General features: G+C 54.8%; 49 protein-coding genes, 5 tRNA genes and 13 pseudogenes (1 of these 67 running past the window's edge). 32 read left to right on the forward strand and 35 right to left on the reverse strand.

What is annotated here, in order from left to right:
• The 5 genes and pseudogenes from GM30_RS18830 to idnD form a co-directional block, all read right to left on the reverse strand.
• Positions 1-548, reverse strand: a 548-nt coding sequence (locus tag GM30_RS18830) for a GMC family oxidoreductase N-terminal domain-containing protein (RefSeq protein WP_193391790.1), incomplete at its 3' end; no start/stop codon positions are given.
• A gap of 424 nt (positions 549-972) precedes the next feature.
• Positions 973-1971 (reverse strand): DNA-binding transcriptional regulator IdnR, encoded by a 999-nt coding sequence (gene idnR / locus GM30_RS18835; RefSeq protein ID WP_049849873.1) that lies wholly within the window; start codon positions 1969-1971, stop codon positions 973-975.
• A gap of 79 nt (positions 1972-2050) precedes the next feature.
• On the reverse strand, positions 2051-3370 hold the full coding sequence (locus tag GM30_RS18840) for a gluconate:H+ symporter (protein WP_049849874.1): 1320 nt from the start codon (positions 3368-3370) through the stop codon (positions 2051-2053).
• 63 nt (positions 3371-3433) lie between these two features.
• Positions 3434-4198, reverse strand: a complete 765-nt coding sequence (gene idnO, locus GM30_RS18845; protein WP_049849875.1) for a gluconate 5-dehydrogenase — start codon at positions 4196-4198, stop codon at positions 3434-3436.
• A 23-nt stretch (positions 4199-4221) separates the two neighbouring features.
• Positions 4222-5213, reverse strand: a pseudogene (gene idnD / locus GM30_RS18850) (L-idonate 5-dehydrogenase).
• Between the two features lie 217 nt (positions 5214-5430).
• On the opposite strand from idnD, the gene idnK reads away from it, so the two are divergent.
• From idnK to GM30_RS18865, 3 genes are all read left to right on the forward strand, one after another.
• Positions 5431-5952 (forward strand): gluconokinase, encoded by a 522-nt coding sequence (gene idnK / locus GM30_RS18855; protein ID WP_049849876.1) that lies wholly within the window; start codon positions 5431-5433, stop codon positions 5950-5952.
• A 103-nt stretch (positions 5953-6055) separates the two neighbouring features.
• A complete protein-coding gene (gene yjdI / locus GM30_RS18860; protein ID WP_049849877.1) occupies positions 6056-6286 on the forward strand; it encodes a 4Fe-4S mono-cluster protein YjdI in 231 nt (76 codons plus the stop codon).
• Positions 6287-6297: 11 nt separating this feature from the next.
• A complete protein-coding gene (locus GM30_RS18865) occupies positions 6298-6570 on the forward strand; it encodes a GNAT family N-acetyltransferase (protein ID WP_049849878.1) in 273 nt (90 codons plus the stop codon).
• An 80-nt stretch (positions 6571-6650) separates the two neighbouring features.
• Here the strand turns inward: GM30_RS18865 and GM30_RS18870 are convergent, their stop codons facing one another.
• The 4 genes from GM30_RS18870 to GM30_RS18885 are packed head-to-tail and all read right to left on the reverse strand — an operon-like array spanning position 6651 to position 10965.
• Positions 6651-8087 (reverse strand): MFS transporter, encoded by a 1437-nt coding sequence (locus tag GM30_RS18870; protein ID WP_049849879.1) that lies wholly within the window; start codon positions 8085-8087, stop codon positions 6651-6653.
• On the reverse strand, positions 8087-9319 hold the full coding sequence (locus GM30_RS18875; RefSeq protein WP_049849880.1) for a cytochrome P450: 1233 nt from the start codon (positions 9317-9319) through the stop codon (positions 8087-8089). The genes GM30_RS18870 and GM30_RS18875 overlap by 1 nt, the downstream gene beginning before the upstream one ends.
• On the reverse strand, positions 9316-9969 hold the full coding sequence (locus GM30_RS18880; protein ID WP_049849881.1) for an HAD family hydrolase: 654 nt from the start codon (positions 9967-9969) through the stop codon (positions 9316-9318). Before GM30_RS18880 ends, GM30_RS18875 begins: the two co-directional genes overlap by 4 nt.
• Before the next feature lie 6 nt (positions 9970-9975).
• Positions 9976-10965: a ScbA/BarX family gamma-butyrolactone biosynthesis protein gene (locus GM30_RS18885; RefSeq protein ID WP_049849882.1), complete on the reverse strand. Its 990-nt coding sequence runs from the start codon at positions 10963-10965 to the stop codon at positions 9976-9978.
• Positions 10966-11167: 202 nt separating this feature from the next.
• Between GM30_RS18885 and GM30_RS18890 the strand changes: the two genes are divergently transcribed.
• Both GM30_RS18890 and GM30_RS18895 read left to right on the forward strand, forming a co-directional pair.
• Complete coding sequence (locus tag GM30_RS18890) at positions 11168-11479, forward strand: ArsR/SmtB family transcription factor (RefSeq protein ID WP_049849883.1); 312 nt, start codon at positions 11168-11170, stop codon at positions 11477-11479.
• Positions 11480-11745: 266 nt separating this feature from the next.
• Positions 11746-12378, forward strand: coding sequence for a LysE family transporter (locus tag GM30_RS18895; RefSeq protein WP_049849884.1), 633 nt, complete (start codon positions 11746-11748; stop codon positions 12376-12378).
• Positions 12379-12411: 33 nt separating this feature from the next.
• Here the strand turns inward: GM30_RS18895 and GM30_RS18900 are convergent, their stop codons facing one another.
• The 7 genes and pseudogenes from GM30_RS18900 to GM30_RS18930 all read right to left on the reverse strand — a co-directional run bounded on the left by GM30_RS18900 (position 12412) and on the right by GM30_RS18930 (position 20465).
• Positions 12412-13794: an amidohydrolase family protein gene (locus GM30_RS18900; RefSeq protein WP_049849885.1), complete on the reverse strand. Its 1383-nt coding sequence runs from the start codon at positions 13792-13794 to the stop codon at positions 12412-12414.
• 11 nt (positions 13795-13805) lie between these two features.
• A pseudogene (locus GM30_RS18905) lies at positions 13806-14546 on the reverse strand (carbamate kinase); the annotation flags it as partial.
• The gene (locus GM30_RS18910) at positions 14531-16090 is read right to left on the reverse strand and encodes a hypothetical protein (RefSeq protein WP_049849886.1); all 1560 of its coding nucleotides are present in this window, start codon (positions 16088-16090) and stop codon (positions 14531-14533) included. The pseudogene GM30_RS18905 and the gene GM30_RS18910, both read right to left, overlap by 16 nt.
• 11 nt (positions 16091-16101) lie before the next feature.
• A pseudogene (locus GM30_RS18915) lies at positions 16102-17420 on the reverse strand (YlbE family protein).
• Positions 17420-18967, reverse strand: a complete 1548-nt coding sequence (fdrA, locus tag GM30_RS18920) for an acyl-CoA synthetase FdrA (protein ID WP_049849887.1) — start codon at positions 18965-18967, stop codon at positions 17420-17422. Before fdrA ends, GM30_RS18915 begins: the two are co-directional and overlap by 1 nt.
• Positions 18945-19820, reverse strand: a complete 876-nt coding sequence (locus tag GM30_RS18925; RefSeq protein ID WP_072094179.1) for an oxamate carbamoyltransferase subunit AllH family protein — start codon at positions 19818-19820, stop codon at positions 18945-18947. Before GM30_RS18925 ends, fdrA begins: the two co-directional genes overlap by 23 nt.
• Positions 19821-19859: 39 nt before the next feature.
• On the reverse strand, positions 19860-20465 hold the full coding sequence (locus tag GM30_RS18930) for an ankyrin repeat domain-containing protein (protein WP_049849888.1): 606 nt from the start codon (positions 20463-20465) through the stop codon (positions 19860-19862).
• Positions 20466-20860: 395 nt separating this feature from the next.
• On the opposite strand from GM30_RS18930, the gene GM30_RS18935 reads away from it, so the two are divergent.
• From GM30_RS18935 to GM30_RS18955, 5 genes and pseudogenes are all read left to right on the forward strand, one after another.
• Positions 20861-21793, forward strand: coding sequence for a LysR substrate-binding domain-containing protein (locus GM30_RS18935; RefSeq protein WP_049849889.1), 933 nt, complete (start codon positions 20861-20863; stop codon positions 21791-21793).
• Between the two features lie 77 nt (positions 21794-21870).
• Positions 21871-22173 (forward strand): type II toxin-antitoxin system RelE/ParE family toxin, encoded by a 303-nt coding sequence (locus tag GM30_RS18940; RefSeq protein ID WP_049849890.1) that lies wholly within the window; start codon positions 21871-21873, stop codon positions 22171-22173.
• Positions 22174-22204: 31 nt separating this feature from the next.
• Positions 22205-22546, forward strand: a complete 342-nt coding sequence (locus GM30_RS18945; RefSeq protein ID WP_049849891.1) for a HigA family addiction module antitoxin — start codon at positions 22205-22207, stop codon at positions 22544-22546.
• A 98-nt stretch (positions 22547-22644) separates the two neighbouring features.
• Positions 22645-22946, forward strand: a pseudogene (locus tag GM30_RS18950) (ArsR/SmtB family transcription factor).
• A 9-nt stretch (positions 22947-22955) separates the two neighbouring features.
• Positions 22956-23403, forward strand: a pseudogene (locus GM30_RS18955) (rhodanese family protein).
• A gap of 71 nt (positions 23404-23474) precedes the next feature.
• On the opposite strand, the gene stpA reads toward GM30_RS18955, so the two are convergent.
• Complete coding sequence (gene stpA, locus GM30_RS18960; RefSeq protein WP_049849892.1) at positions 23475-23876, reverse strand: DNA-binding protein StpA; 402 nt, start codon at positions 23874-23876, stop codon at positions 23475-23477.
• A 475-nt stretch (positions 23877-24351) separates the two neighbouring features.
• On the opposite strand from stpA, the gene alaE reads away from it, so the two are divergent.
• On the forward strand, positions 24352-24801 hold the full coding sequence (alaE, locus tag GM30_RS18965; RefSeq protein WP_049849893.1) for an L-alanine exporter AlaE: 450 nt from the start codon (positions 24352-24354) through the stop codon (positions 24799-24801).
• Positions 24802-24833: 32 nt separating this feature from the next.
• On the opposite strand, the gene GM30_RS18970 is transcribed toward alaE, so the two are convergent.
• Positions 24834-25181, reverse strand: coding sequence for a DUF2002 family protein (locus GM30_RS18970; protein WP_049849894.1), 348 nt, complete (start codon positions 25179-25181; stop codon positions 24834-24836).
• A gap of 160 nt (positions 25182-25341) precedes the next feature.
• On the opposite strand from GM30_RS18970, the gene GM30_RS18975 reads away from it, so the two are divergent.
• From GM30_RS18975 to proX, 8 genes and pseudogenes are all read left to right on the forward strand, one after another.
• Positions 25342-25668 (forward strand): ElaB/YgaM/YqjD family protein, encoded by a 327-nt coding sequence (locus GM30_RS18975; RefSeq protein ID WP_049849920.1) that lies wholly within the window; start codon positions 25342-25344, stop codon positions 25666-25668.
• 282 nt (positions 25669-25950) lie between these two features.
• A complete protein-coding gene (gene nrdH / locus GM30_RS18980) occupies positions 25951-26196 on the forward strand; it encodes a glutaredoxin-like protein NrdH (RefSeq protein WP_049849895.1) in 246 nt (81 codons plus the stop codon).
• Positions 26193-26592: pseudogene (nrdI, locus tag GM30_RS18985) on the forward strand (class Ib ribonucleoside-diphosphate reductase assembly flavoprotein NrdI). The gene nrdH and the pseudogene nrdI overlap by 4 nt, the downstream one beginning before the upstream one ends.
• The gene (gene nrdE / locus GM30_RS18990) at positions 26565-28637 is read left to right on the forward strand and encodes a class 1b ribonucleoside-diphosphate reductase subunit alpha (RefSeq protein ID WP_072094180.1); all 2073 of its coding nucleotides are present in this window, start codon (positions 26565-26567) and stop codon (positions 28635-28637) included. Before nrdI ends, nrdE begins: the two are co-directional and overlap by 28 nt.
• A gap of 10 nt (positions 28638-28647) precedes the next feature.
• Positions 28648-29563, forward strand: a pseudogene (gene nrdF / locus GM30_RS18995) (class 1b ribonucleoside-diphosphate reductase subunit beta).
• Positions 29564-29917: 354 nt separating this feature from the next.
• A complete protein-coding gene (proV, locus tag GM30_RS19000; protein WP_049849896.1) occupies positions 29918-31120 on the forward strand; it encodes a glycine betaine/L-proline ABC transporter ATP-binding protein ProV in 1203 nt (400 codons plus the stop codon).
• Positions 31113-32161, forward strand: a pseudogene (gene proW, locus GM30_RS19005) (glycine betaine/L-proline ABC transporter permease ProW). Before proV ends, proW begins: the two are co-directional and overlap by 8 nt.
• 16 nt (positions 32162-32177) lie before the next feature.
• Positions 32178-33181: pseudogene (proX, locus tag GM30_RS19010) on the forward strand (glycine betaine/L-proline ABC transporter substrate-binding protein ProX).
• Positions 33182-33228: 47 nt separating this feature from the next.
• On the opposite strand, the gene GM30_RS19015 reads toward proX, so the two are convergent.
• Positions 33229-34494, reverse strand: a complete 1266-nt coding sequence (locus GM30_RS19015; protein WP_049858172.1) for an RHS repeat-associated core domain-containing protein — start codon at positions 34492-34494, stop codon at positions 33229-33231.
• Between the two features lie 211 nt (positions 34495-34705).
• Between GM30_RS19015 and GM30_RS19020 the strand changes: the two genes are divergently transcribed.
• The 7 genes and pseudogenes from GM30_RS19020 (at position 34706) to emrB (ending at position 41789) form a co-directional block, all read left to right on the forward strand.
• Complete coding sequence (locus GM30_RS19020) at positions 34706-35551, forward strand: DUF4225 domain-containing protein (protein ID WP_049849898.1); 846 nt, start codon at positions 34706-34708, stop codon at positions 35549-35551.
• 476 nt (positions 35552-36027) lie between these two features.
• A pseudogene (locus GM30_RS19030) lies at positions 36028-37157 on the forward strand (MFS transporter).
• A 134-nt stretch (positions 37158-37291) separates the two neighbouring features.
• Positions 37292-37990 (forward strand): annotated as a pseudogene (locus GM30_RS19035) (AzlC family ABC transporter permease); the annotation flags it as partial.
• Positions 37991-38008: 18 nt separating this feature from the next.
• Positions 38009-38344: an L-valine transporter subunit YgaH gene (ygaH, locus tag GM30_RS26880; RefSeq protein ID WP_202967012.1), complete on the forward strand. Its 336-nt coding sequence runs from the start codon at positions 38009-38011 to the stop codon at positions 38342-38344.
• Positions 38345-38434: 90 nt separating this feature from the next.
• A complete protein-coding gene (gene mprA, locus GM30_RS19040; protein WP_049849900.1) occupies positions 38435-38965 on the forward strand; it encodes a transcriptional repressor MprA in 531 nt (176 codons plus the stop codon).
• Between the two features lie 128 nt (positions 38966-39093).
• Complete coding sequence (gene emrA / locus GM30_RS19045; protein ID WP_049849901.1) at positions 39094-40266, forward strand: multidrug efflux MFS transporter periplasmic adaptor subunit EmrA; 1173 nt, start codon at positions 39094-39096, stop codon at positions 40264-40266.
• A 15-nt stretch (positions 40267-40281) separates the two neighbouring features.
• A pseudogene (emrB, locus tag GM30_RS19050) lies at positions 40282-41789 on the forward strand (multidrug efflux MFS transporter permease subunit EmrB).
• A gap of 53 nt (positions 41790-41842) precedes the next feature.
• Here the strand turns inward: emrB and luxS are convergent.
• From luxS to mltB, 16 genes and pseudogenes are all read right to left on the reverse strand, one after another.
• The gene (luxS, locus tag GM30_RS19055) at positions 41843-42358 is read right to left on the reverse strand and encodes an S-ribosylhomocysteine lyase (protein ID WP_049849902.1); all 516 of its coding nucleotides are present in this window, start codon (positions 42356-42358) and stop codon (positions 41843-41845) included.
• Between the two features lie 151 nt (positions 42359-42509).
• Complete coding sequence (gene gshA / locus GM30_RS19060; protein ID WP_049849903.1) at positions 42510-44066, reverse strand: glutamate--cysteine ligase; 1557 nt, start codon at positions 44064-44066, stop codon at positions 42510-42512.
• Positions 44067-44144: 78 nt separating this feature from the next.
• Positions 44145-44573, reverse strand: a complete 429-nt coding sequence (locus GM30_RS19065) for a YqaA family protein (RefSeq protein WP_049849904.1) — start codon at positions 44571-44573, stop codon at positions 44145-44147.
• Entirely contained in the window at positions 44570-45136 is a 567-nt protein-coding gene (gene yqaB / locus GM30_RS19070) for a fructose-1-phosphate/6-phosphogluconate phosphatase (RefSeq protein ID WP_049849905.1), read from the reverse strand. The genes GM30_RS19065 and yqaB overlap by 4 nt, the downstream gene beginning before the upstream one ends.
• A gap of 120 nt (positions 45137-45256) precedes the next feature.
• Positions 45257-45571, reverse strand: coding sequence for a BON domain-containing protein (locus GM30_RS19075; protein ID WP_049849906.1), 315 nt, complete (start codon positions 45569-45571; stop codon positions 45257-45259).
• Positions 45572-45822: 251 nt separating this feature from the next.
• Positions 45823-45899: transfer RNA gene (locus GM30_RS19080), tRNA-Arg, on the reverse strand.
• A gap of 31 nt (positions 45900-45930) precedes the next feature.
• A tRNA-Arg gene (locus tag GM30_RS19085) sits at positions 45931-46007 on the reverse strand.
• 31 nt (positions 46008-46038) lie between these two features.
• Positions 46039-46115 (reverse strand) — tRNA-Arg (locus GM30_RS19090).
• Positions 46116-46146: 31 nt separating this feature from the next.
• Positions 46147-46223: transfer RNA gene (locus GM30_RS19095), tRNA-Arg, on the reverse strand.
• A 4-nt stretch (positions 46224-46227) separates the two neighbouring features.
• Positions 46228-46320, reverse strand: a tRNA-Ser gene (locus GM30_RS19100).
• A 284-nt stretch (positions 46321-46604) separates the two neighbouring features.
• Positions 46605-46790, reverse strand: a complete 186-nt coding sequence (gene csrA / locus GM30_RS19105) for a carbon storage regulator CsrA (protein WP_000906486.1) — start codon at positions 46788-46790, stop codon at positions 46605-46607.
• Positions 46791-47027: 237 nt separating this feature from the next.
• Positions 47028-49618, reverse strand: a pseudogene (gene alaS / locus GM30_RS19110) (alanine--tRNA ligase).
• A gap of 132 nt (positions 49619-49750) precedes the next feature.
• Positions 49751-50251, reverse strand: a complete 501-nt coding sequence (recX, locus tag GM30_RS19115) for a recombination regulator RecX (protein WP_049849907.1) — start codon at positions 50249-50251, stop codon at positions 49751-49753.
• Between the two features lie 69 nt (positions 50252-50320).
• Entirely contained in the window at positions 50321-51385 is a 1065-nt protein-coding gene (gene recA, locus GM30_RS19120; protein WP_049849908.1) for a recombinase RecA, read from the reverse strand.
• Positions 51386-51470: 85 nt separating this feature from the next.
• Positions 51471-51968, reverse strand: coding sequence for a nicotinamide-nucleotide amidase (gene pncC, locus GM30_RS19125; protein ID WP_049849909.1), 498 nt, complete (start codon positions 51966-51968; stop codon positions 51471-51473).
• Positions 51969-52112: 144 nt separating this feature from the next.
• Complete coding sequence (gene mltB / locus GM30_RS19130; RefSeq protein ID WP_049849910.1) at positions 52113-53195, reverse strand: lytic murein transglycosylase B; 1083 nt, start codon at positions 53193-53195, stop codon at positions 52113-52115.
• A gap of 226 nt (positions 53196-53421) precedes the next feature.
• Here mltB and srlA point away from each other — a divergent pair, with 226 nt between their 5' ends.
• From srlA to srlR, 6 genes are all read left to right on the forward strand, one after another.
• The gene (gene srlA, locus GM30_RS19140) at positions 53422-53985 is read left to right on the forward strand and encodes a PTS glucitol/sorbitol transporter subunit IIC (RefSeq protein ID WP_049849912.1); all 564 of its coding nucleotides are present in this window, start codon (positions 53422-53424) and stop codon (positions 53983-53985) included.
• Entirely contained in the window at positions 53982-54956 is a 975-nt protein-coding gene (gene srlE, locus GM30_RS19145; RefSeq protein ID WP_049849913.1) for a PTS glucitol/sorbitol transporter subunit IIB, read from the forward strand. Before srlA ends, srlE begins: the two co-directional genes overlap by 4 nt.
• Positions 54957-54968: 12 nt before the next feature.
• Positions 54969-55331, forward strand: coding sequence for a PTS glucitol/sorbitol transporter subunit IIA (gene srlB / locus GM30_RS19150; RefSeq protein ID WP_049849914.1), 363 nt, complete (start codon positions 54969-54971; stop codon positions 55329-55331).
• 17 nt (positions 55332-55348) lie between these two features.
• Positions 55349-56128 carry a sorbitol-6-phosphate dehydrogenase gene (gene srlD / locus GM30_RS19155; RefSeq protein WP_049849915.1) on the forward strand — a complete coding sequence of 260 codons (780 nt, stop codon included), beginning with the start codon at positions 55349-55351 and terminating at the stop codon, positions 56126-56128.
• A gap of 89 nt (positions 56129-56217) precedes the next feature.
• A complete protein-coding gene (gene gutM / locus GM30_RS19160) occupies positions 56218-56577 on the forward strand; it encodes a transcriptional regulator GutM (RefSeq protein WP_049849916.1) in 360 nt (119 codons plus the stop codon).
• 68 nt (positions 56578-56645) lie between these two features.
• A protein-coding gene (gene srlR / locus GM30_RS19165; protein WP_049849917.1) for a glucitol operon DNA-binding transcriptional repressor SrlR crosses the window boundary here: on the forward strand, positions 56646-56966 show its 5' end (the start). It continues 453 nt past the right edge of the window; only the first 321 of its 774 coding nucleotides appear in the window; its start codon is at positions 56646-56648; its stop codon lies off the right edge, out of view.

Here is a 56966-nt window from a genome sequence, read left to right on the forward strand (position 1 = left end):
TGCAGCGTGGCATGCACCAACGGCTGCGGTTCCGCCGCAGGGGCGACATACACCGGGCCGCCGGTGCCGCGACGGCGCTGGTCGGGCGCGCCCTGCCAGTTTTCGATCCGCCGGTAATAGCCAAGAATGGACTCGTATTCCCAGCCCGAATCACCTGATTCCGAAGCAAAGAAATCCCAGTCGGTTTTATGACCACGCGACCAGACCATCACATTAATGCTTGAACCACCGCCCAGCCCCTTTCCCATGTTCAGGGGTAGCCGCCGCCCGTTGAGATGGGGATTCGGTTCCCCGACGAAATTCCAGTCGTATTTGGAACCCAGATTCAACGGCCAACTACCAGGGTCGGAAATGGTTGGGCTGACATCATCGTCGCCCGCTTCAAGAAGCAAGACTTGTACACCCGGCAGCTCGGATAAACGTGCGGCAACGACACACCCGGCTGAACCTGCACCGCAGACAATGAAGTCATAGTTCGACTTAAGCCCGAAGGTAAGCGAACCGTGATCATCTGCAGCACCGATCTTGCTGATAGAATCAACGCTCATTTTATGTCCTCATAGATATTCACAGTAAGAGTTCTTCCAACCACAACTATTGCGATCGTGCTCCCTGACAATCTCTTTACTGCATACCTGTGCTGAGAAGGATCGTACCTCTATCAACTACCCGGTCCGTGCCAGCAAACGCGGCAGTATTTGGGAAGCATGAAAAGCAATTCTTTACGCCTTTGCCGGGTTTAAAGGGGTGTCCGGAAAATACCCCCCGACAAAAGCAGAACAATGTTTCACCCTAAGCCAAACTTGTTAACATCTTGTGACAATTAATATGCCGCGATAATAAACAATGTAAATAGTCACTTTTATGAACAATTCAGATCTTTTTCTTATAAGCCCACAGGACGTGAGGTTTAAGGATGGGGGAAAATAAAAAGCAGGATAATTCTTAGAGGCGCGCGGCGAAGAAAGGGAATTACAACGTATTGCCGTGATAAATCTGATATCCCAAATCCACGGTATTGTGGTTGAGATCGTCGTTTTTTAACTTGTCGAGCAACATTTGCGCGGCCATACGGCCAATGTCGAACCGCGGCGTAATGACGCTCGCCAGGCTTGGGATCATCTGCTTGCCCATCTCCAGGCCGTGGAACCCGGCGATGGAGATCTGCTCCGGTATCGCCATTCCCCGTTCGAAGCACAGCAGCAGCGCGCCCATGGCGATGTCGTCGTTGGTGCAAAACACGCCATCGGTCTCGGGGAATCGGCTGAGGGCTTCACTCATCAGCTGCATGCCGAGGTTAATCGACGAGCTGGCGCGCGGGTTGATGCGGTGCGATTCGAGACCGCGCCCGGTCATGGCGTCGCAGTAGCCGCGAAAGCGCAGCTCATCGCGAATATCGTCTTTCGAACCGAGGTAGATAATCTGGCGGCGCTGGCGTTTGTCGAGCATGGTGGTCACCATGTCAAACGCCGCCTGACGGTTGTCGAACCCCACTTCCATGTCGAGCCGTTCGCCCTGCAGATCCATCAGTTCAACGATAGGGATTTTAGCGGAGCGCAAGAATTTCACTGTCCGCAGCGTATGGAATTTCTCCGACAGAATAATACCGTCAATATTATACGAGAGCAGGTTGATGACCGACTCCTCTTCCGACTCGCGGTCGTAATTGTAGTTGGCGATCAGCGTCTGATAATTGTGCCCGGACGTCACCGACTCGATCCCGGCGAGAATGTCGGCAAACAGTTGATTCTGAAAGGAGGGAATCAATACGCCGATGGTGTAGCTCTGCGCGTTCAGCAAAATACCCGGTGCGCGATTGGGGACGTAATTGATCTCCTCCATGATTCTGGCGATGCGTTCCCCGGTCTCTTTCGACACTTTTTTCGGCGAACGGAGATAGCGGCTGACCGTCATTTTAGTGACGCCCGCCAGGGTGGCGATATCCTGCAATGATATCCTGTGGTTTCTCATCATCTCTCCGGACTCAACGCCTGTCCCGGCTGGCGCTGAGGGAAAGCGGCGCCCTTTCCCTCAGTTGTACACCAAATGATTAATGCAAAATAGCGTTCAGGCTCAGAACACCGATTAAGCCCATGAATGAAATTAATGTTTCCATCACCGTCCAGGTGCGCAGTGTTTCGCCCACGCTGAGGTTGAAATAGCCTTTAAAAAGCCAGAATCCCGGATCGTTGACATGCGAGGCAATTACGCTCCCGGCCCCGGTCGCCAGCACCATCAATGCCGGATCGGCATGGGTCACGCTGATGATCGGTAACACCACACCTGCGGTAGTGATCGCCGCGACGGTCGCCGACCCCAGCGCGATACGCAGCACGGCGGCAACGGTCCAGCACATCAGCAACGGCGACAGCGACGTGCCGGTCATCAGTTGCGAAATATACTGCCCGACGCCGCTGTCCACCAGCACCTGCTTGAACGCGCCGCCGCCAGCGATAATAAAGACGATCATCGCGATAGCACCAATCGAATCCGCCGCCATCTCCATCACGTTTTCCAGGTTACGCCCGTTGCGCAGCCCAAGGGTGAAAATCGCGATCACGATAGCAATAAACAGCGCCACCGCCGGGTTACCGATAAATTCGAAGAACACGCGCACGCTGTTGGTTTTCGGCATTGTGATTTCGCACACGGCCGCGATAGCCATCAAAATCACCGGCATTATTGCCGCGAAAATACTGTTCCAGAAGCCCGGCATCTCTTCTTCGGTGAAAATCCGCGGGTTAAATAACCCTTCCGGCGGCGTTCTTTCAAAGCGGGTCAGCAGTTTGGAAAACAGCGGACCGGCCACAATCACCGTCGGAATAGTAATAATCAGGCCATACAGCAGCGTGGTGCCGAGGTTGGCTTCAAAAATCGTCGCGATCGCGGTCGGGCCGGGGTGCGGCGGCAGAAAGCAGTGGGTCACCGACAGCGCGGCCACCATCGGCACACCAACGTACAGCATCGGCAGCCCGGCAGACGCCACCACGGTAAACACCAGCGGCAACAGCAGCACGAAACCGACTTCAAAGAACATCGCCAGGCCGACCACCAGACCGGTGATCAACAACGCCCATTGCACGCGTTTTTTGCCGAAGGTGGCAATCAGCGTGGTGGCGATACGCTGCGCGGCGCCGGTATCGGAGATCATCCGCCCCAGCATCGCGCCAAAACCGAGGATCATCGCCAGCCCACCCAGCGTTCCGCCGATCCCTCCCTGAATGGAATGCAGAACCGCCTGCGCATCCATCCCTTCCGCAAAACCGACCACTGCGGCAACCAGTACAAGGGCAATAAAACCGTTGACCTTAAAGCCAATCATCAGCACCAGCAGCAGTGCAACGCCTGCTGCAATTATTATTAAAGGCATAGTCGTATCTCTTATCAGTGCCAGAAAAGCAGCGCTTGCGCGCTGCACAGGGTTGCGATGGCGTCAGACGGCAACCAGCATGCCGCCATCGACAAACAACAGATGCCCGTTGACGAAATCGGACGCTTTCGAGGAGAGGAACACCGCAGCGCCAATCAGCTCCTGCGGATCGCCCCAGCGCGCGGCAGGCGTACGTTTACACAGCCAGGCGGTGAAGGCTTCGTCTTCCACCAGCGCTTTGGTCATTTCGGTCTGGAAATAGCCCGGCGCAATGCCATTGACCTGAATGTTGTGGCGCGCCAGCTCCACGCACATGCCACGGGTCAGCATTTTCACTGCCCCTTTTGACGCGGCGTACGGCGTGATGGTGTCGCGGCCCAACTCGCTCTGCATCGAACAGATGTTGATCACTTTGCCCGCTTTACGCTCGACCATCCGCCGGGTCACCGCTTGCGAGACAAGGAAAACCGCGGTCTGGTTGACGGCAATCACGTCATTCCACTCCTGTTCCGGGAATTCCGTGAACGGGTGGCGACGCTGGATCCCGGCGTTATTCACCAGCACATCGATGGGGCCGACCTGCGCTTCCACCTTCGCGATAGCCGCGTCAATTTCCTGTTTACAGGTGACGTTGAACGGTGCCGCTACGGCGCGAATGCCGGCACTCTGCAGCTTATCCACCGCCGCCGCCGCACGCTCCTGGGTGATATCGTTAACGATAATCTGCGCGCCATAGCTGCCAAGCCCGGTCGCCAGCAAATAACCGATACCCTGAGCAGCGCCGGTAATCAGGACATTTTTGCCCTCAAGAGAAAAAAGATCGTTCATGCTTATATTCCTTTTGTCATATCTCAAAAAACTAACTGGACCTTCGCGGCCTGCGTTTTATCGCCCGCGAATTTCAGCGCCTGCTCAAGTTCAGTAAAGGGGTATTCTCCACTCAGTAGCGGCAGCGGATCGATAACGTTATTNNGAACGATCCTTTGAGGGAAATTTCTTTGGCGATCAGCATCATCATCGGGAATTCCGGCACTGCCCCGCCCATGCCGACCTGCACCATCACGCCTTTGGCGCGGGTCACGTCGAGACAGGTGGTGATGGAGGACGGATGGCCGGAAACTTCAAAACTGACGTCGAAATAGCCTTTCTCGGTTTTCCACGGCGCGAGATCGTCATGCTGCGGGTTAATCAGCGTGTCGGCGCCCATTTGGGCCGCCAGCGACAGCGAACGCGGGCTGACATCGGCGCAGACAATTTCCGCCGCGCCGAGCGTTTTCACTGCGCTGATAATCAGGCAGCCAATCGGGCCGACGCCGGAAATAAAGACGCGCTTGCCCTGTAAATCCCCTGCTTCATGCGCCGCATGGATAGCGACCGCCAGCGGCTCGGCAAACGCCATTACTTTTTCATTGGCGTCCGCTGAGAACGGAATGCACTGGGCGGTATCGACCACTTTGTAACGGGTAAATCCGCCATCAACGTGCGGGAAATACATGGCGCTGCCAAAGAAACGCATTTCCGTACACTGGTTTTCTTCATGCTGAAGGCAATATTTGCAATGGCCGCACGGTTTTGATGGATTCACCGCGACGGTCTGGCCTTCTTTTAATTCTGCGGAATCGGTATGCACAATTTTACCAATAACTTCATGGCCAAGGATCATCGGCGCTTTGACAGTAAAATTACCGACCTTGCCTTCCTGATAATAATGTAAATCAGAGCCACAAATACCGCCGCGCGTTATTTGCACGAGCGTTCCTTTATTATTCCATTCTATTTCCTGGTCGCTAACGGCAACAGTTTTCTTGCCCGCGACAACGCAGGATTGTGTTTTAACCTTCATATGTTCCTCACTGGTCAGGCATTAACCTCAGCGGCATTAAAACGGTTTTATTTGCGCCAATTTGTGATGAAAATCACATTAAAAAATTGTTACACTACAATGTTACGCATAACGTGATACGTCTTTAAATTCTCATGACTGACCTGAAAAAAGAGTAAACCTGCGCGCTGCGCTGGCGTAGTATCGCGTCAGAAAATAGTGACTCAGGGGAATTCTGATGGCGGGTGAAAGTTATATTTTGATGGGTGTGGCAGGCAGCGGGAAATCATTAATTGGCAGTAAAATCGCCACATTATTATCGGCAAAATTTATTGACGGTGACGATCTCCATCCTGCTAAAAATATTGATAAAATGTCGCATGGCACGCCATTAACCGATGAAGATCGTTTACCGTGGCTGGAAAGATTAAATGATGCCTCTTACAGCCTGTATCGCAAAAATGAAACCGGCTTTATTGTTTGCTCATCACTGAAAAAACAGTATCGCGATATTTTGCGCAAAGGCAGCCCGAACGTTTATTTCCTGTGGCTGGACGGTGATTACGACACCATTCTTGAACGCATGCGCCAGCGCGCAGGCCATTTTATGCCGGTCGCGCTGCTGAAAAGCCAGTTTGACGCGCTGGAATGCCCGACCAGCGCTGAGCAGGACGTCGCGCGCATCGATGCCAATCACGGCGTGGATGAGGTGGTGGAACAGTGCCGCCAGGCGGTGGAAGGCTTCCGCCATCAACAGTAACGAAAAAACGCCCGCGTCAACCTGATTCCGGCATGCCTCTGCGGCGACAAAACGGCTATGCTAATTGTCGAAATGAATAAAAAGATTACTCAGAGGCAATGTTATGGATAAGGAACTTGAGGACGCGGGCTACCGGGTTTATCACGGTGAGAAAATCGACGTCTATTTCAACACCGCCATCTGCCAGCATTCAGGCAACTGCGTGCGTGGCAGCCATCAGCTGTTCAATCTCAAGCGTAAACCGTGGATCATGCCCGACGAGGTAGAAGTTACTACCGTGATGAGCGTGATTGATACCTGCCCCAGCGGCGCGCTGCAATATCGACACAAATAAGCGAGAAGATGATGGAAATACTGGAAGGTCACAACAAATTCTACGTCAACGACGCGCAGGGCCAGCAGGTGGCGGAGATTGTCTTCGTCCCGACGGGCGAGCATCTTAGCATCATTGAACATACCGACGTTGACGCCAGCCTGAAAGGGCAAGGCGTGGGCAAACAGCTGGTGGCCCGCGTGGTCGAGAAAATGCGCAAAGAGAATCGCAAAATCATTCCGCTTTGCCCGTTTGCAAAGCATGAATTTGATAAAACCCGTGAATACGACGATATTCGCGCATAAAAAAACGCACCGGCTCACACCGGTGCGCAACTCATCCCTGAAACGATACTTCCCTCTACCGTCCCCACAACAGCAAAACGTTACGCTTTCGCCGCCTTATTGCGCATCATCAGCACGATAAACAGCGACGCAACTAAGGAGATAGCCAGCAGCACCAGCAGCGTGTGGCTGAAGGCCTGGGTATAGATATTTTCCAGAATTGAGGATTCCTGACCGGAGACGCGAGCGAAAGCATTACCTGACACCACATCGGCGATAAACTGTTTGCCCGACTCCCCTTCCGGCATCGGCTGCGACGCCAGCGCGTGGAAAATGCCGGTGGTCATCAGCGNGCCCACTTCGTGATGATCAACCACACTCAGCGCGATGCCGTCCACCAGCCCGGCGGACAGCCCCATTCCGGCACCCACCAGCAGCAGGATGATAATGATTTCACCGAGCGAGATATCCCCCGCGTTGAAGGCCCACAGCAGCAGCAGACCGACGATAAACAGCACCAGGCTGGCAATCAGCAGCACGTCCGCAGACACGCCGCGGGTCACCAGTTTCCCGGCCACCAGCGGTAGCACCAGCACCGGCGTGGTCAGCGCCAGCATCACCAGCCCGGACTCCAGCGGCGACAGGCTTTTCACGGCGATAAGCCAGGTCGGGAACCAGGTCAGCAGGGTCACAAAGCAGAAGCTCGCCACCACCGGGATCATAATCATCGACAGAAAATAGTGATTACCCAGCAGAGAGAAATTCACCATCGGATGCGCGGCTTTTTTCTCCACCAGCACGAACAGCGCCAGAATCAACGCGCCTGCGCCAAACAGGCTCAGCGTGAGGTTATCCGTCCAGCCGCGCTCTGCGCCCTGGGTGATGCCAGTCATCAGCAGGAACAGCGCCACGATAAACAGCACAATGCCCGCGGCATCAAGCGACGGTTTTTCCGCGCGCTTTGCGGCTGCCGGAACGGCGCTGGTCAACAGCAGCACCACAAACAGCGCAATTGCATGGACGATGAAAATATCGCGCCATCCGGCGATGCTCAGCAACCAGCCGGAAATGGTCGGCCCGAAGGTGATGCCCAGCCCGGCGGTGGTGCCAAACAGGGCAAACGCACGGGTGCGCTGCGCGCCGCTGAAGGTCTGGATCAGAATGGCGCTACCGCAGGAGAAAATCGCCGCACCGCCAATCCCGGCCAGCGCACGCGCCGCATCCAGCACATAGATGTTGTCGGCATGCCAGGAAAGCAGTGAGGCGAGAAAATAGAGACTCGCCCCGGCGATGAACGAGCGCTTACTACCAAACACATCAGCCAGCCCGCCCCACGCCAGGGTGAAACTGGCGAAGGTTAAGTTAAACGCATTCACCACCCACTGCAGCGACGCGGTCTGCGAATGGAGATCCGCACTGATCGCCGGCAGCGCAATGGCTGTCCCGGAAATGGAGGTTGGCACGACGAAGACTGCAATCAGAATGCAGGCCAGGATCATGCTATGCGATGATTTTGCTTCGACAACTTGTGTTTCCATTATTTTATTGAGCCTTGTTTACGGGTAATACAAACCGGGAGCTGTGCAGGTCTCCTGAGAATAATGCCTTCATTCCAGATGAAATTTTCCGGTAATACGTCGGGGGCTAACTGCAAATCGGGCGCAAGGCGGCTTATGGCTTTTATTGCCGTGCAGATTTCCAGTTTCGCCAGTTCCTGTCCCATGCAGTGGTGCATGCCGTAGCCAAACTGCAGATGGCGCGGCCCGTTGCGGAACGGATTAATGGTCAATGGTTGCGGGTAAACCTCCGGGTCGCGGTTGGCGAGAAACACGTCGGGGAAAATCGTCGCGCCTGCCGGGATGCGCCCTGTGGAGAGTTCAATGTCTTCGCTGCAGATACGCGGAAACGCCGACGCGGTGCCAAGGTTGGTGAGGCGAATCAGTTCATCCACCACCTGCGGAATAGTCTCCGGCTCCGCCACCACCTGCTGCCACAGCGTGCCGGTGCACAACAGGGCGTAGAAAATTTTGGTCATCACCGTGAGGGTGTTTTGATCGCCGCCGAGCAGCGAACCGAGCAGGATCGCGGTGATTTCATCGTCGTTGAGCGGCGGCGTGGCGCTGTCGCGCATCGCCACAAAACGGGCGATCAGCCCGTCGTCGTCATGCTGACGAACGCCGGTGACGTGCTCGCGAACGTAGGTGTAGAGCGCGGTAAACTTCTCAATCAGATCGTCCACCTGCTGCGGATTGGCTTTTTGCACCGTCACGCTCAGTACACGAAAGTACTCTTTTTCTTCTAACGGAATGCCGAGCAGCAGACAGTTGATCTGCACTGCCAGCGGGTCGAGCACATCCTGATAGAGGTCAAAACGCGATGCATCAAGCGGGTGCTGCATCAGATTTTCAATGGCATCAACTATGTGCGGTTCAAGCCACGCCAGTCCGCTGGCGCTGTAGTCCTTCGCCACAAAACGCTTCATGCGCGAGTGATGCGGAAAATCGAGATTAAGCAGCAGATCTTTCGGCGTCAGGGTCGGAAGAATGCTGGGCGCATCGGGAAGGTTGGACGGGCCGCGCAGGCAGCTGTTGCTGGTGAGGACTTTTTTGACGTCGTGATAGTTAATCACATGCCAGGCCTCGTGGCCGCTCAGCAGTCTGATTTTCCCGGCCTGCTGATACGTGGCGGGTTGCAAGGTTTGATAACCGGGTGTGCAGTCGTAATGCGGAATATCGGCAACGGACGGAAAGGCTTCAGGCATCACGCTCATAGGACGATCTCCTGTTTTTGCAGCAGGCCGGCTAACTCCGCCACCACGCTGGAACTCTCTTTGAAGTGCACGCTTCGCCAGCCGCTGCGCTCGGCGGCCATGCAGTTTTCCAGCATGTCGTCGATCAGCAGGCACTCGTCCGGGCGGACGCCCGCCCGTTTGGTCGCGATGTCGAAAATTTCTGCTTCGGGTTTGCGGTAGCCCACTTTGCAGGAGTCGATAATCACATCCGCAAGCTCGCTGATGCCAATCACCCGCTTCCAGTGATCTTCCCATTCCACCACGTTATTGGTGAGGATCCCGGCCATCAGCCCGGCGTCTTTCACTTTATGAAACAGGTCGATCATCAGCTGGTTCGGTAAGATACCGTCGAACCACTGCGCGCCGAACATTTCCAGTTGCGCCCGCGAGAGATCAAGTTCCGGCGACGACAGCGCGATTTTTTGCCGGATCCGCGCGCCCCACTCGGCTTCGGTGATCAGCGCTTTTTCGATGGGCGTCAACACGCCCATATTCATATCGTCGGCAACCTCTTTCATTCCACGCTGCAATATGGCAGGTGGAATGCCGGTTTTCAGATAATACGAGGTAAAGAGATCCGGAATCGATGGCGACAGCACGCCCCCAAAATCAAACCAAATAATTTTCATACTGTTTTACTTAAAGGTAATGGTGAGTTCAGCCGTGGAGACTGTTTTCTCGTCCTGAGAAATCGTCATCGGAATGACGGTGCTTTTTTTATCTTCCGTCAGATAAATTTCACCCAGCAACGCATGGCAATACGCGGGCGAATTAAATTCACAGAAGCGGGTAAAACTGACGTTGTAGCGGCTGATGACCAGATCGTAACAGCGGGTGCCCAGCCGACTGCGCATCGCCAGCAGCGCGGTCTGACGGTAGGCTTCCATCAACAGCATGCCCGGCACGTGGTCGAGCGGGTGGTCAAAAATGGACGGGTGCGACTGGTCGACAATCACCGTGGTGGTGATGCCGGGCTCGCTGATATCCGCATTGCCGATAACCACGTTCAGCGGCAACTGGCGCCCCACTTCCAGCATCTCAGCGGGTACCACGGCGGAATAGTCGTGATTCTCCAGCGGGCGCTGGCTGCGCAGGCGGTGCCATTTCTTGTCATCCATCCACGAAATATTCATGACTTTCTGTGCGCAGCACAGCCCATCGACATAAATATCCATGCGGAAAATAAGACCGGTCAGTTCTGATTTTCTGAATTTACGCTCGATAATATCGACTTCGACAATGACGTTTGAGCATTCCGTTTTGTATGGAATTTCACTTTCAAAGAGCGTGAAATCGGCATCGTCAAAGACAAATTTGGCGCTGTAGGGCACGGCGAAAAAGTTATGCGTGACGTAAATCGATGTCTGACGGCAAATTTCCAGTAACAGGATCGCGTCATACACCCGTTCACTCGATTTTCGAAACGGGAGATCGTTAAAATAAATATGTGATTTGGGTAAATACCCGGCGGTTATGTATTTATTATCGTGGATTTTTCTGATGTCTGTTAAAAAGACTTCGCCCACTGCCGCACGATGCACACAAGATTTCGGTATGGTGTTCTGATAATTATATGAACCGGTCCTGATTATGAATTCTGATTCAACATCTTCGATGAAAGACATGTTAACCCCATTAAATCAATCAATAATCTCAGGATTAGGGTTATCTTGCTGAGTCGTAGTAAGATAACCATTAATCGTTCGCCACACATCGTACGTATCACCCCACGCGTACGTTCGATACTCATCGAACACATATAAAATTCAGGATTCCTGGAATTTTGTCAAGAATCTGTTAAGAGAAATCTGTAAATCAGGAGAAAGAATGGAAGAAAAGGCAAGTGAAGAAGTGTTACCCTTTGATATAGTTAAAGTATTTAAAGCCCTCGCCGATCCGGTCCGTTTGACCATTGTGCGGGGTTTGCTGGCTGACAGCCCGGGAGCGGAGCGTCACTGCTCCACGTTTGGGCTCACCGTCACGCGCGCCACTCGCTCACATCACTTCAAAGTGTTGCGTGAAGCGGGGCTGATCCGCGTCGTTGACAAGGGTAACATGGCAGTCGCCGTGCTGCGGTGGGATGAAATTGAACACGAGCTTCCAGGCCTGGTTCAGCTTATTCGTCATACTGACAATTAATAATCATTGTGCTATGGAGTTTCTCCGGAAAATAACACACTGAGTGTGTGATTATCATTATCTAATACATATCAGTGGAATAAACTTCTGGCTGTTCTGAATAAGTTCAGCCAGAAGCCCCTGTTCTATTTCTTTTCACATTGTGTTTGTGTTTATTCTTTTTTTGCACTTTTCCGCACGCCGCACCAGCCCGTGACCGCCTTCGCAGCGTCGGGGTTATCTTACCGCTATGATTTAACTGAGTATTCAACGCAGGTGAATTCGCCATGGAACCGTTACACGCCATTTTGCTCACCGTCGGGCTGTTCGTCCTGACCTTCTTCAACCCCGGCGCGAATCTGTTCGTGGTGGTGCAGACCAGCCTCGCCTCCGGGCGACGGGCAGGCGTGCTCACCGGGCTTGGCGTGGCGCTGGGCGATGCGCTCTACTCCGGCTTAGGGCTGTTCGGCATGGCGACGCTCATCACCCAGTGCGAAGGGCTCTTTTCGGCGATCAAAATTGGCGGCGGCCTGTACCTGCTGTGGTTTGCGTACAAGAGCATGCGCCGCCAGCCATCACCGATGACACCTGCGCTGACCCGCCCCATCGTCGCGCCGTGGTATGTCTTTTTTCGCACCGGCACCATCACCTGTCTCTCTAACCCGCAGACGGTGCTGTTTTTTATCAGTATCTTCTCCGTTACTCTCAGCGCCCAGACGCCGACATGGGCCAAACTGCTGGCGTGGCTGGGGATTGTACTGAGCTCCATTACCTGGCGACTGTTCCTCAGCCAGGCTTTCTCTCTGCCTGCCGTCCGGCGGTCCTACGCCAGCATGCAGCGCATCGCCAGCCGGGTGATCGGCGCGGTCATTGGCCTGTTTGCTATGAAATTAATCTGGGAAGGGGTGATGCGGAAATAAAGCCCCCTCCGTGCGGAAAGGGCTCCACGCCTGTTATGCGCCGACGCTTCCCCACACCATCTTCCCTTTGTGGAAGGTGGCGGTGCGTGGCGAGATGCGCGCGACGGCTTCGGCCGAGCAGGAGGCGTCCACCAGCACAAAGCTGGCGTCATCCTGCGCTTTCGGCCACACGCGTTCCCCTTTGTCGTTCAGCGGCAGTACATCCCCGGTCGCAAACGACAGCGCACGGGACAGCGTGCCTTCGTTCGGGCGAATATACAGCTGCGCGTAGAGGTTCGCTTTTTCCAGCATGTCGCCCAGACCGTACGGCGACCAGTGGTCGATCACGCTGTCGGTGCCGGTCATCACGAACACGCCTTTATCGCGCAGTTGCTTAAGCGGCATATGCAGGGTGCCAATTGGCACAGTGGAGGCGATGGTTACCTGCTGCGCCGCCATGCGGGTTGCCAGTTCATCCACCTGTTTTTCGTTGAGTGTTGCCAGCGCAAAGGCGTGGCTGATGGTCAGTTTGCCCTTCAGCGCCGGGGTGTTCTCGACCGTTTGCACCATGTAATTTACCGCCGCCACCCCCGCCGGGCTGGTTTCATGCAGGTGAATATCGACGCCTTTGTCATAGTCGAGCGCAATCTGAAACAGGGTGTCGAGGGATTTTTCCATCGCGCCGTCAACGTTTGTGGGGTCAAGACCGCCCACGTAGTGCGCCCCGGCTTGCATCGCGTCACGCATCAGCGGTTCGCATTTCGACAGCAGCAGACCGTGCTGCGGAAACGCCACGATGTCACAGTCAAAACCGGGCTTGCGCTGAGCCAGCACCGCCTGCAGATTTTCGAGGTTTTTCAACCCGGAAACCGGGTCGATATTACAGTGGCTGCGCGCCACGGTGGTGCCCTTCGACTGCAGCAGATCGATAAGCTTACCGGCACGCTCCCGGGTATAAGGTTGCAGTTCCGGCAGCAGTTTTTGCTCCAGGCGGATCATGTCCTGAATGGTGGTGCCCGCCGGGCGATTCAGCGAGCGCCACGGGCCGCCATAAAAAGTTTTATCGAGGTGGATATGCATGTCACGCATGGCTGGCAGCATCAGCTTGCCGCCCGCATCGTAGCGCGGCAGCGTGGCGTCCGGGTGGCTTTTGTTGTCCCGCAACGCGACGATTTTGCCGTCGCTGATTTCCAGGGTCTGCAGGGCGGTCGTGGTATGGACGGGTACGCTGCCGTCGAACTCAAAACCGGTTTCCAGCAGCACGTTGTCCAGGTAGTAATGTTTGTCGTTGATGTTCACGGTCCCTTTCGCTACGCCGTTTTCTCGGGGGGTACCGGCAGCATACGCCACCGGCGCAACCGAGCCAAACAGTGCCGCCGCGGTGACCATTTTGCCGCTCTGGCTCAGAAATTCACGGCGGCTATTATTTTCCTTCATCTCTTGATCCTTCAGCTATGGACAATATGGGTGCCTGTTTCGCCCCGCAGGGCGGCAGGCAATGCTTCCGGCGTGGTGATAATCACCCGTTTACCGCCGTGCTGTAAGAACGCCAGACTGGCGACGATTTTGGGCAGCATACTGCCCGGCGGGAAATGCCCTTCCTGCATATATCGTGTCATGTCGGCGATGTTGACCGTATCCAGCGCCTGCTGGTTGGGCTTGCCAAAGTGAATGCAGACTTTTTCCACGCCGGTGGTGATCACCAGAATGTCGGCGCGAATTTCACGCGCCAGCAGCGCGGTGGAGAGATCTTTGTCGATCACGGCGTCCACGCTCTGATAATCGCCCTGTTCGCTGCGAATGACCGGGATCCCGCCGCCACCGGCGCCGATCACCACAAACCCCTGCTGCGTCAGCGCTTTGATGGCTTCCGCTTCCACAATGCGCTTCGGCTCCGGCGAGGCGACGACCCGGCGATAACCGCGCCCGGAATCCTCCACAAAGTGCCACGTCGGATGCGCCTGCTGCAGTTCATCACGCTGCGACTCGCTGAAGAACGCGCCGATCGGTTTGGCTGGACGGGTAAACCCCGGATCGTTTTTATCCACTTCCACCTGCGTGACCACGGTGACCGCTTTCTGCTCGCCGTGACGCGCCAGACGGTTATTCAGTGCCTGTTGAATGAGATATCCAATGCCACCTTGCGTATCAGCAACACAGTTCGCCAGCGGCGTCAGCGGCAGGCCCTCGCCNTCACGATGGCACCCGGCTCAACGCGCGCCACTTCACGGCTATCGAGGATATGTTTCAGGACAAACATGCCGCTCATCATCAGGTAGGCGATGACGAACATCATTGAACTGCCCTCAGCGAAGCCGACCATTGGCGAGTGGATAACGCCGAATAGCGACAGCAGCGCGCCACAGGCCGCGGAGACCGCGCCGCGCAATGGTTTGTTGAGGATCGAGAAGATGGCGATACAGCCCCACAGCATACTGGCGAGCGGTGCGCCGTTGCCCAGATGCATCAGTCCTTCGTAGTAAATGCCTTTGCTGTGCAGCACGTCGGTGCCTATCTTCGCCGCCGAGGTTCCCGCCGCGCCCATCACGCTGTTCATCATGGTCAGCGCCCAGTTGGCGATCCACGGGAACAGACAGATGAAGATGACGGGTACCTCCACTTTCGGCGTTTCCCTCACCACCTGGTTGGCGGTAACGACGCCAATAAACACCAGAATCGGCACAATGGCGGTCATCGGAATGATGGCGAGCATAAATGCGCCCAGCCCGAACAGCGGCACGAGGAACATGGTGACGCCGGAAGCCAGCGTGTAACCGATGCTGGCACCCATCGCTTTCCAGCCTGCGTGGCCCACGTATACCGTCACCGGGAACGGGTTGCCTAACAGGCAGCCGAGCATCGACGAGAGGCCGTTGGCCAGCATCACCTTACGGGTCGGGTATTCATCGCCCGCCGCGTGGGCGCTTTCGATGTTCTCAAGGTCAAAAATGTAGTTTGCCAGCCCCAGCGGTACCGCTGACGCCAGGTACGGCAGCGCGTGCGGCAGCCCCTGCATAAAGCTGTCAACGTGCAGTTCTGGCGGGTTAAAGCCGAACGAGGACATTGAGGCTTTGATCGCTTCCGGACTTTGCAGACCGGAAATCCACGCCAGCGCCGTCCCCGCCACCAGCAACAGCAGCCCGGTCGGGATGCGGGCAAAAATAGCTTTCTTGCCAAACCAGTTGATGAAAATCAGCAGCAGCACAATGAACGATACCGTCGGCGCTTCAAACGCCTGCAGCATCGGGTTCATCGCCAGCAACAGCAGGCCGAGGCCGGACAAGCAGGAGAGCAGCACCGTACGCGGGATCATCTTGCGAATCGTCTCGCCGAGGAACGAGCCGCCCGCCAGGATCAGCGCTTCCACAAAGCACCAGACGAGGCCAATCTGAATCGCGAAATCGGCGTCTTTGGTCTGCTGATAAACCGGCATCAATACCAGAAACGTAACGGTGAAAATCGACGGCGCGCTGGGCCCTGACGGCAGCGCCGTGACGTCCGTGCGCCCGGTCTGGCGCGCCATCTGCATGGCGAACCAGGCATAGCAAATACTGGCCACCAGCACCGCCAGCCCGAACGCGGGCGCGATACGCCCATAAACAATCTCTTTCGGAATGCCGACCACAAAAATGAGCAGGCCCATCATGGTCAGCAGGTTGGTCAGGTTGTTGGTCATCAACCCGAAATACGCTGCCCAGTCACCTCTTTTCCACTCCAGTTTCATGTTTTTCATGGATGCTGACCTTATAAAGAGTAGCGATCGCGGTATGTCAGGATGGCCTTTTCAAAACAGGCGAACGGCGGATGCACAATTCCCGCGCCAATCATTCCGACACCCGCATCCTTGTGCGCAATCGCGGTGTTGATCACTGGCAAAATGCCACTGCCCCCCACCCGCGTGATATCAATGGCGGTCGGCACCCCCATAAAACCGAGCAGGGGAATGGTGACGTTCGGGTTTTCGCCGAGGGTGATTTCACGCATCTGGCGTGAGAAATCGACCGCCTCTTCGACGGTGCCGCCCACCAGCGCCACGATGGCCGGTGCGGTCGCCATCGCAAACCCGCCGATGCCGTAGGTTTCAGTGATCGCGCTGTCGCCGATATCGAGNNCTCAACGCCGTTACGCGCCATCGTCGTGACGACGGTGCTGTATTCGATGCCGTGCGCGGCGTCCATCGCCGCTTTACACATCGCCATCCACGTCGGGCCGGAGAAGTAGTCGCTGCTCAGTACGAACTCGAACACATCACGCTGTTGCTCTACCGGATAACCGGTCTGGATAATCCACGGCGTCAGCGCCTGGATCAGCAGCGCGGTACCGGCGTTGTTGCGGTTGTGGCATTCGTCGCCCATGTGTAGCGCCTGCGCCAGCATCAGACGCAGGTCGATTTCGCCCGCCAGCTTCATGGCGTCGCGTAGCATCGGCCCCATCACATCGCGCATCCAGATCAGACGGTCGATAACGCTCTGATCGTTGGCCCCCATGCGCAGGATCTTCGCCATCTGCTCGCTCATGTTGGTATAAGCGCGGTTGCCATAGGTTTTGTTTTCCACGATGTGCATGAACATGGACGCAGAGGTAACGCCCGCCATCGAGCCCACGCAATCGTGCTCGTGGCACGGTGAGAAGGTGATTTCCCCGGACGCCGCCAGTTCTGCAGCATCGTCGAGATCCTTCGCCAGCCCTTCAAACACCAGCGCCCCGGTGACCGCACCTTTCATTGCGCCGCACATCTTTTCCCAGCGCACCGGTGGCCCGGCGTGCAGAATGGTTTTTGCCGTCATACCCGGCACAACGTTGATCGCCTGGTCATAGCCGATCAGCACCGGGTGAGACTGAATAATGCGCTCCAGCGCCTGCTGGTTGGCGGCAGCGATTTTGTCCGCCAGCGGGGAATCGGCAATCTGATCCAGCGCCTCAACCACTCGCATGTTGCCCTGCCCCGGCGGCGTCCAGTCGAGTTGAGTGACCGGCGTATGCTGTTTTTTCAGATCGTCGCTGAACATGGCGATGCCAACGTTGATAACGTTCAGCGGTTGGCTAAACAGTGACTGGCTCATCAGGCTTCCTCCCCTTTCATCACAAATTCACGCGCCAGCAATCCGGTATTGGTGCTGCTGCTCGCCCAGATCACCCCCGCATCGGTCAGCATCTGACACTGTTGCGCCAGCGACGGTGTGTCGATATCGGTACCGAGCACATAGCCGAGGATTTCCAGTGGGCGACCCTCCGCTTTGGCTATCGCTTTGGCCTCTTTGATGGCGTCGATCATCACGCCGACCGGATCTTCATGCGAACCGAAACCGAGGACGAAATCCATTACGATCACAGCCACTTCCGGATCGCGCGCTTCCTGCAACAGACGGCTGATACGGTTGGTCGGGTCGATCATCGGGTGCGGTTTGCCGTTGGTGAAATCGTCATCGCCAAAGTCGAGGAAGGTATGGCCGATACTGCGATTGAGATCGGTCAGGCGATGCGCCGGATCCGGGTGAATGTTGCTGTATACCTCGGCGTGTTTTTCCATCGCGGCAAACATCGCCTCATCGCACAGCGTGCCTCCGCAGAACAGACCGCGAATGTACTTCTGCTGTGGCGTCAGGCGGGTGCGCACCTCTTCAATCAACGACAGGTTGAGCGGATGCAGATCCAGGCTCTCTTTCCTGATACCGGTCAGTAGCACCGCTTTCAGCGCCGCATCTTTAGTGCCTCGGGCGAACTGCAACCCGGCTTCGTCCGCAGGCGGCGCTTCGCGACCGAGGAAACACACCACCACCGGTTTTTTGCAGGCGCGTGCGCGCTCCAGTACCTTACGGGCCACTGCCGGTGCAGGCGGTTTAGAGATCAGCGCAATGATTTCCGTTTGCGGATCGGCTTCCAGCATGCCAATCGCGTCAAGCATCATCAGGCCGCCGATTTTCTCACTCAGATCGCGACCGCCGGTGCCAATCAGCTGTGAAATGCCGCCGCCGAATTCGTGGATACGGACGCTCAGCTCCTGGCTGCCGGTGCCGGACGCGCCGACGATACCGATGTTGCCGCGGCGCACCGCGTTACCGAAACACAGCGCCGCGCCGTTGATGATTGCCGTTCCGCAGTCCGGTCCCATCATCAACAGCCCTTTTTCGTGGGCCAGCTGTTTCAATGCCAGTTCGTCCTCAATGGAGACGTTGTCAGAGAACAGCATCACGTTGAGATCGTTTTGCAGCGCCTGGCGCGCTTCGCGGGCGGCGAACAGGCCGTTGACAGAGATCACCGCCAGATTGCTGTCAGGAAGGTGTTTTTTCGCGCTGGCGATGGTGGCGTAGCGCGCCTCGTGCTGCCCACCCTGTTCTTTGTGGGTGAACAGAGCATCGATCGCGGCCAGCGATGCCTCGTTGGCCGCGTCGCTGGCACCTTTAATGACGATCATCAGATCGCCATTCTTCGCCTCTTCCAGCTCAGGCGTCAGCAAGCCGAGATTTTTCAGCACGCCTTTGTTCATTTCCGTCGCCATTGCCACAAATGCCTGCTCGACGCCGTCGAGTTTATTGGCACGCGTGGAAATTGACATTAGCGAGACGGAATCAAAATACGTGTTCTTTTTAACAACTATCCTGATTGACATAATTCCCTCCGGACCAGTGGCTCAGGGCGCAGGCGTCCGCCATGCCATAAAGCATGTCGCAGCCTGAACTTGAACCGATATTTTTAATGACGGTGATGTTTTGAAGCGTAACCAGGTTTGGTTCGGTAATAATATCGGCAATACATCGCCCGAGACTTTCCCGATAACGCTGCTGAAAGGCGGCGTCTAATGTTACAGCACTTAACAGCGTGGTATTATTTCTGGCGCGGTGAAGCGCCGATAAAAAGGCCTCGCGATATTTTTCCGCCGGGTGTCCACGGATAAATAAAATAATCCCAAGCCCCACCAGATAATCATCCGCCGACGGCGTTAGCCCGATGCCCAGGCCAATACATTGTGCGACGGCGTTTTCCACATTGTTATTCTGCAGCAGTGCCTGATATAACGCCTGCCGCCGCTTCTGTAATACGCGGGCGATTTCCTGATAAAAAACGTTGTCGCCGCGATAAAGAAATAAGGTCTCGTTTTCCCTTAGCTGCTGATGGATAACCTCGCTCCATCGCTGCCAGGGGATCTGTTGAAATTGTTCTGCGGTAAGCGCCCACTTCGGCGCCAGCCAGCGCTGACAGGCGGATGTGTCTATCCATTTGTCCTCGCCTACCGCAATCCCTGAATCGCTAAACTGCACCTGCTCGCCGGGCCGGAACAGGGTGTCGCATTGCGTGAGCGCCAGCCGACAGCTGTTCGGCGCGTTGTCGCAGCCTTCGCTGAGTAGTGTCAGCAACTGCTGCGTGTGGGGAATAAACAGATTTACCGCCCGGGAAAAAACCTGTTCAACCCTGCCGCTTATTCTCTGTGTGAGAAAGTCCTCATCTGCCGTTAACGCCTGCACGCACTGCCGTATTGGCGTGGCGATAATGGCGCTCCTCTGTCAGGCACCCGCCGCGATCAGCAGCTCAGCAATTTCGTGATAGCCTTTCTCACGCGCCAGCTCGAGCGGGGTTTTGCCGTATTTGTCAGTCATATGCGGATTGGCGCCGTGCTCCAGTAGCAGTCTGACAATCTCCTGCTGCTTTGCGCCGCCATCGTTCAGCACGATGGCTTCCAGCAGCGGCGTCCAGCCGACAAAATTGGTGTGGTTGTAATTAATTTCCGTGCGGGTTAATAATTCGCGAACGATTTCTACGTGCCCTTTTTCACTGGCAGGGGTAATTCCGACACCGCCGAAACGGGTCAGACGATCGAGATCAGGATTGGCGGGCAGTACAATGCGCAGCAGCGTTAAATCATTCGTCAGGCAGCTAATCAGAAACGGGTTAAAACAGGTCTGGTCCTGCTTGTTAATATCCGCTCCGGCGTCAATCAACAAAGAAACACAATCATAATGTTTGTTCAGGCTGGCAATAATAATAGCAGTACGGCCCTGGCGGTTAGTGGCATTTATATCGACATTTTTCGCCAGACAGGATTTTAATGCGTCGGCATTTCCCTGTTCCGCTGCATGTAGAAATTCTGCAATAAGTTCTTTCTCAGACATATTTATTACTCCGGCTATTTCTGTTGTGTCTTGATTTTCCAATAGTCTGAGAATAGCAACAGAGTACCGATAAAAACATCCGCTTAAATTTCATTCATCGTAAGTGCGGTGATTATTGAAAAGGATTTAACAATAGAAGCAAAATGTGCAGTAGTGCAATCTTTCTCTTAGGGTTAACGCCTGTTTTGACAATAAACGCTGCTGCTGATAAAGCTTCATCATGCCGCTTGCGTCGCGGCCTGGAACGAATATTCAGAAGTGTGATTGTCTTCAAATCAAATGTAATGGCAGTGTTAAATTCTGTTCAAAACTGATTGCCCGTCATAGGGATTACAAATACATTCAACAATCGGGACGTGGCTGACTGAAGCCTCATGAAGTAAGGAGTGTTAGGCATGAATTCAATTTTCACTGAGGAAAATCTGCTGGCGTTCACCACCGCCGCGCGCTACGGCAGCTTCAGCAAGGCCGCCGAGGAGCTTGGCTTAACCACCTCGGCCATCAGCTACACCATCAAACGGATGGAAACCGGCCTCGATGTGGTGCTGTTTACCCGTAATACCCGCAGCATTGAGCTGACCGAATCCGGCTTCTACTTTTTCCGCAAAGCCACCGATTTGCTGAACGATTTCCACGCCATCAAACGCAGCATCGACACCATCGCGCAGGGCATCGAAGCGCGGGTGCGCATCTGCATCAATCAGCTGCTGTATACGCCCCGCCATACCGCACGGCTGCTGCAGGTGCTGAAAAAACAGTTTCCCACCTGCCAGATCACAGTGACCACCGAGGTGTATAACGGCGTCTGGGATTCAATCATCAACAATCAGGCTAACATTGCCATCGGCGCGCCCGACACGCTGCTCGATGGTGGCGGCATCGATTACACTGAGATCGGCGCCATCCGCTGGGTTTTCGCCTTTCCGCCGGATCACCCGCTGGCGTTTATGCCGGAGCCGATTTCAGAAAGCCAGCTACGCCTCTACCCCAACATCATGGTGGAAGATACCGCGCACACGATTAACAAAAAGGTGGGCTGGCTGCTGCACGGTCAGGAGGCGATTCTGGTGCCGGATTTCAACACCAAATGCCAGTGCCAGATCCTCGGTGAAGGCATCGGTTTTCTGCCCGACTACCTGGTGCGTGAAGCAATGGAAGAGGGTCTGCTGGTGGTCCGCCAGATCCATAATCCGCGCCAGGATTCGCGCATGCTGCTGGCAACACAGCACGCCGCGACGGGTCAGGTCACCCAATGGATCAAAAAAGCGTTCAGCCCGGACGGCGTGCTGACCGGCATCTATCAGGATCTCCTGCATCGGGAAGTGTAATGTTAATGAATGCACTTGCACACTGTGCATCAGTGCATTACCATGCAAGGAAAGCGGCATCAGGAGACAGGCACGGAATGCCAAAGACAACCGGTATTGGTTATTTTCGGGACGCATGGCTGGATGATTTTTTTCACCATGCCACCCCACATAAAAGGATCCCGCCAGACAACCACACCGCTCTGGCCCGCAAGCTCGATATCATTAACGCAGCGACCACCTGGCGTGATTTGCGTTCGCCGCCGGGTAACCGGTACGAAGAACTGGCTGGCAATTTACAGGGCTATTCGTCAATCCGGGTCAATACGCAATACCGGTTGATTTTCAGATGGGTAAACGGTAAAGCGGAAGATCTCTGGTTAGACCCGCACGTATATTGAGTAAGACCACCAAACAGGCAAAGGATTTAACATGAAACAGGCAACCAGAAAACCCACGACAGTTGGCGACATCCTGCTGTATGAATACCTGGAGCCGCTTGAACTCAAGATTAACGAGCTGGCTGAAATTCTGCATGTACACCGCAACTCCGTCAGCGCGCTGGTCAACAACAACCGCAAACTGACAACTGACATGGCCTTTCGCCTCGCGAAAGCCTTCGACACCTCAGTCGATTTTTGGCTCAATCTTCAGGCCGCGGTCGATTTGTGGGAAGTCGAGAACGATATGCGCGCCCAGGAAGAATTTAGCCGCATTACAACCGTTGCAGATTTTATCGCCCGCCGTAAAGCCGACGCGCAAAAAGTCGCATAACCTTCACAATGCCCGCCCTGTGGGCATGTTTTTTGCGCTGGTCATTTCTCTCCTTTTGATTTAGCATTTACTAAATTTAGAAAATGCTAAACAAATAATTGACCGAACTCGAACAACTTCAACAGAGCGCCGATCAGGCTGCAGCGATGCTAAAGGCGATGAGTAACCCCCACCGCCTGTTGATTCTCTGTATGCTGAGCGGCTCGCCAGGCACCACTGCCGGCGAGCTGGCGCGCACATCACCGGGCTTAGCCCGTCTGCCACATCTCAGCATCTCGCCAGAATGCGCGACGAAGGGTTGATTGACTGCGAACGTAACGCGCAACGTCAGCATTACTTCATCACACATCCGGCAGTAAACCACATCATCAGCACCCTGAAAGCCATCTGGTGCCCGTAAGGAGACGATATGACATTTGCCACCCTCAGCCCGCGCGACGCCGATGAACGCATTCGCCAGGGCGCTCAACTGATAGATATTCGTGAAGCCGATGAATATGCCCGCGAACATATTGCGCAGGCCCGGCTGTTTCCGCTCAGCGCGATTGAACAAGGGGCGCGCCTGCCGCTGCAGNCCGGGCAAGGTCTGGCTGCTGGAAGGCGGTATTGACGCCTGGAAGCAGGCGGGGCTACCAACACAGGAAGATAAATCGCAGCCGTTGCCCATTATGCGTCAGGTACAGATTGCTGCGGGTGTGCTGATCCTCTGCGGCGTGATCCTCGGCTACACCGTGGCGGAAGGGTTTTTCCTGTTGAGCGGGTTTGTAGGTGCCGGATTATTGCTGGCAGGCATCAGCGGGTTTTGCGGAATGGCGCGACTGCTGGCAGTGATGCCATGGAATCGCCGGGCGTCGTAGCAAGAATATATTTTCGCGTGACATCGGCCCGCCAAATAATAACGCGGTGAGGGTACCCTCACCGCGGCAGATTAAATAAGGAAGTCATCCAGTGACTTACCGTTTGCCAGTGCCTGAGCAATCGGTTTCGGTGTTCTTCCCTGACCGGTCCAGGTTTTTTCTTCACCGTTAATATCGGTAAAGCGATATTTCGCCGGACGCGCTTTGCGTTTTGTGGACGTCTGTGAAGCGGCACTGGTGCCCTTCAGTAATTCTTCCGGTGAGAGGCCATCCGCTTTAATAAGCTCAAGCCAGGCATTGATTTTTTCCTGCTGCTGTACGCTTTCCTGACGCATTTCCTGCTCGTCAGCACGTTTTTCTTCAGTCACGATCCTGAGTTTTTCCAGCATATCCTCAAGAACGTCAATGGAGAATTCCCGCGCCATCGCACGCAAACTACGAATATTATTCAAATTTTGTAATGTTGAAGACATATATATTCCAGACCTTTATTTATTACACTGTATAACTTACTACCCGTGCAGTTTAATATAATCATCACGATTTTGAAACTATTATTAGTATTGCACAGATATAATTATTAGCCTTCATATTAATTATCCAATGATAAATTATTGTATTCGCATTAACGAAAACGTTAATAACGCCTCTGCAAACCCCCGCTTGCACCCGCTTCTCTGCCTGGCGGTAACGCCGTGACAAACATAAACGATATGTTTTTGATATTTAAGTAAATTTACAGCAATAAGCAACAAAAATAGCAAAAACCCTAAAAAAGCATCGATCGCAGAGCATTTTATTGACAAAAAGCGATTAAATAAAAATTTAACCCTAGTTGTTACTTTTTATCTGGTTGGATATTCTATAAACACCTGAAACAGCCAACCAATCGCGCTGCAAAACAGGATACCTTCTGGTGTTTACGACTAACTTTTGAGGAGCAAATCGATGTTCTCTGCGCAGTCCCGCCTGCGTCATGCGGCAGCAGACACCTTCGCTATGGTGGTTTACTGTTCCGTCGTGAACATGCTGATTGAAGTTTTTCTCTCAGGGATGACCTTTGAGCAGTCGCTTTCATCGCGCCTGGTGGCGATTCCGGTGAATATTCTTATTGCATGGCCATACGGCATGTATCGCGATGTGATTATGCGTCAGGCGAAACGGCTGAGCCCGGCGGGCTGGGTGAAAAACCTGGCGGACGTGCTGGCGTATGTGACGTTTCAGTCACCGGTATATGTCGCTATCCTGCTGACGGTGGGCGCTGACTGGCACCAGATTGTTGCGGCGGTGAGTTCGAATATTGTCATTTCGATGTTAATGGGTGCCGCTTACGGTTACTTTCTCGACTATTGCCGCCGGTTGTTCCGCGTGGGCAATTATCACCAGGCCAAAGCCTGATATTAACGACTGGCATGTTGCCAGTCGTTGTTTTAATTTACGGCATCACCGAATAATCCGTTTAAAAAACGCTCCAGCGCGATCCGCGAACTGAAACCATGGGGTATACCGTAATGCTCTCGCGCATCACCCGCCAGATAGAGGGGGAATTGCTGGTAGTGATCGCAGGTTTTAATTTCCGACGCAGGTTCCGCCAGCATGTTACTGCGCTCTTTTAGCGCCGGGTGAATAATTAAAGCCGTACGCCCCATGCGGGCTTCGCGATTGACGTAAACATAATTCTCACCACGGCGATATCCGTACGTTTTTTGGGTTACGCTATCCATCGTAAATCCCACTTTTTCAAGAACGCGCGCCACCTCATCGGGTCGTAAATACATAATAATTCCTCGTTATCTTTTACTGCATCGTCACCTTACCGTATTCAGCAATAGCATCGCTTTCAGAAAATTCCACAAAGGGACCAATAAGGCGTGATTTATGTCAGGCACTAAAAAACTGTTCTACACTTTAGTTCACCGCGAAACGAAGGAGGGTCTTATGTTTAACCGACCAAACAAAAACGACGTGAATGACGGTGTGCAGGATATTCAGAATGATGTCAGCCAGCTGGCGGACTCGCTGGAGGCCGTGCTGAAATCCTGGGGCAGCGATGCAAAAGATGAAGCCGACGCCGCGCGTCGCAAGGCGCAATCACTGTTGCGCGATACCCGGGCCAGAATGCATGGCCGTTCCGTTGTGCAACAGGCCGCGCGTGATGCCGTCGGTTGTGCGGATACCTTCGTACGCGATCGCCCCTGGCAAAGCGTTGGCGCTGCCGCCGCTGTCGGTATTTTTATTGGCGCATTGTTGAGTTTGCGTCGATAATCACTTTGTCAGTGATGAGAATAAATACGCGTCTACCCCTGTTGGCTTCGGCCCGCAGGGGTTTTTACTTTCAGGGTCTGGCAAAGGGTATGCGCCTGTAATTTCGCGATAATTCCCCCCTCCCCCGTTCCGTTCATTAACAGGGGCTAATCAACCTAAAAATACTATATATTGTATGGTTGATGTTTAATTCAACTACATCTAGTATCTAACACGTAGTCACCACACAAGGCCGACGCTCAGCATTGCGCCGCTTTGTCATTTTAAACGGAAATACGAATCATGCGCATTACTATTTACACTCGAAATGACTGTGTTCAGTGCCACGCCACCAAACGGGCGATGGAAAGCCGTGGATTTGAATTTGAGATGGTTAACGTTGACCTGGACCCTGAGGCCGTGGACACACTGCGTTCGCAGGGTTTCCGCCAGTTGCCTGTGGTAGTGGCAGGCGAGACAAGCTGGTCCGGTTTTCGCCCGGACATGATTAACCGTCTGCGTCCGGATGCCATTGCGGCCAGCGCATGAGCCACCTCGTCTTCTTCTCCAGCAGCTCCGAAAATACGCTCCGCTTTATTGAGCGTCTGAGGCTGCCCGCGGTGCGGATCCCGCTCAATGAGCGCGAACGCATCCAGGTGGACGAGCCGTACATTCTGGTGGTGCCCAGCTACGGCGGCGGGGGGAACCNCCCGTCAGGTGATCCGCTTTTTAAACGATCCGCATAACCGCGCGCTCATCCGCGGCGTGATTGCGTCGGGCAACCGCAACTTTGGTGAGGCGTTCGCTCGCGCCGGGGACGTCATCGCGCAAAAATGCGGCGTGCCGTACCTGTGGCGTTTTGAGCTGATGGGCACCCAATACGACATCGACAGCGTTCGAAAAGGAGTGAACGAATTTTGGCAACGACAACCGCAGAGCGCGTGATGCAGAGCACGCCGGACTACCATGCCCTGAATGCCATGCTGAATCTGTATGATGCACAAGGCCGCATTCAGTTCGACAAAGACCGGGAAGCCGTAGCGGCGTTTATGAACACTCATGTGCAGCCGAACAGCGTGGTGTTTGACTCGCNCTTCGTTATTGCGCTATTTGCTGATGCGCATGCCAGCGGTTTTCAGTTCCAGACGTTCCTCGGCGCATGGAAGTATTACACCAGCTATACGCTGAAAACCTTTGATGGCAAACGCTACCTGGAGCATTTCCCGGATCGGGTGGTGATGGTGGCGCTCACGCTGGCGCAGGGCGATGAAACGCTCGCCCGTCAGCTTACCGATGAAATGCTCTCCGGACGCTTTCAGCCTGCCACGCCGACGTTTCTCAACGGCGGCAAACAGCAGCGCGGCGAGCTGGTCTCCTGCTTCCTGCTGCGCATTGAAGACAATATGGAATCGATTGGCCGCGCGGTGAATTCGGCGCTGCAATTGTCAAAACGCGGCGGTGGCGTGGCGTTTCTGCTTTCCAACCTGCGCGAAGCGGGTGCGCCAATCAAGCGGATTGAAAACCAGTCCTCCGGGGTGATCCCGGTGATGAAAATGCTGGAAGATGCGTTTTCTTACGCCAATCAGCTCGGCGCGCGGCAGGGCGCGGGGGCGGTGTATCTGCACGCGCATCACCCGGATATTCTGCGTTTCCTCGACACTAAGCGCGAAAATGCCGACGAAAAAATCCGTATTAAAACGCTGTCGCTGGGTGTGGTGATCCCGGACATTACCTTCCGTCTGGCGAAAGAAAATGCGCAGATGGCGCTGTTCTCGCCGTACGATGTGGAACGACTGTACGGGAAAGCGTTTGGCGATATCGCGGTCAGCGACATGTACGACACGCTGGTCGCTGACGATAGGGTGCGTAAAAGCTGGATTTCCGCACGCGACCTTTTCCAGACGCTTGCCGAAATTCAGTTCGAATCCGGTTATCCCTACATCATGTATGAGGACACGGTGAACCGTGCCAACCCGATTGCCGGGCGCGTCAACATGAGCAACCTGTGTTCGGAAATTTTGCAGGTCAACAGCGCGTCCACTTATGACGAGAATCTCGATTACGCCGACACCGGGCGTGATATCTCCTGTAATCTGGGGTCGCTGAATATTGCCCACACCATGGATTCCCCCGATTTTGGCCGCACCGTTGAAACGGCGGTGCGCGGCCTGACGGCGGTGTCGGACATGAGCCACATCCGCTCGGTGCCGTCGATTGAAGCCGGCAATGCCGCCTCTCACGCCATTGGTCTCGGGCAGATGAACCTGCACGGTTATCTGGCTCGCGAAGGGATCGCCTACGGCAGCGAAGAAGGGCTGGATTTCACCAATTTCTATTTCTACACCATCACCTGGCATGCACTGAATACGTCGATGATGCTGGCGCGCGAACGCGGTCAGCGCTTTGCGGGTTTTGAGCAGTCACGCTACGCCAGCGGTGCGTTTTTCGACCAGTACCTGGACGGCGACTGGCAGCCCAAAACGGAGAAAGTCCGTGCGCTTTTTGCCCGCGCCGGCATCCCCCTGCCCGACCGCGCGATGTGGCGGCAGTTGCGTGATGACGTGATGCGCTATGGCATTTATAACCAGAACCTGCAGGCGGTGCCGCCGACCGGGTCGATCTCGTACATCAACCATGCCACGTCGAGCATTCACCCGATTGTGTCGAAAGTGGAAATTCGCAAGGAAGGCAAAACCGGACGCGTGTACTATCCGGCGCCGTTTATGACTAACGACAATCTGGCGCTGTATCAGGATGCGTATGAAATCGGGCCAGAGAAGATTATCGATACCTACGCCGAAGCGACGCGCCATGTCGATCAGGGGCTGTCGCTGACGCTGTTCTTCCCCGATACCGCCACGACGCGGGATATCAACAAAGCGCAGATCTATGCGTGGAAGAAAGGCATCAAGACGCTGTATTACATTCGCCTGCGCCAGCTGGCGCTGGAAGGCACTGAAATTGAAGGCTGCGTGTCCTGCGCGCTGTAAGGAGAAAAGGATGAACCGTTTATCACGCGTCAGCGCCGTCAACTGGAATAAAATGCAGGACGATAAGGATCTTGACGTCTGGAACCGCCTGACCAGCAACTTCTGGCTGCCGGAAAAAGTGCCGCTGTCGAACGACATTCCGGCCTGGCAGACGCTCTCGCCTGCAGAGCAACAGCTGACCATCCGTGTGTTTACCGGCCTGACGCTGCTCGACACCATCCAGAACACGGTGGGTGCGCCGTCACTGATGCCTGATTCGCTGACGCCGCACGAAGAAGCTGTGCTGTCGAATATCAGCTTTATGGAAGCGGTGCACGCCCGCTCTTACAGCTCGATTTTCTCGACATTGTGTCAGACCAAAGATGTCGATGCCGCCTACGCCTGGAGCGAGGAAAACGCGCCGCTGCAGCGTAAAGCGCAGTTGATCCTCGACTATTATGCCGCCGACGAGCCGCTGAAAAAGAAAATCGCCAGCGTGTTTCTCGAATCGTTTCTCTTCTATTCCGGCTTCTGGCTGCCGATGTATTTTTCTTCGTGATGAAGCGGTACACGGTTACTATATTGGCTATAAATATCAGAAAGGGCTGGAGAAAGTGAGCCCTGAGAAGCGCGAGGAATTAAAGCACTTTGCACTGGAACTGCTGATGGATCTGTATGACAACGAGCTCGCCTATACCGACGAACTGTACGCCGGTAGCGGTTGGCAAGAGGATGTGAAAGCGTTCCTTTGCTACAACGCCAACAAGGCGTTGATGAATCTCGGCTACGAGGCGCTGTTCCCGACGGAGATGGCGATGGTGAACCCGGCGATCCTCGCCGCACTGTCGCCCAATGCCGACGAAAACCACGATTTCTTTTCCGGTTCAGGATCATCGTATGTGATGGGTAAAGCGGTGGAAACGGAAGACGAAGACTGGAATTTCTGACATCAATAATGGGGGAAATAGCTTACGGTTCTTTACCAAAATATTTCCCCCTTTCGGCCATTTTTTTAACACAAATATTCAACGCCAACTACACTGTCATGGCACCGTCATATTCGACTGAATCAACACGATCCAGCCGAAATTGTGCTGTGTGACATCAAATTTTTGACAAAAAATCCATTCCCGCTCAGCCCTTATCTCATGGGAAGTGGCGGCCATTCTCGCCCAACAAATTCCATCCTCATTCTCCATCAAGGGTTGTCTCAGAATCTGAGTATGTTAGGGTATCGCCAGATAATTATTTTCAACCGGGTAATTTATAGCGCAAATATATAACAGGAAATCTCTTATTGCATGGCAATTAAATTAGAAATCAAAAACCTTTATAAAATATTTGGCGAGCATCCGCAGCGGGCTTTCAAATATATCGAAAAAGGACTTTCAAAAGAAGAAATTCTGGAAAAGACGGGACTATCGCTTGGCGTTAAAGACGCCAGTCTGGCCATTGAAGAAGGCGAGATATTTGTCATCATGGGATTATCCGGCTCCGGTAAATCCACCATGGTACGCCTTCTCAATCGCCTGATTGAACCTACCCGCGGACAGGTGCTGATTGACGGCGTGGATATCGCCAAAATATCAGACAGCGAGCTCCGTGAAGTTCGCAGAAAGAAAATTGCGATGGTATTCCAGTCATTTGCCCTGATGCCTCATATGACCGTGGTGGATAATACCGCGTTTGGTATGGAGCTCGCCGGAATATCACCTCAGGAGCGCCAGGAAAAAGCCCTGGATGCATTACGTCAGGTGGGTCTTGAGAATTATGCTCACGCCTATCCGGATGAATTATCCGGCGGCATGCGTCAGCGTGTCGGGCTGGCCCGCGCATTAGCCATCAATCCCGATATTTTATTAATGGATGAAGCCTTCTCAGCACTCGACCCGTTAATTCGTACCGAGATGCAGGATGAGCTGGTGAAATTGCAGGCGAAACACCAGCGTACCGTGGTCTTTATTTCGCACGATCTCGATGAAGCGATGCGAATTGGCGACCGCATTGCCATTATGCAAAATGGCGAAGTGGTTCAGGTCGGTACGCCGGATGAAATTCTGAATAATCCGGCTAATGATTATGTCCGCACCTTCTTCCGTGGCGTGGATATTAGTCAGGTATTCAGCGCCAAAGATATTGCCCGCCGTTCACCGGTCGGATTGCTTCGCCGTACGCCAGGTTTCGGCCCACGCTCCGCGCTGAAACTGCTGCAGGACGATGATCGCGAATTCGGCTACGTCATCGATCGCGGTAATAAATATGTCGGTGTGGTTTCCATTGATTCTCTGAAAGCCGCGCTGACGGCAGGTCAGAGCATTGACGCCGCGTTGCTTGACGCACGGTTGGCCGTTGATGCTCAGACGCCGCTCAGCGAGTTGCTCTCCCACGTCGGGCAGGCACCCTGCGCCGTGCCGGTGGTGGACGATGAACAACAGTACGTCGGCATTATTTCTAAACGCATGCTGCTACAGGCTTTAGACCGCGAGGGGGCAAACAATGGCTGATCAAGCAAATCCGTGGGATACCGCACCGGCGGCAGATAACGCCGCCTCGTCGGCTGACGCCTGGGGCGGTGGTTCAACACCCGCCCCCACCGATGGTGGTGGTGCCGACTGGCTGAACAGCGCGCCTGCGCCGCAGCCAGAACATTTCAATATTATGGATCCGTTCCATAATACGCTGATTCCGCTCGACAGCTGGGTGACGCACGGCATCGACTGGGTAGTGATGCATTTCCGCCCGGTGTTCCAGGGCATTCGCGTGCCCGTGGATTACATTCTGAGTACCTTCCAGCAGTTGCTGATGGGAATGCCCGCGCCGGTCGCGATTATTCTGTTTGCGCTGATCGCCTGGCAGATCTCCAGCCCCGGCATGGGGATCGCGACACTGGTGTCGCTGATGGCGATCGGCGCCATCGGTGCCTGGTCGCAGGCAATGGTGACGCTGGCGCTGGTGCTCACCGCGCTGTTTTTCTGCATGATTATCGGTCTGCCTCTTGGGATCTGGCTGGCGCGGAGCCCGCGCGCCTCGAAAGTCATTCGTCCGCTGCTGGATGCGATGCAGACCACACCTGCATTCGTCTATCTGGTGCCGATCGTGATGCTGTTTGGTATCGGCAACGTGCCGGGTGTGGTGGTGACGATCATCTTTGCCCTGCCCCCGATTGTCCGCCTGACCATTCTGGGGATTAACCAGGTGCCTGCGGACCTGATTGAAGCGTCACGCTCGTTTGGCGCCAGCCCGCGCCAGATGCTGTTCAAAGTGCAACTGCCGCTGGCAATGCCGACCATCATGGCGGGGGGCCANTGTCGATGGTGGTGATCGCCTCGATGATTGCCGTCGGCGGTCTCGGTCAGATGGTCTTGCGCGGCATTGGCCGTCTCGACATGGGTCTGGCGACCGTCGGTGGCGTGGGGATTGTCATCCTCGCCATTATTCTTGACCGCCTGACCCAGGCAATGGGTCGCGACGCCCGCAGTCGCGGCAACCGTCGCTGGTACGCCACCGGCCCTCTCGGGTTGATCACTCGCCCGTTCACTAAATAACGAATAAGGAACAACGATGCGACATCGCGTAATTTTTGCGACAGCGTTTGCCACGCTTGTCTCCACCAGCACAATTGCTGCCGATCTGCCTGGCAAAGGCATTACCGTCTTACCGGTACAAAGCACCATCACCGAAGAAACCTTCCAGACGCTGCTGGTCAGCCGCGCGCTGGAAAAACTGGGTTACACCGTGAGTAAGCCGAGCGAAGTGGATTACAACGTCGGCTATACCTCCATCGCCTCCGGCGACGCCACCTTTACCGCCGTCAACTGGCAGCCGCTGCATGATGATATGTACGCCGCCGCAGGCGGGGGTAAGAAGTTNAGAAGTTCTACCGTGAAGGGGTATTTGTAACCGGCGCGGCGCAGGGTTACCTGATCGATAAGAAAACCGCCGGGCAGTACAAGATCAAAAGCATCGATCAGCTAAAAGACCCGAAAATCGCTAAACTGTTTGATACCAACGGCGACGGCAAAGCGGATCTCACCGGTTGTACGCCGGGCTGGGGCTGCGAAGCGGTGATTAACCACCAGATTGGCGCCTACGACCTGAGCAAAACCGTCGAGCACAACCAGGGTAACTATGCCGCGATGATGGCCGACACCATCACCCGTTTCAAAGAAGGCAAACCGGTGCTGTATTACACCTGGACGCCATACTGGGTGAGCGACGTGCTGAAGCCGGGCAGAGATGTGGTCTGGCTGCAGGTACCGTTCTCTTCCATGCCTGGCGAGCAGAAAAACATCGACACCAAACTGCCGAACGGCGCGAACTATGGTTTCCCGGTGAATACCATGCACATCGTCGCCAACAAAGCCTGGGCGGAGAAAAACCCGGCGGCGGCGAAACTGTTCGCGGTGATGAAACTGCCTATCGCCGATATCAACGCCCAGAACGCTATGATGCATGAAGGCAAAGCGTCCGAAGCCGACATTCAGGGTCATGTGGATGGCTGGATCAACGCTCACCAGCAGCAGTTTGACGGCTGGGTGAAAGAGGCGCTGGCGGCGCAGAAGTAAGAGAAAAAGCCCCGGACGACATGTGAAGCCCGGGGCTTTTTTGACCGTTAGCGACGTCCCGCTCGCCGCGCTCTGCTCATATATGCGGCACTTTCCGCTTCATCGATTGCGCTGCCTGACGCCGAGGAAGCACTCGACGAACTTCTGCTCGCCGTCTGCAAACCGTACTTGCTCAGGAACTGCCTCTGAGCCGCTTGCATCACATCCGTTTGGGTGTGGAACATATCCTCAAAGGCAACGGTCACATCCGTCGGGGTATTCGCATATTCAAAACTCAGCGACTTAAATGCCCCAGGACCGATTCTGACTTCCGCGATATTCGCAGCGTTTGATGGCCTGAATGCGGCATTCCCTTTCACCAGTTCAAGATCGCTGGTCACCACACGCAAAATTTGTCGCTGCCCGCCGCGTCCTGCCGTCGCAGCACCGGCATAGTGGTTCGCATTTTCCCAGGTATTGGTGGCAAAGAAGCTGTGCCCCTTCGGCCCTTCACCCATTAACCCGGCGGCCCCTTCAGCGTTAGTGCCGTGATAGCCAATCAAAGTGGTTCGGGCGACACGTGACGGTCCGGCAACAGCGGTTAGCGCTTCATTCTGTGCTTCAACCGTTTCCCCGACCGCTTCCGCTGTTTCGCCGAAGATTTCCGCAATCGAACCTCGCGGGTTATATGAAACGCCATCAACCCGCTGTGCAACCTGTGAAACCCCTTTTCTGCAGCGCATAATTCTTGTACCAACAGCCTCCGCCGCTCCTGCAGCCGCCGCGATACCTAAGCCTATTCCAGCCCACTGTAACTTACGTGCCGCTTCAGGATTCTTCGTTTTCACTACCCTCGCAGACACCCCTGTTGCCAGAGACGCCGCTGCAGTAACGCCTGTTTCTACATACCCGGCCGTCGAAACCATTGCTGCCGTCCCTTCTGACATCGCGACTTTTAAACCGATACGTATAGCAAGGGCAATTGCACGAATAATCAGCGTAATGATCCCATGACCACTGGGGTCGGTGTGGTTAATCGGGTCGCCCTCACAATAGGCGTAAGGGTTAACGCCGCCTTCACCAAACGGACTTGAGCTGTCCGGGCAGGTGAAACGACGTAATACCGGGCTGTAAGCGCGATAACCGTTGCCAAGATGGGTCACGCCGGACAGCGGATCGGCACGCTCGCCATTAAAGCCAGGCAGCGAGGCCGACAGCCCGCTACGCTGCGCCGTCGCGCCAAACGGCGACCAGCCAAAGGTCGAACAGCTGCCGTTGGCGACGGACATAAAGGGACTGCCATGAAGGTCATTCCCGGTCAGTTGTAATGTCATAAAAAGCTACTCCAGTCTGGTGAGATGAGACGGGAGTGTGGCATGTCAGGAATGCCTGGATTGTGCCTTAAAAAAACAGAGTCAGGCAAAAAAAAGGAAATATAAGCAAAGCGAACTACAAATATACAAATAATGCCATCCGTTCCGCCTGCTCTTGCTGAGCAGACAACGGTAACGTATTAAGAAGGGAATAAAACACAAAGGATAAACCATGTATTCACATAGCAAGCCCAAATCGTTCACCGGGCAAATGAAAGCAGCGCGTTCTGTCGTGAATAACACCTCTGCTCTGCGCGCCACATTAATGAATAAACAGAATGAACTCATTCAGGTTATGAACAGTGTTGCCAATAAATACACACAATGGTCTTTGATTAAGGATCAATTTATCAGCGAAATTATTGGACTCTCTTCTAAGATAGATTCCGACATATTCTCCAGAAAGATATCAACCAGAGAAGGAATACACTTAATTGAAATTGAAGTCGACGCTTTGAAAAAACAAGATGAAGCGTTGAGCAGAAAAGAGTTACAGCAAGTCGCTATTGTTGAAAAGGTCACCACAAACCGCCAGCCAAGAAGGCGCGGCAAGGATGTTGTTTCCGTTGATTTGTACATCGCCGCTGTTGGATTCATCTCAGGTGGCTTGCAGATTGTCGCGGGCATGACGTTGATAAGCACAGCTGCTGGCGTCACACCAGGCGCACTTCTGGCTTCACACGGCATGAATAACGTTATTGAAAACGGCTACTACTTGCTTTACAGAGAAAGCTACTCCGGCCCTGTACGATTCGTTTATCGGGGTCTGGGCGATATCTTTGGCTTCGATGTCAGAACAACGGATATTGTTTATACCTTCGTTGATATGGGGCTTTCACTAAACGGGTTGCTCGGATACAAATTAGCCGATAATACCCAACACCTGTACCGCTACGTGAATCTGGATTTTTTGTGGGGAATGAAGCAACGGGGCATGAGTATGATGAACTCGGGTGAGATCATTACAGAAATATGGGGGGATATAAACACGCTTCAGGGACAATGGAGAAATTATTGATGAACGCAAGCCTTAACAGCCTGGAACTTATAAACAAAGAGAATATTACCTATCTATTACTATCACTGGCAGGTATTTATACAACATTCAGCGGAGTGAAATATTTATTAAAATCATACAATACGATATCACATTTGTATGCGGTTCTTTTAGCTCTCATTCTTCCGGCACTTCATTTAGACATATTTTACTCTGGAGAAATCCCGCTGTTTAACATTAAGCTCAGTGAGCATGTCGCTTTGTATTATATATCGTTCTGGATGAGCTTACTCAGCCTTGCACCCTATATCATTGCCCGACGTTTATATACATAACATGATATCACTCCAGCGGTAAGCGCGTTTGCCGTAACCGGGTACCTGGGATTTGTGTTCTTAAAAAAGCTAAATGGCACGTTCCGACACCCAATATGCTCCTCATTTTGCTGTCTTTGGTTATCATGACGCTATCTGTTAATTTTCACCTGACGATCATTCATGACCAAACACGCTTCTGGACTAAGCCCGGCGCTGATTGCGCTGATGTCAATTGCCACCGGCCTCGCCGTGGCCAGTAACTATTACGCGCAACCGTTACTCGATACCATCGCCCGCGCCTTTTCGCTCTCCGCCGGACAGGCCGGTTTCATCGTTACTGCCGCTCAGCTCGGTTACGCCGCCGGACTGTTGTTCCTGGTGCCGCTGGGGGATATGTTCGAGCGCCGGGGGCTTATCGTCACCATGACGCTGCTGTCAGCGGGAGGAATGCTGATCACCGCCAGCAGCCAGTCGCTGACGCTGATGATTATCGGTACCGCGCTGACGGGGNNTTTTCCGTGGTGGCGCAGATTCTTGTGCCGCTTGCCGCGACGCTCGCCACGCCGGATAAGCGCGGCAAAGTGGTCGGCACCATCATGAGCGGCCTGCTGCTGGGGATCCTGCTGGCTCGCACCGTCGCCGGGCTGCTAGCCAGTCTCGGCGGGCNNTGGCGCGGCCTGCCGAAGATTAAGCAAGAAAATCACCTTAACTACCCGCAACTACTGGGTTCGATTTTCCGTCTGTTTGCCGGCGAAAAACTGCTGCGCACCCGCGCCCTGCTCGGCTGCCTGACCTTCGCCAACTTCAGCATTCTGTGGACGTCGATGGCTTTCCTGCTGGCTGGCGCGCCGTTTCACTTCTCCGAAGGAGTGATCGGCCTGTTTGGCCTCGCGGGGGCTGCGGGCGCGCTGGGCGCGCGTCCGGCTGGTGGTCTGGCGGACAAAGGCAAATCCCATCTCACCACCACCTTTGGCCTGGTGCTGCTGTTGCTGTCGTGGGTCGCCATCTGGTTCGGTCATGTTTCCGTACCGGCACTGATTATCGGCATCCTCGTGCTCGACCTTACCGTTCAGGGAGTGCATATCACCAACCAGACGGTGATTTATCGCATTAAGCCCGAGGCACGTAACCGCCTCACGGCGGGCTATATGACCAGCTACTTTATTGGTGGTGCGGCAGGTTCGCTGCTTTCCGCATCGGCCTGGCAACACGCGGGCTGGGCAGGGGTCTGCATTGCCGGGGCCATCGTCGCCGCGCTGAATTTACTGGTCTGGTGGCGCGGTTTTCATCATATGGCTGCCGAATCCTAAGTAAAATTCACCCTTCTCATACCATTAGCAGGCTGCGGGGTGTTAAGCCGCCCCTCAGTCTGCTAATGTGTTAAGACTTATTAACTCGGGTTACATTTTCTCCCGTTATTTATTCGCAACAGATATAAACCGATATGGAAACCCCTGCCGATCTGACGGCCTCGCCGTCGCCTGGTTCGTCAACGCTGTTCGAAGGCGTGAAAGACAGCTTACCGATTGTTATCAGCTATATTCCTGTCGCGTTTGCCTTTGGCCTGAATGCCACAAAGCTCGGCTTTACACCGCTCGAAAGCGTCTTTTTCTCCTGCATTATTTACGCGGGTGCCAGCCAGTTTGTGATTACCGCCATGCTGGCCGCCGGAAGTTCGCTGTGGGTAGCGGCGCTGACCGTGATGGCGATGGACGTGCGCCACGTGCTGTACGGCCCGTCGTTACGCAGCCGCATTACGGCGCAGTTGCGTAAACCGAAAACCGCGCTGTGGGCGTTTGGGCTGACCGATGAAGTGTTTGCCGCTGCCACCGCGAAACTGGTGCGCGACAACCGCGGCTGGAGCGAAAACTGGATGATCGGCATCGCCTTCTGCTCCTGGGCCTCCTGGGTGCTCGGCACGGTGATGGGCGCGTATTCCGGCAGCGGTTTACTCGAAGGGTTCCCGGCGGTGGAAGCGGCGCTCGGCTTTATGCTGCCCGCGCTGTTCCTGAGTTTTCTGCTGGCCTCGTTCCAGCGTAAGCAGTCACTCTGCGTGACTGCCTCGCTCGTTGGGGCGCTGGCAGGCGTGACGCTGTTTTCGATTCCTGCCGCCATCCTCGCCGGTATCGTCTGCGGCTGGCTGANCTGCAGGGAGAGTTCAATGAGCACTGATGTTCTGTTCCTTGGCCTGCTGGTGGGGTGCGTTAACTATCTCTTCCGCTATCTGCCGTTACGCCTGCGAGCCGGGCATCATCATCCGTCGCACCGGGGCCCGGTCGGCGTGCTGCTGGATACCATCGGCATCGCCTCGATTTGCGCGCTGCTGGTGGTGTCTACCGCGCCGGAAGTGATGACAGATGCCCGTCGCCTGTTGCCGACGTTGATCGGATTTGCCGTGCTGGGCATCAGTTTCTGGAAGACCCGCAGCATTATTTTCCCTGTACTACTTAGCGCGCTGGCCTATGGGCTGGCGTGGAAATATTTCGCCGTTTTATAGTTTTGGTTAATGAAACCGCACGATTAATTCATTTACTTTATTTGTCACTATCGTTACTATATCGGCTGCAATTAATGAGGTTATACCCAAATGGATAGTTCGTTCACGCCCATTGAACAAATGCTAAAATTCCGCGCCAGCCGTCATGAAGACTTCCCCTACCAGGAAATCCTCCTTACCCGTTTAAGCATGCATATGCAGGGCAAACTGCTGGAAAATCGCAATAAGATGCTGAAAGCTCAGGGGATTAACGAGACGTTGTTTATGGCGCTGATTACGCTTGAGTCTCAGGAAAACCACAGCATTCAGCCGTCTGAGCTGAGCTGCGCGCTGGGCTCATCCCGTACCAACGCAACCCGTATCGCCGATGAACTGGAAAAACGTGGCTGGATCGAGCGTCGCGAAAGCGACAACGATCGCCGTTGCCTGCACCTGCAACTGACCGAGAAAGGTCACCAGTTCCTGCGCGAGGTGCTTCCTCCGCAACACCACTGCCTGCATCAACTCTGGTCCTCGCTGACAACCGCCGAGAAAGATCAGCTTGAGCACATCACCCGTAAGTTACTGACTCGCCTTGACCAAATGGATGAAGATGGCGCCGTTTTAGAGGCCCTTCGTTAAGCCAGGGATCGCTCACCTATCCTGATTCAAAAAAAGAAACCGACTGGCCAGCAGGTCAACACTGCTGGCCTTTCTGATAAACAGGTCGGCACAGCCGATGTGAAATAAGAAGATCGTGGAGATATACAATGAGCGCTAATGCGGAGATGCAAACCCCGCAGCAACCTGCCAGCAAAAAAGGTAAACGTAAAGGTGCCCTTCTGCTGCTGACTTTGCTCTTTATTATTATTGCCGTGGCCTATGGCATTTATTGGTTCCTGGTCCTTCGCCATTATGAAGAAACTGACGACGCCTACGTGGCGGGAAATCAGGTTCAGATTATGGCGCAGGTGTCTGGCAGCGTGACGAAAGTCTGGGCTGACAACACCGATTTTGTACAGAAAGGCGACGTGCTGGTCAGCCTGGATCCCACCGATGCGCAGCAGGCTTATGAAAAAGCCAAAACGCAGCTGGCGTCCAGCGTTCGCCAGACCCGTCAGTTGATGATCAACAGCAAGCAGTTGCAGGCGAACATCGACGTCAAAAAAACCGCTCTGGCTCAGGCGCAGACCGACCTTAACCGTCGTATCCCGCTCGGCAGCGCAAACCTGATCGGCCGCGAAGAACTGCAACACGCCCGTGATGCCGTCGCCAGCGCGCAGGCCGAACTGGACGTGGCGATTCAGCAGTACAACGCCAATCAGGCGATGGTGCTGGCGACAAAACTGGAAGAACAGCCTGCCGTTCAACAGGCGGCGACCGATGTTCGTAACGCCTGGCTTGCCCTGCAGCGTACGAAGATCGTCAGCCCGATGACCGGTTACGTGTCCCGCCGCGCCGTGCAGCCTGGCGCACAGATCAGCCCGACCACGCCGCTGATGGCGGTGGTGCCGGCAAGCGATCTGTGGGTCGATGCAAACTTCAAAGAGACGCAGCTGGCGCATATGCGCATTGGCCAGCCCGTCACCGTGATCAGCGATATTTACGGTGATGACGTGAAATACACCGGTAAAGTGGTGGGGCTGGACATGGGGACCGGTAGCGCCTTCTCTCTGCTGCCGGCGCAGAACGCCACCGGTAACTGGATCAAAGTGGTTCAGCGTCTGCCGGTACGTGTTGAGCTGGATGCAAAACAGCTCGCCGATCACCCGCTGCGTATTGGTCTGTCGACGCTGGTGGAAGTGGATACCTCCAACCGCGACGGTCAGATGCTGGCAAGCCAGGTCCGCACGAGTCCGGTTTATGAAAGCAACGCCCGCGAAATCAGCCTCGATCCGGTGAATAAAGAGATCAACGACATCGTCCAGGCGAACGCTAACTAATCCGGGGTGAGTGTAATGCAACAGCAAAAACCGCTGGAGGGCGCGCAGCTGGTCATTATGACCATTGCGCTGTCGCTGGCGACTTTCATGCAGGTGCTGGACTCCACCATTGCTAACGTGGCGATCCCTACCATCGCCGGTAACCTTGGCTCGTCGCTGAGCCAGGGAACCTGGGTCATCACCTCTTTCGGGGTGGCGAATGCGATCTCCATTCCGATTACCGGCTGGCTGGCGAAGCGCGTCGGCGAAGTGAAACTGTTTTTGTGGTCCACCGTCGCCTTCGTGATTGCCTCCTGGGCCTGTGGCGTTTCGAACAGCCTGACGATGCTGATTTTCTTCCGCGTCATTCAGGGTGTCGTCGCCGGGCCGCTGATCCCGTTGTCACAGAGTCTGCTGTTAAGTAACTATCCGCCCGCCAAGCGCTCCATTGCGCTGGCGCTGTGGTCAATGACCGTTATCGTGGCGCCAATCTGCGGCCCGATCCTCGGTGGTTACATCAGCGATAACTATCACTGGGGCTGGATCTTCTTCATCAACGTGCCGATTGGTCTGGTCGTGGTATTGATGACCCTGCAAACCCTGCGCGGTCGCGAAACCCGTACGGAACAACGGCGGATTGACGGGATTGGTCTGGCGCTGCTGGTGGTGGGTATCGGCAGNATGCTCGACCGCGGTAAAGAGCTGGACTGGTTTAACTCCACCGAAGTGGTGGTGCTGACCGTGGTGGCAGTGGTGGCGATAAGCTTCCTGGTGGTCTGGGAGCTGACGGACGAAAACCCGATCGTCGATCTCTCGCTCTTCAAGTCGCGAAACTTTACCATCGGCTGTTTGTGTATCAGCCTCGCCTATATGCTCTACTTCGGCGCCATCGTTCTGCTGCCGCAGCTGTTGCAGGAGGTGTATGGTTATACCGCCACCTGGGCCGGGCTGGCGTCTGCGCCGGTCGGGGTGATCCCGGTGCTGCTGTCACCGATTATCGGGCGCTTCGCCCATAAGCTCGACATGCGACGGCTGGTCACCTTCAGCTTCATTATGTATGCCGTGTGCTTCTACTGGCGCGCGTATACGTTCGAGCCAGGAATGGATTTCGGCGCCTCCGCGTGGCCGCAGTTTATTCAGGGCTTTGCGGTGGCCTGCTTCTTTATGCCGCTGACCACCATTACGCTGTCGGGTCTGCCGCCGGAACGACTGGCAGCGGCGTCGAGTCTGTCGGACTTNNCGGCACGTCGATCACCACCACCATGTGGACCAACCGTGAAGCGATGCATCACGCACAGCTCTCGGAATCGGTGAACCCGTTCAACCCGAACGCGCAGCAGACGTACGATCAGTTGCAAGGGATGGGAATGTCGCAGCAGCAGGCGTCCGGGTGGATAGCGCAGCAGATCACCAATCAGGGGCTGATTATCTCGGCGAACGAGATTTTCTGGTTCTCCGCCGGAATCTTCCTCATTCTGCTGGGTCTGGTGTGGTTCGCCCGACCGCCATTCGGCGCAGGCGGTGGTGGAGGCGGTGCCCACTAACAAAAAAGCCAGTTCATGTTGAACTGGCTTTTTTTTGGCGTCAGGAAATGAAACTAGATGTGCAGTTCCTGCAGCTTCTCTTTCGGCAGCGCCAGCTCTTCGTTGCTGTTCACGCGAACGCCGCGCTCGATGATGTGACGCGCGATGTCCTGCGCTTCGTCCAGCGAGTGCATGGTGTACGTGCCGCACTGATACACGTTCAGTTCCGGGATCTGGTTCTGATCTTTCACTTTCAGCACATCGGCCATAGCGGCTTTCCAGGCATCGGCAACGCGCTGCTCATCCGGCGTGCCAATCAGGCTCATATAAAAACCGGTGCGGCAGCCCATCGGGGAGATATCAATGATTTCAACGCCGTTGCCGTTGAGGTGATTACGCATAAAACCGGCGAACAGGTGCTCCAGAGTGTGGATCCCTTTTTCCGGCATCACTTCTTTATTCGGTACGCAGAAGCGCAGGTCGAAGACGGTGATGTCATCGCCGTGCGGGGTATGCATGTTCTTTGCGACGCGGACTGCAGGTGCTTCCATTCGGGTATGGTCGACAGTGAAACTATCTAGTAATGGCATTCGTCACCTCCGACAGTGATTTTTTTTAAAATAAAATGAACTCTTTCTGGTGGAGCAAGTCTGAGTATATGAAAGACGCGCATTTGTTATCATCATCCCTGTATTCAGAGATGAAAGTTTGGCCACATTGATGTGGCCTTTTTCTTTTCTGTCACGCGTGTCGCGCAACCACTGCTGAGAATGGCTCGCTGTCCGCCGCTTCCGCTTCACGCTGGCGCACCAGTGATGCACTGCGCTCTGCGTCAAACTCCGCTTCTGTCAGGATTTCCAGCGGCTCTTCACGTAACAGATTACGATACGCATCCCCCAACGCCCTTCCGGTTCCACCGATACCTTCATCAATCATAGAACGCAGAATGCGTGCTGAGAAAGTTAATTCAGGATTATCAAAACTGGCGACCAGTTCATCGCATACGGTTTGATAGGCATTGCCGCCATCGATACCGTCCAGCGTCTGCGCCACGCGCTTGAGATCGCGGAACAGATCTTTGCCCACCTGTGGCAGCGGGAACTGTGCGGTTTCACAGCCGATACCCAGCGTCAGCCCCGGTTTGCGGCCTTCGAGGATCACCCGATTCCAGTTAGTTCGGGTACACAGCAGCTCGTCGCTGCTCATCTCCGGCGCATCCGCCAGCACGCACCAGACCATAAACAGATCGAGGAAACGCACCTGCTGCTCGTCAACGCCAATCGGCGAGAACGGGTTGATGTCTAACGAACGCACTTCGATATATTCGATGCCGCCGCGCAGCAGCGCATCCGACGGCGTTTCGCCGCTGCGGGTTACGCGTTTCGGGCGGATTGGCGCATACAGTTCGTTTTCAATCTGCAGAATATTGCTGTTGATTTGCAGATACTTACCGTCTTTCTGCAGACCAATTTTCGCGTACTCTTCCGACGGGGTTTTGATCGCGCGCTTCAATCCTGCCACATACTCGTGCAGATCGTTAAACGTAATTCCGAGATTGCTTTGCGATTTATTGGTATAGCCGAGATCGCTCAGGCGCAGCGAGGTCGCATACGGCAGGTAGTACATGCCGCAGTCGGTTTTCTCAAACGGCAGCGTGGTGGGTTTGCCCTGCAGGAAAGAGGCGCAGATCGCCGGTGACGCGCCAAACAGGTACGGGATCACCCAGCCGAAGCGGTAATAGTTGCGGATCAGGCGGAAATAACCTGCAGAAATGGCTTCTTTGCCGCTGTCGGCATCATCAATGCCGCATTTCGCTTTCCAGAACGCCATCGGCAACGAGAAGTTGTAATGCACGCCGGAAATGGTCTGCATCAGCGCGCCGTAGCGGTTTTTCAGTCCTTCGCGATAAAGCGTTTTCAGTCGCCCCATATTCGAGGTGCCGTACTGCGCCAGTTCGATATCCTGACCGGGTGCGATGTAGCATGGCATACTCAGCGGCCACATCCGCTCTTCGCCCAGATGACGCGCCGTCTGACGATGCAGGTCGCGCATAAACGTCAGCATATGGTCGATATCGCCATCCACCGGCGTAATAAATTCCAGCAACGCTTCGGCGAAATCGGTGGTAATCCATTTATGCGTTAACGCCGAGCCTAACGCTTCCGGATGTCCGGTAGTTGCCAGCGTGCCGTCTGCATTCACACGCAGCGTTTCGCGCTCAAGACCACGCTGGATCCCTTTTAACGCCTGAGGATGGTTTTCCAGCCAGGCCAGCGCCTGTGATACGTCCGGGATCAAATTGACCTCCCGCCTGTCAAAATCGTTTTATTAAGCATAATTGTAATGGTGGACGATGAAAGGTCACCAAAAAAGCAATTACTGCCACCACATCATCCCCTGGATTGTTGCCGCTGCCACGACGACATAGCGCAACGCTTTTCCAAGGCATAAAAAAAAGAGTACCGGCCGCCAGGGAATGCGCATCCATCCCGCCAGCAGGCACAGCAAATCGCCCATAACAGGCATCCAGCTCAACAGCAGCGCGACTGCGCCGTAACGCTTTAGCCATCCCGCCGCTTTTTCCTGCCACCGCGACGACTTACGCAACGGAAACAGGCGACCAAGAATAACGTTAGTTGCCCCTCCAGCGCTATTACCTATTGTTGCTATTAACACCAGAAGCCAGGGTTTACTGGTCCCGGAAAGCAACAACGCGACCAGCACCACTTCAGAGTTGCCGGGCAGCAATGTCGCACTGAGAAAACTGCTGGCAAACAGTGAAAGGAGCGACAGGCTATCACTCACAACAGACGAACATCCACAACGTCCATGCCTGCGCTTGCCGCGGCCTGTATACCGAAGTCAGCGTCTTCAAACACGATACATTTTGCAGGCTCAACGCCCATGCGCTCAGCGCACAGCAGGAAGGTATCCGGGGCAGGCTTATGATGCTGGACGTGATCGGCCGCGACGACGGCTGAAAAATAGCGGCGTAACCCAAGATGCGCCAGCAGCGCCTCGGCAACCGCGCTTTCGCTGCCGGTACCAACGGACATCGGGCGACGCCCGTGCCACGCTTTGACGACATCAATCAGCGGCAACGGCTGCACGGAGTCCAGCAGCATGATTTTTACCATGTCTGTTTTTTCGCGGGCCAACGCGTGAGGATCGAGATCGGCCTGGTTCAGTTCGATAATGGCCTGCGCGATGCGCCAGGTAGGCGACCCATTCAGCGCAATGATGGATTGTTCGTCAAAGCGGATCCCGTAACGGCCCAGCACCTCATGCCACGCTTTACGATGGGTGGGTTCGGTGTCCAGAATCGTGCCGTCCATGTCGAAAATCAGCCCTGCATAACGTTCGTACATTGCGTCCTCACAAACCGAATATCAAAACGTTACTTTATCGCAAAAGGCGTTTTTTGTCGCCCGCCGGATCGGGATACGATAAAGGCACCTTGCGGTGCCTTTTGAGGAATGGTGCCTGATTTAGCGGATCCGCAGGTCATTTTCAACGACACGGACGCCCGGGACTTTACGCGTTACGTCTACGGCGCGTTTCGCATCAGCTTCGGAATTGACAAAACCGCTCAGCTGTACGCGCCCTTTGAATGTCTCAACGCTGATTTGGCTGGATTTTATCGCTTTGTCGCCGAACAGCGCAGATTTCACTTTGGTGGTCACGACCGTATCGTCAATGTAGCCGCCTGTGCTTTCCTTCGTGGAAGAGCCTGCGCAGCCGGACAGAGAAATCGCAACCAGCGCCGCCACGCCAAACGCAGCCAATGCTTTGAAACCTTTCATGGAATATTCTCCTTGCTACCCGCAAACGTATTAATGACAAATATAAACTAGCCGGAAAGCAGCAAATTTGCCAATAGGAAACAGGGAGTTATCGGGAGAGAAAATTTCAATAAGAGAGAGGGTGCATCCGGGAGGATGACTTGGCTGCGCCTCGCCCTGCGGGCCGTTGCTTACGCAACGTTATCCTCCCTGGTGCTTGCGGGTATTCCGCAGACCATATAACAACAGTATCGCTGTTAGCCAGGAGAAGATGGTGCATCCGGGAGGATTCGAACCTCCGACCGCTCGGTTCGTAGCCGAGTACTCTATCCAGCTGAGCTACGGATGCATCGGGAAACGTGCATGTTACTTCAATAAGATGGTGCATCCGAGAGGATTCGAACCTCTGACCGCTCGGTTCGTAGCCGAGTACTCTATCCAGCTGAGCTACGGATGCATCAGGAGACGTACATGTTACTTCAAGAAGATGGTGCATCCGAGAGGATTCGAACCTCTGACCGCTCGGTTCGTAGCCGAGTACTCTATCCAGCTGAGCTACGGATGCATCAGGAGACGTACATAATACTTCAGAAATATGGTGCATCCGGGAGGATTCGAACCTCCGACCGCTCGGTTCGTAGCCGAGTACTCTATCCAGCTGAGCTACGGATGCAAAATGGCGGTGAGGCGGGGATTCGAACCCCGGATGCAGCTTTTGACCGCATACTCCCTTAGCAGGGGAGCGCCTTCAGCCTCTCGGCCACCTCACCACACGCCTCTTACGAGTGCTTCGAAGAACTTGTTTAAGCTCATCGTCGCTGCGTGGCGCACATATTACTTTCTGAGACTTATAAGTCAAACAATTTTTCCGAACCTTTCATCGTTTGCACACTTCACGCGCAATTAGCCTGCAAAAACGGCAAAAAGGGTGTTTTATCAACAGTCAACCGGCTTCAGCACTGCAATGTCAGAGCGGCGGAAGGAGGGATTACACGCGATGAAAGAAGGGGTAAATCGTGGGTTGCGTCTCACCACACAGTGAGACGCAAAAACCTTAGTAACTGGACTGCTGGGATTTTTCAGCCTGGATACGCTGGTAGATTTCTTCACGATGAACAGAGACTTCTTTAGGGGCGTTTACGCCGATGCGTACCTGGTTACCCTTAACCCCTAAAACTGTCACGGTGACCTCATCTCCAATCATGAGGGTCTCACCAACTCGACGAGTCAGAATCAGCATTCTTTGCTCCTTGAAAGATTAAAAGAGTCGGGTCTCTCTGTATCCCGGCATTATCCATCATATAACGCCAAAAAGTAAGCGATGACAAACGCGCGAGCGCGTAAGCAGTCATGGCATCACATTCTGTTAAACGTAAGTTTAGCCGATATACACAATTTCAACCTGACTTTATCGTTATCGATACCGCATAGCAAGACGCCGCAACCCCTGAGTTTTGGCGCCTGCAAGCGTTTATAGTTATTGCAGTTTTGTGCTCACCCAGTCTTTGACACTGGCCAGAGCTGCCGGGAGTGCAGCCGCGTCGGTACCACCGGCCTGAGCCATATCCGGACGTCCGCCCCCCTTCCCGCCTACCTGCTGGGCAACCATACCAATCAGTTCGCCTGCTTTGACACGGTCGGTAACATCTTTCGACACGCCCGCAATCAGAGAAACCTTACCCTCAGCCACTGTCGCCAGAACGATAATCGTGGAACCCAACTGGTTTTTCAGATCGTCAACCATCGTACGCAGCATTTTCGGTTCAACGTCGGACAACTCACTAACCAGCAGCTTCACACCGTTGATATCTATGGCTTTACTGGAGAGGTTTGCACTCTCCTGCGCCGCAGCCTGATCCTTCATCTGCTGCAACTCTTTTTCCAGCTGACGGGTGCGTTCCATGACGGAGCGTACTTTGTCAGTCAGATTATGGCTGTCGCCCTTCAGCAGTTGCGCCACTTCACTTAGAAGATCGCTTTCCGCATGCAGGTTAGCCATAGCACCCTCACCGGTAACCGCCTCAATGCGACGAACGCCTGCGGCAGTACCCGATTCGGAAGTGATACGGAAAAGCCCGATATCACCGGTACGGCTGGGGGGGGGCCCCCCCCNCGATCGTCATATTTCTCGCCGAACAGCGCCATAGCGCCCTTCGCTTTCGCGGCTTCGAGATCCATGATATGGGTTTCGATCGGCAGGTTGCGGCGGATCTGGGCGTTGACCAGATCTTCCACGCGGCGGATCTCTTCCGGTTTCATGGCTTCGAAATGGGAGAAGTCAAAGCGAAGCGCTTTGTCGTTCACCAGCGAGCCTTTCTGCGCCACATGCGTACCCAGCACGTCGCGCAGCGCGGCATGCATCAGGTGCGTGGCGGAGTGGTTCAGGCGGATACGGGCACGACGCGCTTCATCGACGTCAGCCTGTACCGCATCGCCCACTTTCAGCGAACCGGTTGCCAGCGTGCCGAGATGACCGATGGCCTGGCCGTACTTCTGCGTATCGCTGACGGTGAAGGTAAAGCCTGCGCCTTTCAGCTCGCCTTTATCTCCCACCTGGCCGCCGGACTCCGCATAGAACGGGGTTTGATCGAGCACGACTACCGCGTCCTGACCCGCGCTGATGCTATCCACGGCTTTACCGTCGATAAACAGCGCCGTCACTTTGCCGTTCAGCTCAAGATGATCGTAACCTTTGAATTCTGACGAACCGTCAACGCGAATCATCGCGTTATAGTCCGCGCCAAAACCGCTGGATTCGCGCGCACGACGGCGCTGCGCTTCCATCGCGGCTTCAAAGCCCGCTTCGTCAACTTTGATGTTACGCTCGCGGCACACGTCAGCAGTCAGGTCCACCGGGAAACCGTAAGTGTCGTACAGACGGAAAGCGGTTTCGCCATCCAGCGTGTCGCCCTTCAGTTTCGCCAGTTCTTCGTCAAGCAGCGCCAGTCCGCGTTCCAGCGTACGGGCAAACTGCTCTTCTTCCGTTTTCAGCACCTGCTCAACCTGCGCCTGCTGGCGTTTCAGGTCTTCACCGGCAGAGCCCATGACCTCAATCAGCGGCGCCACCAGTTTGTAGAAGAAGGTATCCTTCGCGCCCAGCATATTCCCGTGACGAATCGCGCGACGAATGATGCGACGTAGCACGTAGCCACGGTTTTCATTCGACGGGATCACACCATCGGCAATCAGGAACGCACAGGAACGGATATGGTCAGCGATAACGCGCAGCGATTTATTGCTGAGATCGGTCGCCCCCGTAACGCGCGCAACGGACTGAATCAGCTTGCTGAACAGATCGATTTCATAGTTAGAGTTCACATGCTGCAGCACGGCCGCAATACGCTCCAGCCCCATCCCGGTATCAACGGACGGTTTCGGCAGCGGTTCCATGGTGCCGTCGGCCTGACGGTTGAACTGCATGAAGACGATGTTCCAGATCTCAATGTAGCGGTCACCATCTTCTTCCGGGCTGCCCGGAGGCCCACCCCAGATGTGGTCGCCGTGGTCGAAGAAAATTTCGGTGCACGGGCCGCACGGGCCGGTATCGCCCATCTGCCAGAAGTTGTCAGAGGCATACGGCGCGCCTTTGTTGTCGCCGATGCGAATAATACGTTCACGCGGAACGCCGACTTCATTTGCCCAGATCTCAAAGGCTTCATCGTCGGTTTCGTAGACGGTGACCCACAGGCGATCTTTCGGCAGGTTGAACCAGTTTTCACCGGTTAACAATTCCCATGCGTAATTGATGGCGTCGTGTTTGAAGTAATCGCCGAAGCTGAAGTTGCCCAGCATTTCGAAGAAGGTATGGTGACGTGCAGTGTAGCCGACGTTTTCCAGGTCGTTGTGTTTACCGCCCGCACGCACGCAACGCTGCGCGGTGGTCGCGCGGGAATAATTACGTTTGTCGAGACCAAGGAACACGTCCTTGAACTGGTTCATCCCGGCGTTGGTAAACAGCAGGGTCGGGTCGTTGTTCGGCACCAGGGAGCTGCTGGCAACAACCTGGTGTCCCTTGCTATGGAAAAAATCGAGAAACGCCTGACGGATCTCAGCGGTGCTCTTGCTCATAATTATCCTGAAATCAAGCTAACGAATTGCGCCGGTGCCGGTTGACCACTTTTTGAGCGGGTCAGCGTCCTGACGGAAAAAAGTGGGAATAAGATAAGTTTTCTTTAAAGGGAAGTAAAATCCCCGATGGGGTCAATCTGCAAAATTTCGCCAGATTTCCTGGATATCTTCCATCAGATACCCCCGATAAAGCAAAAATCGCTGCACTTTTACTTTTATCGCAAATTCCGTCGGCAGCGGTTCACCGTATTTTCTCACCGCCTGCTCGCGCGCTTTTTCAGCCCAGTCTATATCACATTCACGCATAGCTGATTCACTGATTTCGCGCGTTATCCCTTTTTGATTCAGTTCCTGGCGAATGCGTGACGGACCATAACCTTTACGGCTACGGCTGCTGATGAACTGGCGGGCAAAGCGCGCATCGTCAAGATAATGGCTTTCTTTGCACCAGTTAATAACGTTTTCGATGTCGTCCGGCGTCGCGTCCGTCTCTTCAGGGCCATTTTTTGTCATGACAGGCGCAGCCAGTTTACGGCGCAGTTCTTGTTCACCGTGGTCGCGCATCGCCAGAATTCGCACGGCTCTGTCCAGCAAGCGGGCATAGGCAGAGCGGCGGCCCGTAGAATCAGACATCATAAAATCCGTAAATGAGAAAAAAACAAAAGGGCCGCATCAGCAGCCCTTTCTCTTTTTACAACGTGATTAGAAATCTTCGTTGGTTTCTTCTACGCCTTCACCGCTGGCATCAACGGCGAAATCCGGCGTGGAAGTCTGGTTGCTGAGCAGCAGCTCGCGCACTTTCTTCTCGATCTCTTTCGCCGCAGCCGGGTTCTCTTTCAGCCAGCTAATGGCGTTCGCTTTACCCTGACCGATTTTGTCGCCGTTGTAGCTGTACCAGGCACCGGCTTTCTCGATGAGCTTCTCTTTCACGCCCAGGTCAACCAGCTCGCCGAAGAAGTTAATGCCTTCACCGTAGAGGATCTGGAATTCAGCCTGTTTAAACGGTGCCGCGATTTTGTTTTTCACTACCTTCACGCGGGTTTCGCTACCGATGACGTTGTCACCCTCTTTCACCGCACCGATACGGCGGATATCCAGACGCACAGAGGCGTAGAATTTCAGCGCATTACCGCCAGTGGTGGTTTCCGGGTTACCGAACATCACACCAATTTTCATACGGATCTGGTTGATGAAGATCAGCAGCGTGTTGGACTGTTTCAGGTTACCGGCCAGCTTACGCATCGCCTGGCTCATCATACGTGCCGCGAGGCCCATGTGAGAGTCACCGATTTCGCCTTCGATTTCCGCTTTCGGCGTCAGCGCCGCGACGGAGTCAACGACGATAACGTCGACCGCACCGGAACGCGCCAGCGCGTCACAGATTTCCAGGGCCTGCTCGCCGGTGTCCGGCTGGGAGCACAGCAGGTTGTCGATATCAACACCCAGCTTACGGGCGTAGATCGGGTCCAGTGCGTGTTCCGCGTCGATAAAGGCACAGGTTTTGCCTTCGCGCTGTGCAGCGGCAATCACCTGCAGCGTCAGCGTGGTTTTACCGGAAGATTCCGGCCCGTAGATTTCGACGATACGGCCCATTGGCAGACCGCCTGCGCCCAGTGCAATATCCAGAGAAAGCGAACCGGTCGGGATGGTTTCCACATCCATAGAGCGGTCTTCACCCAGGCGCATGATGGAGCCTTTACCGAATTGTTTTTCGATCTGGCCCAGTGCTGCCGCCAACGCTTTCTGTTTGTTTTCGTCGATAGCCATTATTACTCCTGTCATGCTTTCATGCCGGGTGTTACCGGGTAAACTCTGTTTTGTTGAAGCAATTATACTGTACAATCATACAGTATCAAGTATTTTGTAGAAATTGTTGCCAGAGGGTATTTAACGCATAGGCGGTGGCCTGACGGCGCACCGCGTCGCGGTCACCCGTAAAGTGTTCACAGCTCGTTATCCCCTGTCCGTTAGCACAGGCGAAACCAAACCAGACGGTGCCCACCGGTTTTGCTTCGCTGCCGCCATCCGGCCCGGCAATGCCGCTGACCGAGATAGCATACGTGGCTCTCGCCGCCCGCAGGGCACCAATGGCCATTTCCACCACCACCGGCTCGCTGACGGCGCCGTGCGCTTCCAGCGTTGCACCGCGCACGCCAATCATTTGCTCTTTAGCTTCATTACTGTAGGTGACAAAGCTGCGCTCAAACCAGGCGGAACTCCCCGCGATATCGGTAATCACTTTCGCAATCCAGCCGCCGGTACAGGATTCCGCCGTGGTGACCGTGGCCCCTTGCGCCTTCAGCGCCAGCCCAATCCGCTCGCTCAGTTGCATCAATTCTTGATCGGTCATGCATCACCCCGAATAGCCAATAATGAGGAGCCTCACGATACCACTTTCCACACGAAGATGGGGATGAGGTGAAGATTTTACGAGGAGGCTTCAGAAAAATCGTCGCCAACGCCCTTCCCGCCAGTCAGGAAGGGCACAGGATGATTACCGTACGCGCGCCAGTGCCACGGCCTGACCCAGTTGCCAGACGGCCATCGCATAATGCGTGCTGTGGTTATAGCGGGTAATGGTGTAGAAGTTTGGCAGGCCGTACCAGTACTCATAGCCGGTGCCAACGTCGAGACGCAGCAGGCTCGCCTGCTGATGGTTCCCCAGCGACTGCGTGGGCGATAACCCCACCGCCGTCAGTTGCGCCACGTTGTAATTGGTTTTGAAGCCGTTTTCCAGCCCCGGTGCCTGGCCCATTGCCGGAACCGCTACGGTATCGCCCGCCACCCAGCCGTGCTGTTTGAAGTAGTTTGCTACGCTACCGATGGCATCTTCCGGATCCCACAAATTGATGTGGCCATCGCCATTGAAATCCACCGCGTACTGCTTGTAGGACGACGGCATAAACTGGCCGTAGCCCATCGCCCCGGCAAACGAGCCTTTCAGATCTAACGGATCGTCCTGTTCATCACGCGCCATCAACAGGAAGGTTTCCAGCTCGCCGGAAAAGTATTCCGCACGACGCGGATAATTAAAGGAGAGCGTCGCCAGCGCGTCGAGGATGCGGGTTTTGCCCATGATGCGTCCCCAGCGAGTTTCAACACCGATAATACCGACGATGATTTCCGGCGGCACGCCGTAAACCTGCCAGGCACGGTTGAGCGCATCCTGATACTGATCCCAGAACGCCACGCCGTTTTGCACGTTATCCGGCGTAATGAACTGCTTACGGTAGCGCAACCACGCGCCATTTGGCCCGGTCGGTACCTGCGCCGTTGGCGCCTGGCGGTCCATCAGGCGCAGCACGTAATCGAGGCGTTTGGCCTGCGACAATATTTCGTGCAGCTGTTCCCGGTTGAAACCGTGCTTGTTCACCATCTTATCGATGAACTGCTCCGCCGCCGGGTTGTTGGCAAAATCGCCGCTCATCACCATCACATTGTGCTGTGGTTCCAGCAAAAAACCGCCGGATGGCGCGGTCGCGTTTGCCGTTTTCGGGGCGGCGGTTTTCGGTGAACTGCTGCAGGCAGCGATCAGGACGGTAAGGGGGAGCAAAGCCAGGAAACGACGCTTCAACATGGGATATCCATTCAACAAATTTCGGCAAGAAATGAGTATGGTAAAGCATCCCACCGGCGACAAGGAAGCAGTACTTCCCCGACGCGCTAAATTTTCTTCCTCCCTAACAATCTTTCAATTTAAAAGATTTATCTTTCATTTTGAGATCACAATAACACTTTTAAATCTTTCAAAGTGATTAAAATGGCTCACGAGCTGAAAAATAAAACCTCTGAAGGAGATAAGAATGATAGAAACCATTACCCATGGTGCCGAATGGTTCATCGGGCTGTTTCAGAAAGGCGGGGAAGTCTTCACCGGGATGGTGACCGGGATCCTGCCGCTGCTGATCAGCCTGCTGGTGATCATGAACGCATTGATCAACTTTATCGGTCAACACCGAATCGAAAAGCTGGCGCAAAAGTGTGCGGGAAATCCGGTTAGCCGCTATTTGTTGCTGCCCTGCATCGGCACCTTTGTGTTCTGTAACCCAATGACGCTGAGCCTTGGCCGCTTTATGCCGGAAAAATACAAGCCCAGCTACTACGCCGCAGCCTCCTACAGCTGCCACTCCATGAACGGTTTATTCCCACATATCAACCCCGGCGAACTGTTTGTCTATCTCGGCATCGCCAGCGGCCTGACCACGCTCGGGTTGCCGCTCGGCCCGCTGGCCGTCAGCTATCTGCTGGTTGGTCTGGTGACGAACTTCTTCCGCGGCTGGGTCACCGACCTGACCACCTCGATCTTTGAGAAAAAGATGGCCATTGAGCTTGAGCAGAAAGTGCATTTAACAGGGGCAACATCATGACGCGCATTCGTATAGAGAAAGGCACAAGCGGCTGGGGTGGCCCGCTGGAACTGGACGTCATCGACGGTAAAAAGATTGTCTACATCACCGCAGGGACGCGTCCGGCCATCGTTGACCGGCTGGCGGAGCTGACCGGCTGGCAGGCGGTTGACGGATTTAAAGAGGGCGAGCCGCCGGAAAACGACATCGGCGTGGCGATCATCGACTGCGGCGGCACCCTGCGCTGCGGGCTGTATCCGAAGCGTCGTATTCCAACCATCAATATTCACGCCACCGGCAAATCCGGCCCGCTGGCGCAGTACATCACTGAAGACATTTATGTCTCCGGTGTAAAAGAAGAGAACATTCGCATCAGTGGCGACGCGCCACAACAGGCATCCCAGCCCGCCGCCAAAGCCGCGCCGCGCGACTATGATGCCAGTAAAAAAATCACCGAGCAGAGCGATGGCCTGCTGGCCAAAGTCGGAATGGGAATGGGGTCGGCGGTGGCAGTGTTGTTCCAGGCCGGACGCGACACCATCGACACGGTGCTGAAAACCATTCTTCCCTTTATGGCCTTCGTCTCGGCGCTTATCGGGATCATCATGGCCTCAGGGCTTGGCGACTGGATTGCGCACGGACTCGCGCCGCTCGCCAGCCATCCGCTGGGTCTGGTGACGCTGGCGCTGATCTGCTCGTTCCCGCTGCTGTCACCTTTCCTCGGCCCAGGCGCGGTCATTGCGCAGGTTATCGGCGTGCTGATTGGCGTGCAAATTGGTCAGGGCAATATCCCGCCGCATCTGGCACTGCCGGCGCTGTTTGCGATTAACGCCCAGGCGGCGTGCGACTTCATCCCTGTTGGGCTGTCGCTGGCCGAAGCGCGTCAGGAGACCGTGCGTGTGGGCGTGCCCTCTGTGCTGGTCAGCCGCTTCCTGACCGGTGCGCCAACCGTACTGATTGCCTGGTTTGTTTCCGGATTTATTTATCAATAAGAGGTTCCGAAAATGACTGTCATTTACCAGACCACGATTACCCAAATTGGTGCCAGCGCGTGTCTGGCGCTGGAAGACAGCATGCTAATCACCTTTCGCGAGGGAGCGCCTGCCGATATCGAGGAGTACTGCTTTATCCACTGTCATGGCGAGCTGTCCGGCTCGCTGCATGCCGGGGCGGCACTGGAACTGGGTGAGCATTGCTATCCGGTCACTGCGGTGGGTGACGTCGCTGAACAAAATCTGCGCGAGCTGGGCCACATCACGCTGCGCTTTGACGGGCAAACGACGGCGGAGTTTCCGGGCACCGTCCACGTTGCCGGTCCGGTTCCGGTCGCTATCGCGCCGGGCTGCGTTCTGAAATTTTTAGCTTAAGTTGTAAGGAGAAAGAGATGAGTCAGGTTGCCGTTGTCATCGGTGGAGGACAAACATTAGGCGCGTTTTTGTGCCACGGGCTTGCTGCTGAGGGTTATCGTGTCGCGGTGGTGGATATTCAGAGTGAAAAAGCCAACCACGTTGCAGAGGAAATTAACACGCAATATGGCGAGGGAATGGCGTACGGTTTTGGCGCGGATGCCACCAGCGAAGCCAGCGTCCAGGCGCTCTCCCGCGGAGTAGATGATATTTTCGGTCGCGTTGATTTGCTTATCTACAGCGCAGGGATCGCAAAAGCCGCGTTTATCAGCGACTTTACGTTAGGAGATTTTGACCGGTCGTTGCAGGTGAATCTGGTGGGCTACTTCCTCTGTGCCCGCGAGTTTTCCAGTCTGATGATCCGCGACGGCATCGCCGGCAGGATCATTCAGATCAACTCGAAATCCGGCAAGGTGGGCAGCAAACACAACTCCGGATACAGCGCCGCGAAGTTTGGCGGCGTCGGGCTGACGCAGTCACTGGCGCTGGATCTGGCGGAATACGGGATTACCGTTCATTCGCTGATGCTGGGCAATCTGTTGAAATCGCCGATGTTCCAGTCGCTGCTGCCGCAGTATGCGCAGAAACTGGGTATCGCCGCCGACGAAGTCGAGCAGTATTACATCGACAAAGTGCCGCTCAAGCGCGGCTGCGATTACCAGGACGTGTTGAATGTCTTGTTATTCTACGCAAGCCCGGGTGCGTCGTATTGCACCGGACAGTCGATCAATATCACCGGCGGTCAGGTGATGTTCTGAGTCCATTCCCCGGTGGCGCTGCGCTTACCGGGGCTACAAAAAACCGTAGGCCGGGTAAGGCGCAGCCGCCACCCGGCTAAGGAGCCAAAATGGTTTCAGCACTGGTCGCGGTGGCCGTCATCGCCTGGCTTTTACAAATGGCCTTAGGCGGCTGGCAGATCCACCGCTTTAATCGCGCCTTCGATAAGCTTTGCCAGCAGGGTCGCGTGGGTGTGGGTCGTTCTGGCGGACGCTTCAAACCTCGCGTTGTGGTGGCGATCGCGCTGGATAATAACGACAACGTCGCCGATACATTGATAATGCGAGGCTTAACCGTCTTTGCCCGACCGCAAAAAATTGCCGGGCTGGAAGGAAAACCGCTCAAGGAATTACAGCCTGATGTGATCTTTCCCCATGATCCGCTCTGTCAGAATGCACTATCATTAGCGCTTAAATTGAAACATGGATAATTTCGTTTCGAACGTTTCTATCTTGCGAAATTATCATTGTGAAATCTGAACGCAGGATACCAACGCTTATGAAACCACGTCAGCGCCAGGCAGCGATCATCGAGCATCTGCAGGCGCAGGGAAAATGTTCGGTTGAAGAGCTGGCGCAGCACTTTGACACCACAGGCACCACCATTCGCAAGGATCTGGTGGCTCTCGAACATGCCGGCACGGTTATTCGCACCTACGGGGGCGTCGTGCTCAATAAAGATGAAGCCGATCCACCCATTGATCACAAAACGCTGATCAATACCCACAAAAAAGCGCTGATCGCCGACACGGCGGTGCGTTTCATTCACGATGGTGATTCCATTATTCTCGACGCGGGCAGCACCGTGCTGCAGATGGTC

The sequence above is a fragment of the Trabulsiella odontotermitis genome (assembly GCF_001188485.1).
GTDB lineage: Bacteria > Pseudomonadota > Gammaproteobacteria > Enterobacterales > Enterobacteriaceae > Trabulsiella > Trabulsiella odontotermitis_A.

What these genes read in the sequence shown, in the direction of transcription:
- idnR (WP_049849873.1), bottom strand. Translation starts at nt 1,971, where the DNA reads ATGAGAAACCACAGGATATCATTGCAGGATATCGCCACCCTGGCGGGC.
- GM30_RS18840 (WP_049849874.1), bottom strand. Translation starts at nt 3,370, where the DNA reads ATGCCTTTAATAATAATTGCAGCAGGCGTTGCACTGCTGCTGGTGCTG.
- idnO (WP_049849875.1), bottom strand. Translation starts at nt 4,198, where the DNA reads ATGAACGATCTTTTTTCTCTTGAGGGCAAAAATGTCCTGATTACCGGC.
- idnK (WP_049849876.1), top strand. Translation starts at nt 5,431, where the DNA reads ATGGCGGGTGAAAGTTATATTTTGATGGGTGTGGCAGGCAGCGGGAAA.
- yjdI (WP_049849877.1), top strand. Translation starts at nt 6,056, where the DNA reads ATGGATAAGGAACTTGAGGACGCGGGCTACCGGGTTTATCACGGTGAG.
- GM30_RS18865 (WP_049849878.1), top strand. Translation starts at nt 6,298, where the DNA reads ATGGAAATACTGGAAGGTCACAACAAATTCTACGTCAACGACGCGCAG.
- GM30_RS18875 (WP_049849880.1), bottom strand. Translation starts at nt 9,319, where the DNA reads ATGAGCGTGATGCCTGAAGCCTTTCCGTCCGTTGCCGATATTCCGCAT.
- GM30_RS18880 (WP_049849881.1), bottom strand. Translation starts at nt 9,969, where the DNA reads ATGAAAATTATTTGGTTTGATTTTGGGGGCGTGCTGTCGCCATCGATT.
- GM30_RS18885 (WP_049849882.1), bottom strand. Translation starts at nt 10,965, where the DNA reads ATGTCTTTCATCGAAGATGTTGAATCAGAATTCATAATCAGGACCGGT.
- GM30_RS18890 (WP_049849883.1), top strand. Translation starts at nt 11,168, where the DNA reads ATGGAAGAAAAGGCAAGTGAAGAAGTGTTACCCTTTGATATAGTTAAA.
- GM30_RS18895 (WP_049849884.1), top strand. Translation starts at nt 11,746, where the DNA reads ATGGAACCGTTACACGCCATTTTGCTCACCGTCGGGCTGTTCGTCCTG.
- GM30_RS18900 (WP_049849885.1), bottom strand. Translation starts at nt 13,794, where the DNA reads ATGAAGGAAAATAATAGCCGCCGTGAATTTCTGAGCCAGAGCGGCAAA.
- fdrA (WP_049849887.1), bottom strand. Translation starts at nt 18,967, where the DNA reads ATGTCAATCAGGATAGTTGTTAAAAAGAACACGTATTTTGATTCCGTC.
- GM30_RS18930 (WP_049849888.1), bottom strand. Translation starts at nt 20,465, where the DNA reads ATGTCTGAGAAAGAACTTATTGCAGAATTTCTACATGCAGCGGAACAG.
- GM30_RS18935 (WP_049849889.1), top strand. Translation starts at nt 20,861, where the DNA reads ATGAATTCAATTTTCACTGAGGAAAATCTGCTGGCGTTCACCACCGCC.
- GM30_RS18940 (WP_049849890.1), top strand. Translation starts at nt 21,871, where the DNA reads ATGCCAAAGACAACCGGTATTGGTTATTTTCGGGACGCATGGCTGGAT.
- GM30_RS18945 (WP_049849891.1), top strand. Translation starts at nt 22,205, where the DNA reads ATGAAACAGGCAACCAGAAAACCCACGACAGTTGGCGACATCCTGCTG.
- stpA (WP_049849892.1), bottom strand. Translation starts at nt 23,876, where the DNA reads ATGTCTTCAACATTACAAAATTTGAATAATATTCGTAGTTTGCGTGCG.
- alaE (WP_049849893.1), top strand. Translation starts at nt 24,352, where the DNA reads ATGTTCTCTGCGCAGTCCCGCCTGCGTCATGCGGCAGCAGACACCTTC.
- GM30_RS18970 (WP_049849894.1), bottom strand. Translation starts at nt 25,181, where the DNA reads ATGTATTTACGACCCGATGAGGTGGCGCGCGTTCTTGAAAAAGTGGGA.
- GM30_RS18975 (WP_049849920.1), top strand. Translation starts at nt 25,342, where the DNA reads ATGTTTAACCGACCAAACAAAAACGACGTGAATGACGGTGTGCAGGAT.
- nrdH (WP_049849895.1), top strand. Translation starts at nt 25,951, where the DNA reads ATGCGCATTACTATTTACACTCGAAATGACTGTGTTCAGTGCCACGCC.
- proV (WP_049849896.1), top strand. Translation starts at nt 29,918, where the DNA reads ATGGCAATTAAATTAGAAATCAAAAACCTTTATAAAATATTTGGCGAG.
- GM30_RS19015 (WP_049858172.1), bottom strand. Translation starts at nt 34,494, where the DNA reads ATGACATTACAACTGACCGGGAATGACCTTCATGGCAGTCCCTTTATG.
- GM30_RS19020 (WP_049849898.1), top strand. Translation starts at nt 34,706, where the DNA reads ATGTATTCACATAGCAAGCCCAAATCGTTCACCGGGCAAATGAAAGCA.
- ygaH (WP_202967012.1), top strand. Translation starts at nt 38,009, where the DNA reads ATGAGCACTGATGTTCTGTTCCTTGGCCTGCTGGTGGGGTGCGTTAAC.
- mprA (WP_049849900.1), top strand. Translation starts at nt 38,435, where the DNA reads ATGGATAGTTCGTTCACGCCCATTGAACAAATGCTAAAATTCCGCGCC.
- emrA (WP_049849901.1), top strand. Translation starts at nt 39,094, where the DNA reads ATGAGCGCTAATGCGGAGATGCAAACCCCGCAGCAACCTGCCAGCAAA.
- luxS (WP_049849902.1), bottom strand. Translation starts at nt 42,358, where the DNA reads ATGCCATTACTAGATAGTTTCACTGTCGACCATACCCGAATGGAAGCA.
- yqaB (WP_049849905.1), bottom strand. Translation starts at nt 45,136, where the DNA reads ATGTACGAACGTTATGCAGGGCTGATTTTCGACATGGACGGCACGATT.
- GM30_RS19075 (WP_049849906.1), bottom strand. Translation starts at nt 45,571, where the DNA reads ATGAAAGGTTTCAAAGCATTGGCTGCGTTTGGCGTGGCGGCGCTGGTT.
- csrA (WP_000906486.1), bottom strand. Translation starts at nt 46,790, where the DNA reads ATGCTGATTCTGACTCGTCGAGTTGGTGAGACCCTCATGATTGGAGAT.
- recX (WP_049849907.1), bottom strand. Translation starts at nt 50,251, where the DNA reads ATGTCTGATTCTACGGGCCGCCGCTCTGCCTATGCCCGCTTGCTGGAC.
- recA (WP_049849908.1), bottom strand. Translation starts at nt 51,385, where the DNA reads ATGGCTATCGACGAAAACAAACAGAAAGCGTTGGCGGCAGCACTGGGC.
- pncC (WP_049849909.1), bottom strand. Translation starts at nt 51,968, where the DNA reads ATGACCGATCAAGAATTGATGCAACTGAGCGAGCGGATTGGGCTGGCG.
- mltB (WP_049849910.1), bottom strand. Translation starts at nt 53,195, where the DNA reads ATGTTGAAGCGTCGTTTCCTGGCTTTGCTCCCCCTTACCGTCCTGATC.
- srlA (WP_049849912.1), top strand. Translation starts at nt 53,422, where the DNA reads ATGATAGAAACCATTACCCATGGTGCCGAATGGTTCATCGGGCTGTTT.
- srlE (WP_049849913.1), top strand. Translation starts at nt 53,982, where the DNA reads ATGACGCGCATTCGTATAGAGAAAGGCACAAGCGGCTGGGGTGGCCCG.
- srlB (WP_049849914.1), top strand. Translation starts at nt 54,969, where the DNA reads ATGACTGTCATTTACCAGACCACGATTACCCAAATTGGTGCCAGCGCG.
- srlD (WP_049849915.1), top strand. Translation starts at nt 55,349, where the DNA reads ATGAGTCAGGTTGCCGTTGTCATCGGTGGAGGACAAACATTAGGCGCG.
- gutM (WP_049849916.1), top strand. Translation starts at nt 56,218, where the DNA reads ATGGTTTCAGCACTGGTCGCGGTGGCCGTCATCGCCTGGCTTTTACAA.